The sequence below is a fragment of the Streptomyces sp. NPDC001513 genome (assembly GCF_042894695.1).
Lineage (GTDB): Bacteria > Actinomycetota > Actinomycetes > Streptomycetales > Streptomycetaceae > Streptomyces.
On the sequence record NZ_JBIAVU010000008.1, the window covers coordinates 115,133 to 171,166 of the forward strand.

Here is a 56,034-nt window from a genome sequence, read left to right on the forward strand (position 1 = left end):
GCAGCGCCGGAGCGGGCGATGAGGCCCTCGGCGACGGCGTCGGCGATCACGCGGGTGAGCAGGGTGACGGAACGGATCGCGTCGTCGTTACCCGGGATCTTGTAGTCGACCTCGTCGGGGTCGCAGTTGGTGTCGAGGATCGCGACGACCGGGATGTGCAGCTTGCGCGCCTCACCGACGGCGATGTGCTCCTTCTTGGTGTCGACGATCCAGACGGCGCTGGGGACCTTCGACATCTCGCGGATACCACCGAGGGTCTTCTCCAGCTTGATCTTCTCGCGCGAGAGGACCAGGAGCTCCTTCTTGGTGAGACCCGAGGCCGCGACGTCCTCGAAGTCGATCGCCTCAAGCTCCTTCAGACGCTGAAGGCGCTTGTAGACGGTGGAGAAGTTGGTGAGCATGCCACCCAGCCACCGCTGGTTGACGTACGGCATACCAACGCGCGTCGCCTGCTCGGCGATGGCCTCCTGGGCCTGCTTCTTGGTACCGACGAACATGATGGAGCCACCGTGCGCGACGGTCTCCTTCACGAACTCGTAGGCGCGGTCGATGTACGACAGCGACTGCAGCAGGTCGATGATGTAGATGCCGTTGCGCTCCGTGAAGATGAAGCGCTTCATCTTCGGGTTCCAACGACGGGTCTGGTGACCGAAGTGGACGCCGCTTTCCAGCAGCTCCCGCATCGTGACGACGGCCATGGCCATCTCCTTGGTTTCTCGGTTTGATTCCTGACGCCCCACCGCGCCCTGCCCCCATGAGGGACCGAGAGACGCTGCCACCTGGCCGTTTCGGGCTGGTGTTGGGGCGTGCGAAGTCGACCCGGTGACCCGGATCGCCACAAGAAGTGTACGGGACCCGGCGGTATGCCGGGTGACGCCGTTGTCCACAGGGCCCGGACCGTCCACAGGCCCGCTCCCGGCCGCGTACGTGCGCGGGACGCTACGACCCATGACGACCTTGCTGCTCAGCCTGCTCCTGGCCCTGGCCCAGACGGTCCTTCCGGGACCCGCCCCCGGGCCCGTTCCCGGCGTCCGCCCGCTGCCCGCACCGCTGAGGGTGGCCCGCTGGTGGGACCCGCCGCCGACCCCGTACGCGGCCGGGCACCGCGGCGTGGACCTGTCCGCCCCGGTGGGCGCGGAGCTCCGCGCGGTCGGCCCCGGCCGGGTCCACCACGCCGGGCTGGTCGCGGGCCGCGGGGTGCTCTCGCTGACCCTCCCGAACGGTCTGCGCACGACCTACGAACCGGTCCGTCCACTGGTCACGGAGGGCGAGGAGGTCACGGCGGGCCAGGTGGTGGCGGTCCTGACGGAGGGCTCCCACTGCCCGCAGCCCTGCCTCCACTGGGGCCTCCTGTCAGGCGAGACCTACCTCAACCCACTCACCCTGGTCCCCCACCCAACCCCCCGCCTGCTGCCCACCTCAGCCCCCGCCGGCGTTTGAGGCGCGGAGCCTCGGGGCGGCGGAGCCCCAGGGGCCTCAGCCGCGCACGCCCCGCAGGGCCATGGCCACGGCCGCCTCCGTCACGACGGCGGGATCCTCCGCCGCGCCGAGCTCGATGCGCCGGACCGCGGCGTCCACCACGCCCTGGAGGAGCATCGCCGCGAGCCGGGGCTCCTGCTGCCCGAGGGCGGCCAGCGCCTCGACGATCATCGCGACCAGTCCCCCGTGCGCCGCACGGATCTTCTCCCGCGCCCCGGCGTCCAGCTCGCTCGCCGAAATGGCCACCACCGCCCGGTGCCGCCGGTCCCCGACGAGCCCCAACTGGCTCCGCACGTAGGCCTCGATCTTCGCCTCCGGCGACTCCGCCTGCTCCATGGCCGCCTCGATCTCGGCGGCCCACACGGGGAAGTCCACCGCGCACAGCTCTTCGACGACGGCCGCGCGGGAGCGGAAGTATTCGTACACGGAGGACCGGGCGAGCCCGGTCCGCTCCGCCAGGGCGGGGAAGGTCAGCGCCTCCGTCCCGCCTTCGGACAGCAGGGAACGCGCGGCGTCCAAGAGGGCGCCGCGCTGCATCGACCGGTGCTCGGCCACGGAGGCCGCTCGAATCCTGGGCACGCATCCACTCTACGGAGGTGGCGCAAGCTCACCGTCCTACATCCGCCAACTTCGCGCGCAGCTGCAGGACGGACTTGGTGTGGATCTGACTGACCCGGCTCTCGGTGACGCCCAGCACGTTCCCGATCTCGGCGAGCGTGAGGCCCTCGTAGTAGTAGAGGGTCACCACGGTCTTCTCCCGCTCGGGGAGCGTGTTGATGGCCCGCGCCAGCAGGCGCCGCAGTTCGCGGTCCTCCGCCACCTCCACCGGGTTGTCGGCGGCGGTGTCCTCCAGGGTGTCCATCAGCGAGAGGCGGTCGCCGCCCTCGCCGCCGACGTGCAGCAGCTCCTCCAGCGCGACCACGTTCGCGAGGGACAACTGGCTGAAGACGGTGTGGAGGTCCTCGACCCCGATGCCCATCTCCCCGGCGACCTCGCTCTCCGTCGGGGTGCGCCGCAGCTGGGCCTCCAGCGTGGCGTAGGCCCGTTCCACGGCCCGCGCCTTCTGCCGGACCGAGCGGGGGATCCAGTCCAGTGCCCGCAGTTCGTCGATCATGGCGCCGCGGATCCGGGTGATCGCGTACGTCTCGAACTTGATCGACCTGTCGATGTCGAACTTCTCGATGGCGTCGATCAGCCCGAAGACCCCGGAGGAGACGAAGTCGGCCTGCTCCACATTGGGCGGCAGGCCCACGCTGACGCGGCCGGCGACGTACTTCACCAGGGGCGAGTAGTGCAGGATCAATTGCTCCCGCAGCCGCTCGTCACCCGATTCCTTGTACGAGCGCCACAGCACCTCCAGGGACGAGGGCGCGGTGGACCGCACGCTGCCGCGGGCAGCGGGGGGCACCGCAGCGCGGTCAGACCCTGAGGTGTGCTGGGGCATGCTTCGCCTTTGCCGGAGCCGGATTCCTTGGGAGCGTAGCGTGACGGAAGTGTCGCGGTGCGCGAAGAGTACGGGATGGCGCGGGGGCGCAGGCGCGCCCCGGCTCGCACGGGCCGCCCGGGACCGGCGCCGCGCGCACGGTCCCGGCGGCTGCCATCGGGAAGGCCGCGTCTCTCATCGGTTTCACTCTTTCACCGGAACTCCCCAGGTCAACGACCGCCTCGCCGGGTGGACCGGGTTTGTATGTCCCCTCCAGCCGTTTGTCTGCTCAACTGCCAGCCGTCGCCCTGCCGTTCGACGAACCCCAGAGAGTGAAGTTCGTACAGTCTGCCGATGACTTCATCGGCGCCGGTGCCGGAGGCAAGTGCCAGCTCGGCCGCGTCCGCCGGGCGTCCGGCCGGAAGTGCTTCGAGCACCCGGGCGGTGTCCCGGTCCAGCAGGTCGCGGGCGAGCACCGGGCCGCGCCGCTCGGGCGCCAGTTCGCCCATGGCGCCCACCAGTTCGACGACTTCCGCCGCGTCGGTGACGAGCGCGGCCTCGCCCCGCAGCAGTTCGTGCACCCCGGCCGAGAGCCCGCTGGTGGCGGGCCCCGGAATGCCCATCGTGATCCGCCCGAGCTGCTGGGCCCGCCGGGCGGTGACCAGGGAGCCGCTGCGGTGGGCGGCCTCCACGACGACCGTGCCCCGGGTGAGGGCCGCGATGACCCGGTTGCGCAGGACGAACCGGCTGGGGGTGGGGTGGCTGCCGGGCGGCAGCTCCCCGAGGATCAGCCCCTGGCCGGCGATCCGGTCGAGGAGCCCGGTGTGTCCGCGGGGGTAGGCGACGTCCACCCCGCAGGCCAGCACGGCCGCGGTCGCGCCGCCGGGGGCGAGGGCCCCGCGGTGGGCGGCGCCGTCGATCCCGAACGCGGCCCCGGAGACCACGACCCAGCCCCGCTCGGCGAGCCCGGCGGCCAGGGTCTGGGCCATGTGCGCGCCGTACGGGGTGCAGGCCCGGGCGCCGACCACGGCGACCGAACGCAGCGCCCACGTCCGCAGGTTCGGCCGGCCCCGCAGCCACAGCCCGACGGGGCGGGCGTCGCCGAGGTCGTCGAGCTGGGTCGGCCACTCCGGCGATCCCGGGAACACGAACCGGCCGCCCGTCGCGGCGGCCCGTTCGAGGTCGCGCCGCGGATCGGCGAGCGCCGCCCGTCTGCGGTATCCGGCGAGCCGCTCCGGTCCCACTCCTGCCAGGGCCTCCGCTCCCGCCTCGGGGCCGGTGAGCAGCCCCATCAGCCCGACCGCGCCGTGCTCGCGCAGCCAGCGCCCGCCGTGCTCGTCCCCGGGCTCCAGCACCCGCGTGAGCGCCGCCCGCGCCGGCAGTTCCCCTTCCCCGGCGCCGGTCATGTCCCGCCTCCCGTCACCGGGATCGCCCCGCGGGTGATCCCGGTCCGCAGCTCCAGCGCCACGGCCACGTCCAGCGCGTCGGGCCGGTCCCGTCCCCGCAGGTCGGCCACGGTCCAGGCGACCCGCAGGACCCGGTCCAGCCCGCGCGCGGTGAGCAGCCCCCGTTCCAGATCGCGCTCGGCCTGCGCCAGTGCCCCGGGGCCCGCCTGCCACCGGGTGCGCAGTTCCTGTCCGGGCACCTCGGAGTTGAGCCGCCAGGGGGTGTCGGCGAGCCGGGCCGCGGCGCGCTCCCGGGCCTCCCGCACCCGCTCGGCGACGACAACGGTGGCCTCTCCCCGGCCGCCCTGCCCGAGCAGATCGGAGCGGGTCACGGGCTCGACCTCCACCCTCAGGTCCACCCGGTCGAGCAGCGGCCCGGACAGCCGTGCCTGGTAGCGCCGGATCACCGAGGGCGGGCATTCGCACCCGGCTCCCAGCAGGGAGTGGCGCCCGCACGGGCAGGGGTTCGCGGCGAGCACCATCAGGAACCGGGCCGGCAGCCTCACCACCCCGGCCGCACGGGCGATGACCACGTGTCCCGATTCGAGGGGCTGGCGCAGCGCGTCCAGGGCCCGGCTGTGGAACTCCGCGGCCTCGTCCAGAAAGAGCACGCCGCGGTGGGCCAGGGAGACCGCCCCGGGCCTGGGGACTCCGGTCCCGCCTCCGACCAGTGACTGCATGGTCGCCGAATGGTGCGGTGCGCAGTACGGCGGCCGGGCGACCAGCGGTTCGCCGGGCGGCAGGATGCCCGCGACCGAGTGGACGGCCGTGACCTCGACCGAGTCCTGGCGGGTGAGCGGCGGCAGGATCCAGGGCAGCCGCTCGGCCAGCATCGTCTTGCCCGCGCCCGGGGGTCCGCTGAGGAACAGGTGGTGCCCTCCAGCGGCCGCCACCTCCAGGGCGCGGCGCGCCGTGTGCTGCCCGGCCACGTCGGCGAGGTCGGGGAAGTCCGCGGCGTCCGCCCGGCCGGAGCGGCCGGGGGCGAGCCCCGTGCCCAGCCCCGCCCCGGGGACGAGCAGGCCGGCCAGTATCGGATCGGGGCGCCCCGGCGGTTCGGGCGGATCCTCCTCGGGGACCACCCCGTCGGTCAGGACCGCGATCAGCTGGCGCAGGCTGCGCACGCCGAGCACCGAGACGTCCGGCACGAGGGCGGCCTCGGCGGCGCACTGCTGCGGCACCACCACCTGCCGGTATCCGGCCTCCGCCGCGGCGAGGACCGCGGGCAGGATCCCTCGGACGGGACGCACCCGGCCGTCCAGTCCCAGCTCCCCGATGAGGACGAGGTCGGCGATGGCGCCGGGGTCGACCACCTCGGCGGCCCCGAGCACCGCCACGGCGACGGCCAGGTCGAATCCGGCGCCGGACTTCGGCACGGAGGCCGGACTGAGCCCGACCGTGAGCTTCTTCTGCGGCCAGGCCGCACCGGAGTTGACCACGGCCGCCCGTACCCGGTCCCGGCTCTCGACGAGGGTCTTGTCCGGCAGCCCCACCAGGGTGAAGGCGGCGACCCCGGGCTCCAGATCGGCCTGGACCTCGACCACCACCCCGTCGACGCCGACCAGGGCCACCGAGCAGGCGCGCGCGAACCCCATCAGGCCACCCCCCTGACGTGTTCCACCAGGGGAGCGCCGCGCCGCGGCAGCAGGACTCCGACGAGGTCGATGCGCACGCCGCCCGGGGGTGGTCCGCCGTGGTCGGCGAGCCACCGCCCGGCGAGCCCCCGTAAGCGCTCGGCCTTGGCGGGCCGCACGGCGGCCATGGGATGCTCGAAGTCACCCGCCCGGCGGGTCTTGACCTCGCACACGACGAGGGCGTCCCCGTCCCGCGCGACGATGTCGATCTCCCCGCCGCGGCACCGCCAGTTCCGCGCGATCACGGTCATCCCGGCCTCGGTCAGCCGCCGCGCCGCGAGTTCCTCGCCGTACCGCCCCAATGCCTGCTGTGCCACGCCCTTCGCGTTCATCCGGCACCACCTCCGGCACCGACGGTCCCGCGTCCCCGCCCACCTTGTGGATCTTGGTGGACAAGCCGGCCGTTGTGGACAACCCCCTCACCCTCCCGGGTGAGGAAGCTCAGCTGCCGGGCAGTTCGAGGTCGCTCTTGTTGAGCTCCTCGATGTTCACGTCCTTGAAGGTCAGCACCCGGACCTGCTTCACGAAGCGGGCCGGCCGGTACATGTCCCAGACCCACGCGTCGGCCATCGAGACCTCGAAGAAGACCTCACCCTGGACCGAGTGCACCTGCATCTCGTAGTCGTTGGTGAGGTAGAAACGGCGTTCGGTCTCGATCACATACTTGAACAGCCCGACGACGTCGCGGTACTCCCGATAGAGCTTCAGCTCCATCTCGGTCTCGTACTTTTCGAGGTCCTCGGCACTCATGGCATGTTCCCCTTCAGCCGTGCGTCCCCCTATTGTGCGCCAGGCCCATGCGCCCCTAAACGATTTCCGGGGCCAGGACCACCGGCGCACCCGGAGGACCGTCGTCGAGCAGCGTACGGAGCAGCTCGGCGAGTCTGGTCGGGTACACCGTCTCATGGGCCGAGAGAAGTTCCTCGGAGGTCCACCACCTGGCTCCGGTGACGCTGCGCCGCTCCAGCTCGGTGAGCCCGCCCATCTCGGTCGCCGTCTGGCTGGTACGTGCCAGGAAGTACCACTCGTCCTGCTCCCAGCGGCGCCCGTCGAAGGGGAAGGAGCAGTAGCGGTGCCACAGCACCGGCCCCAGCTCCACCTCCGTGATCCCCGTCTCCTCCGCGAGTTCGCGCAGTGCGGCCTGTTCCCGGCTCTCGGTGCCCTCCAGCCCGCCGCCCGGGGTGAACCACCAGTCGTCCGAGGGGTCCGCCGGCTCGAAGCCGTGCAGCAGCAGGATCCGGTCGTCCGGGTCCAGCAGGATCACCCGCGACACCTTCCGGTGGCTCGTTCCGGCCCGGTCAGCGGACACCGGCCCGCTCCTGCCGCCGGGCGCGCCCCAGGACCCGCGCCAGGGGCCCGTACGCGGCCCCCAGCAGGACCAGGGCGGCGCCGGCCACCACCGCCACCAGCTGGAGCCGCAGCGGCCCGGGCTGCGAGATGCCGCCGGGCAGGGCGGCGTACGTCGCCGGCCGCTCCAGCATCTTCGCGTCGGGCCACGCCAGGGCGTCGACGCGGGCGCTGACGGCCGACCGGGGCACGGTCCCCTGCCCGGCCTCCTGCAGGTGGGCCCGGGAGTCGAGCGACGCGGCCCGCCGGTCGCCCAGCAGGAAGAGGTTGCCCTCGGGGACCGTCACCTCGAAGGGGGTCCCGGGCGGCGGGGCCTGCCCCGGCGGCGTGGCGAGACCCGTGTCCGGCCGGGTGGTGTCGGCGTACGGCTCGTCCAGCGGCGTGCCGTTCACGGTGAGTTCGCCGCCCGCGCCGCAGCACTTCACGGTGTCGCCGCCGATGCCGACGACCCGCTTGACCATGGGCGAATCGCTCCACATGGAATCAGTGAAGATGACCACGTCCCCGCGGCGCACCTCGCCGCCGTCGATGCGCTGCGCGAGCACCCGGTCCCCGGGCCGCACCGTCGGCATCATCGAGTCGGTCGGCACCGTGTAGGGCCGGTAGAGGAACGCCCCCCACACGAAGCCGCCGAGGAAGAGGGCAAAGCCGATGGCCACGGCGAGTCCCGACAGCACATTGCCGAGACCGCCGCGGCCATCCTTGCCACTGCGTATCGCTTGTGTTCCGCCCATTGCAGCGCCCCCACACTCCGGGATCGTCGACCTGGGCGGCACCCTACCGGGCGGTACGACCGCTGGTCAGCTTCTGCCTGCGCCACATGACGAGCGGAACCGCCCCGACGAGCCCCAGCGCGGCCGGGCCCAGCCCGACCGGCGCCAGTCCGGCGGCCCCGAGACCGACCGCGGTGGCGGCGGCCTGGTTGCCGATGCCCGGCTGGTCGAAGGTGTCCGGGATCGGCAGGGTCGACCAGCGGGTGAGCGGCCACGCGATCACGACGGCGCGTCCGACGACCTTGTCGACCGGAACGAAGCCCTGGGTGGAGTCCTGCATGTGGTAGCGGGAGTCCTGGGAGTTCTGCCGGTGGTCGCCCATCACCCAGATCTTGCCCTTGGGCACGGTGATCGGACCGAAGGGAGCGTCGTCACAAGGGGTGTTGCCGGGGAAGATGTACGGCTCGTCAAGCTCCTTGCCGTTGACGATGACCGGTCCCCCCTTCTTGCACTCGACCGTGTCACCGCCGATGGCGATGGTCCGCTTGATCAGGTCCTTCTCCTCGGCGGACGGCATCAGGCCGATCCAGCTGAGGGCCTTCTGCGCGAGGTTCGGCTCCGGGGTCGGCTCCCCCGAGAGCCAGTTCGCCGGGTCGTGGAAGACCACGACCTCGCCGCGCTCCGGCTCGGAACCGAACCACGGGGTCAGCTTGTCCACGAGCACCCGGTCACCGCGCTGCAGCGTGTCCTGCATCGAGTCGGACGGGATCGAGAACGCCTGGACCAGGAAGGTCTTGATCAGCAGGGCCAGCAGCAGGGCGATGCCGATGAGGAGCGGAAGCTCCTTCCAGAACGAGCGGTGCGCACGCGCCTCGGTACCGTCCTCGTCGGCCTCGCGCTCGACTGCATCGTCCGGCCGCTCCTCGCCCTCGTCGCGTCCGGATCGTGCGCCTACCGCCACATCCCCCACATCCACTCCTCACTCGCGATCGCCGCCCGCGCCGAAACAGGCACGGGCCCTCCCCTCCCATAACGAGCGGGAGTTCCCTAAGGCGCGGGAGACCGAAGACACACTATGCGAACGGCACGCCCCGACGGCGCCCACGCCGTCCGCGTCGTTCGCTCCGTGCCTGATCGGGCACCATGCGGAAGGTCGCGGGCTGTTCCAGTCGCTTCCAGTGCCCGAACGGCCAGGCGATCACCACGGCTTCGCCGACGACCCCCTTCTCGTCGATGGTGCCCTCGAACGCCTCGTCGAGATGGAAGCGCGAGTCCGCCGAATTCGCCCGGTGGTCGCCCATGACGAAGAGCCGGCCGGGCGGCACCTCGACCTCGAAGGTGATCTCCGAGGGGGCGTTGCCCGGGTTCACGTACGGCTCGTCGAGCGGGGAGCCGTTGACGGTGACCCGGCCCCGGCTGTCGCAGCACTTGACGGTGTCCCCGCCCACGCCGATGACGCGCTTGATGAGGTCCTGCTCGTCGGCCGAGGGCAGCAGGCCGATGAAGGTCAGGGTCTGCTTGATCTGTTTGACGCCGACCGGGTCCGGGGCGGGCCGGGCCGCCTCGCCCTTGAGCCAGCCGCCGGGGTCCTTGAACACGACGACGTCGCCGCGCTCGACCTTGGAGCCGAACCACGGGGTCAGCTTGTCGACGAGGACCCTGTCGCCGATCCGGATGGTCTGTTCCATCGAGCCCGACGGAATGAAGAAGGCCTGCACCAGGAAGGTCTTGAGGAGCAGGGCTATGCACAGCGCCACCACGACCAGCAGCGGCAGTTCGCCCGCCCGGCGCGTGCGGCGGCGCCTGCGCACCTTGCGGGCCGTCCGGCGCCGTTCGGCCCGGCCGCCCTCGACCACCGGTGCGGGTGTGGGTTCCGGCTCCGGTTCGGGCTCCCACTCCCGGCCGCCGCGCGGCCGTCCCCGGTTACCCATGACCGCCGCCGACCGCGCCCCAGCGCGAGACCGGCCAGCCGATCCAGTCGGCCCGCCCGATCACCATCTCCACCGGCACCATCCCCCCGCCCGGTTCCCCGAGGTGGTCCCGCGAGTCCCGGGACTGGGACCGATGATCACCCATGACCCACAGGCTCCCCAGGGGTACGACGATCCGGAACGGCACCTTCGAGGGCGCGTCACCGGGATACAGGTACGGCTCGTCCAGCGGCACGCCGTTGACCTCGACCCGCCCGGCGGCGTCGCAGCACACCACGTCGTCGCCGCCCACACCCACGACCCGCTTCACGAAGTCGGTGTCGGACGGCTCCGCGAGCCCGAGCGCCGAGGCCGCGCCGTGCAGCAGCACGCCGACCGGATTGCCGGCCGGGCGTTCCCGTACGAAGGAGCCCGTACCGTCGAAGACCACCAGGTCCCCGCGGCTCGGCCGGTCGCCGAAGCGGTACGCCAGCTTGTTGACCAGTACCCGGTCCCCCACCTGGAGCGTCGGCTCCATGGAGCGGCTCGGGATCAGGAAGGGCTGGACCACGAAGTTGCTGAAGAGCAGCAGGAAGACGGTGCAGATCACACCGAGCACTCCGGCCCGCCGCCAGGTGAGCGGCCCCCGGGCCGGCGCCCGCCTGTCTCCGCGCGTGGAGAACGCAAAACGCGGCCGCTCCTCCCCCTCGCCGGGGGAAGAGTGGCCGCGCTGCGTGTGAGGTGCTTCGGTGTCCATCGGGGGCGAGCCTATCCGGCCGACCCCGAACACCGGAGGCGACCTTACCTGTCGCGCTTCTCCTTGATCTTCGCGGCCTTGCCGCGGAGCTCACGGAGGTAGTACAGCTTCGCACGGCGAACGTCACCGCGGGTGACGAGCTCGATCTTCTCGAAGATCGGGGAGTGGACCGGGAAGGTACGCTCCACGCCGACGCTGAAGGAGACCTTGCGGACGGTGAAGGTCTCGGAGACCCCGGCGCCCTGGCGACGGATGACGACGCCCTTGAACTGCTGGATACGGGAGCGGTTGCCCTCGATCACGCGGACGTGCACGTTGATCGTGTCACCCGGGCGGAAGGCCGGGACGTCCGAGCGGAGCGCGGCGGCGTTGACGCCATCGAGCAGGTGAGACATGTTCTTCGTCTGCTTTCTTCGCACGACGCCACAGGCCGCCGGGCGGGTTTCCGTAGAGAATTCGGGAGCTGTCCCACCCGGCGGGCGACGGTCCCCCTGTGGCAGGGGCGCTCGCGGGCGTACAGCAGCCGCCTATTCTTCCACGGTCTGCGGCCTGCGCCAAAATCGGCCGTCCGGGGACGGCGTCCAGCCCAGGACGGAGAGGATCTCCCGGTCCTTCTTGTCGAAGGCGGCGGCCTCGCAGCGCTCGATCAGGTCGGGCCGGTTCCGCGCGGTCCGGCGGAAGGCCTCGTCCCGCCGCCAGCGGGCGATCTTCCCGTGGTGGCCGCTGAGCAGCACCTCGGGGATGTCGCGGCCGCGCCACACCGGGGGCTTGGTGAAGACGGGCCCCTCCAGCAGGTTGGCCATCTCGCCCGGCGCGAAGGAGTCGTCGCGGTGCGATTCGGCGTTGCCGAGGACCCCGGGCAGCAGCCGGGCCACGGCCTCGGTGACGACCAGGACGGCGGCCTCGCCGCCCGCCAGGACGTAGTCGCCGATGGAGACCTCGTACACCGGCATGCGCGTGGCGTACTCGTCCATGACCCGGCGGTCGATGCCCTCGTAGCGGGCCGGGGTGAAGATCAGCCAGGGCCGCTCGGAGAGCTCCACGGCCAGTTCCTGGGTGAAGGGCCGGCCGCTGGGCGTGGGGACGACCATGACGGGCCCGCGCGCGCCCGCCTCGTAGCCGTCGGCCAGCGCCGCGTCCAGGGCCTCGCCCCAGGGCTCGGTCTTCATGACCATGCCGGGACCGCCGCCGTACGGGGTGTCGTCGACCGTGTTGTGCCGGTCGTACGTCCAGTCCCGCAGGTCGTGGACGTGCACGTCGAGCTGCCCGCGGGCACGGGCCTTGCCGACGAGGGAGACGTTCAGCGGCTCCAGGTACTCGGGGAAGATCGTGACGACGTCGAGTCGCATCAGACGTCGTTCCCGGAGTCGGCGGCGTCCGCGGAGTCCGCGTCAGGAGCCGGGTCCTCGTCACGGGTCGAGGCGATGACCGCTTCGCGCTCGTCGATCAGCCCGGGCGGCGGGGTGATGACGCAGCGCTGCTCCTCCAGGTCGATCTCCGCGACGATCTCCTCGACGAAGGGGATCATCACCTCGGAGCCGTCCGGCCGCTCGACGATGAAGAGGTCCTGCGAGGGCAGGTGGGAGATCTCGGTGATCCGGCCGATCTCGGTGCCGTCCTCCAGTACCACGTCCAGGTCCATCAGCTGGTGGTCGTAGTACTCGTCCTCCTCCTCCGGCAGCTCCGCCGGGTCCACCTCGGCGATCAGCAGGATGTTGCGCAGCGCCTCGGCCCCGGTGCGGTCCTTGACGCCGGCGAAGCGGAGCATCAGCCGGCCGCTGTGCACCCGGCCCGTCTCGATGGTCAGCGGTCCCGCCGCGGCGGGCTCCGTCTTGAGCACGGCGCCGGGGCCGAGCCGCAGCTCCGGCTCGTCCGTGCGCACCTCGACGGTGACCTCACCCTTGATGCCGTGGGCGCGGCCGATCCGCGCGACTACCAGCTCCACTGTGTCTCTCTCCTGGTCAGACGACGACGGGCCGGGGTGGGCACGAATGCCCTCCCCGGCCCGTGCCGGTGATTCAACTGCTCAGCGGACCTGGTCCACGTCGACGAGGTCGACACGGATCCCACGGCCGCCGATGGCGCCCACGACGGTACGCAGAGCACGCGCGGTGCGGCCGTTGCGGCCGATCACCTTGCCGAGGTCGTCGGGGTGGACCCGGACCTCGAGCACCTGCCCGCGACGCAGGTTGCGCGAGGCGACCTGCACTTCGTCAGGGTTGTCCACAATGCCCTTTACGAGGTGCTCAAGAGCCTCCTCGAGCATGCTCAGGCCTCGGTCGACTCGGCGGCGGCCTCAGCCTCGTCCGCCTTCTTGTCGGCCTTCTTCGCCTTCTGCGTGATGGCCTCGCCCTTGCCCTCGCCGATGCCCTCGAGGGCCTTGGCGAACTCGTCGAAGGAGCGACGCTTGCTCTCCTTCGTCTCCGGCTGCAGGAGCGGCGCGGGGGCGGGGAGACCCTTGTGGGCCTGCCAGTCACCGGTCAGCTTGAGGATGGCGAGCACAGCCTCGGTGGGCTGGGCGCCGACGGACAGCCAGTACTGCGCACGCTCGGCGTTGACCTCGATGCGCGACGGGTTGTAGGTCGGGTGGTAGATACCGATCTCCTCGATCGCGCGACCATCCCGGCGGGTGCGGGCGTCGGCGACGACGATGCGGTAGTGCGGCTGGCGAATCTTGCCGAGGCGCTTGAGCTTGATCTTGACTGCCACTGGAGTGGTGTCTCCTGAACTTGACGTGGTTGGGCACATGAGATGCCACGTGGGGTTGCGGTACTCGGGTGCCCGATGGACGCGTCAGCCGGAGGAGAGAGGGGTCCTATGCGACTGTCGAGTACAGCTAGCCATTGTGCCATACGCCCGCGGCGCGCTCAGCCGGGCGGGACGGTCCGGCTCCCGCGGGCGGCCCGCTCCCGTCCCCGTGCGGACATGGCGTGCCGCGGGGACGGCGGTGCGGGGCGCGGGGCACGGCCCGCCGGTGGTGCGGGCTGCCCGCGTGCACGCCGTCGGCGGTCGCCCCGGTGGGGGCGAGGGCCCGGCGGCCGGTTCGCCGTGGGGCGGTGGCCCCGGTGGCGGCGGTGACGGCGGTCAGGAGGCCGCCGCGATGGCGACTTCGGGGATGCGGAAGGGCTTCATGCACCCGCCGCACACGATCGGCGCCTGGGCCAGTACGGAGGGGACCACCCGCACGTTGCGCCCGCAGTCGCAGACCGCCTTGACGCGCACACCGCCGCCGGAGGACCCGTGCCGGGCGGCCGGTCCGCGGAAGCTGCGCTTGGTGTCGGCGGCCGTGGCCGCGGTGTGCGCCTTGAGGGCGCGCTGCAGCCGTTCGATGGTGGGGCGGTAGCGCCGCTTCGCCTCCGGATTGAGCGTGACGAGCGAGAAGCCGCTGCTGGCGTGTGGTTCCTCGGAGTGGTCCAGCCCCAGCTCCTCGGCGATCGCGAGGAATCTGCGGTTGTGGTAGCGGCCGGCGCGCGAGGTGTCTCGGACTCCGCGGGCGGCGGCGATGCCGTGGACTGCCTCGTGCAGCAGTCGCTCGAAGGAGAGCTCGGCGCCGCAGGCGGACGAGGACTCTCCGATCAGGGACTCGGGCGCGGCAAGGTCAGGCAGCTCGGGGTGGTGCCGCTGAATATCGGCCCACGCCTGCGCCAGCTCTGCGGCGAGAACAGGTGGTGTCGTGCTCACGTCGTGACAACGAGCCGAGGTGCCCGGGTGTTCCGATTCCGGGCCATTCCAAATTTTTTGCACGTACCAGTCAGTTCAGTCTCATGCGTCCTGACGAGGACGGGTGCGCCGATCCCAGGAGGAGTCGGTACTTAACGAGGACCACCGACGAAGCCGCCCCGGCGCGCGGCACGAGCCGCACGCCGGGGCGCAGGAGCCTTCGGGGCCCGATCAGTACGAGCGCGCGACGATCGCGAGGGTACCGGGAGCGTCGTCCGCCTCGGGAACCGACCCGTCCTCGGCGATCAGGCAGCGCACGGAGACGGCCTGCTCGGCCAGCTTCGCCTCGCCCTCCGGACCGAGGTCCGCCCACGGGATCCGCGCCCAGCCACCGGCGATGGCGGCCTCGGCGGCCTCCTCGATGGTCGCGACGTCGGAGGTGCGGGACTCGCGGCGCTCACGGGACTCGCGCAGCAGCTGCGCCTGGTCCTCGTCGAGCACCTTGGGCAGCAGGTCGGCGAGCGCGTCGATCTGCACCGGGGTCTTCCCGCCCGGGATCCGGCGGGCCAGCATCGCGGTGCCGGCCTCCAGGTCGCGGGGGCCGATCTCGATGCGCACCGGTACGCCCTTGAGCTCCCAGTCCACCGCGCGACGGCCGAAGGGGGTGTCCACGCGGTCGTCGACCTGGACGCGGAGTCCGGCGGCCTTCAACTGGGCGCCGAGCTCGCGGACCTTGGTGACGGCCTCGTCGCCCTTGATCGCCATGACGACGACCTGGACGTGTGCGAGGCGCGGCGGGACACGGAGGCCGTTGTCGTCGCCGTGGGACATGATCAGGCCGCCGACCATGCGGGTCGAGACGCCCCACGAGGTCTGCCAGACGAGCTCCTGCTTGCCTTCCTTCGACAGGTACCGGGTGTTGAAGGCCTTGGCGAAGTTGGTGCCGAGCTCGTGGCTCGTGCCCAGCTGGAGGGCCTTGCCGTCGCCCATCATGCCCTCGAGGGTGAGGGTGTTGATGGCGCCGGCGAAGCGCTCCTTGGCGGTCTTGCGGCCGAGCACGACGTCGATGCCGAGCACGTTCGTCATGAAGTCGCCGTAGACGTCCGTGTGGATCCGGGCGGCGTAGTCGCGGGCGTCCTCGTAGGTGGCGTGGGCGGTGTGGCCCTCCTGCCAGAGGAACTCGCTCGTACGGAGGAACACGCGCGGGCGCATCTCCCAGCGGACCACGTTGGCCCACTGGTTGATCAGCAGGGGCAGGTCACGGTAGCTCTGGACCCACTTGGAGAAGTAGTCGTTGATGATCGTCTCGGACGTGGGCCGGACGACGACCGGCTCTTCCAGCTCCTTGCCGCCGCCGTGCGTGACGACCGCGAGCTCGGGGGCGAAGCCCTCGACGTGCTCGGCTTCCCTCGTCAGGTACGACTGCGGGATGAAGAGCGGGAAGTACGCGTTCTGGGCGCCCGCGTCCTTGATGCGCGCGTCCATCTCCTGCTGCATCCGCTCCCACAGGCCGTAGCCGTACGGTCGGATGACCATGGTGCCGCGGACCGGACCGTTGTCGGCCAGCTCGGCCTTGTTGATCAGATCCTGGTACCAGCGGGGGAAATCCTCCGCCTGCGGGGTGAGAACGGGTGCCTTTGCCATGCCGCGAATCGTACGGCGCCGGGCACACGATGCGTGAATCGGGTGCCGCGCTCCTCTGGACGCGGGGGCGAATGGGGAGTTCTCTGGCAACGGGGGCAAGGGGGCGACACGGAATCAGGAGCGCTCTTTCGATGACACCGACGCCGACGGCGACGCTCGTCGCCCGGGACTGGGCGGAGATCCAGGAACGGATGCTGGTACCGCTGTACGAAGCGGTCTACGACCGACTGGAGGTAGGGCCGGGTGACCGGCTGCTGGGCCTCGACTGCGGGGCCGGTCTGCCCCTGCTGCTCGCGGCCGGGCGGGGAGCCGTGGCCACGGGCGTGGAGGCGGATCCGGCCCGGCGGGCACTGGCCCGTGAGCGGCTGCTGGAGGTGCTGGCGGCCCCGCCTTCGGCGCCTCGCCCGTACGACGCCCTGCTGGCCTTCTCGCCGTCCCCGGCGGCGCTGGCCGCGGCCCTGCCCGCGGTGCGCCGCGGCGGGGCGGTGGTGCTGGCCGACTGGGGCCCGACGGAGCGCTGCACCGTGCCCGCGGTCCTGGGGGGCGGGCCCTCACCCCGCGACCTGGACGCGCTGGTGGAGCGGGCCGGGCTCAGACCGGACGGATCGGGGCGGGTGTTCTGCCCGTTCGGGTACGCCGACGTGGACAGCGCGGTGCGCGGGCTGGTGTCGACCGGGCTCTACGACGGCGCGGCCGACCCCGCGCTCGCGGAGAAGGAGCTGGCCGAGGCGCTTCACCCGTTCGAGCGGTCCGATGGCGCCGTGTGGCTGCCGAACATCTTCCGGTATGTGATCGCCCGGGTGGGCTAGCCTCCGCGCGGCCGGGCGGCCGTCAGTCGGTGTCGTGCGCCTTCGTCAGGCGGGTGATCCCGGCGGCGGCGTAGGCGGCCTTCTCGTCCAGGGTCTCGTTGGCGAGCAGGGCCTCGGCGAGGGCGTCGAGCTGCGGGCGGTGTTCGCGCAGGAGGCGGCAGGCGTCCATGTAGCACTCGTCGACGATCCGCCGCATCTCGTGGTCGACCGCGTCGAGGGTGGCGGGGGCGGCGGACAGGCCGTACGGACCCCCTCCGTCGGAGGGGATGGCGGTGAGCTTGCCGACGCGGTCGCTCATGCCCCAGCGGCCGACCATGCCGCGCACGATGTTGGTGACCTGTTCGAGGTCGTTCTCGGCGCCGGTGGTGATGACGTCGTAGACGACGTGTTCGGCGGCCATGCCGCCGAGCGCCCCGATGATGCGGCCGCGCAGGTACTCCTCGGTGTACGCGTACCGGTCGGCGTCCGGGGTGGAGAGGGTGACGCCGAGGGCGCGTCCGCGGGGCACGATGGTGATCTTGCGGACCGGGTCGGCGCCCGGCTGGAGCATGCCCAGGAGGGCGTGGCCGCTCTCGTGGTACGCGGTGCGGCGGCGCTCCTCCAGCGGCATCACCAGGGACCGCTCCGCGCCGAGCTGGACCTTCTCCAGGGCGTCGGAGAGGTCGGACTGGGTGACCTGGTCCTGCCGGCGCTTCACGGCGAGCAGCGCGGCCTCGTTGGCGAGGTTGGCCAGTTCGGCGCCGGTCATTCCGGGGGTGGTACGGGCCACCTGCGCGAGGTCGACGCCCGGGTCGAGCGGGATGTCGCGGGTGTGGATGCGCAGGATGGCCTCGCGGCCGGCCCGGTCGGGCGGGGCGACGACCACCGTGCGGTCGAAGCGGCCGGGCCGGGTCAGGGCGGGGTCGAGGACGTCGGCCCGGTTGGTGGCGGCGAGGACGACCACTCCCTCCGAGCCGGAGAAGCCGTCCATCTCGGTGAGGATCTGGTTCAGGGTCTGTTCGCGTTCGTCGTGGCCGCCCATGGCCGCGCCGCCGCCGCGCACGCGGCCGATGGTGTCGATCTCGTCGATGAAGATGATCGCGGGGGCCACCTTGCGCGCCTCGGTGAAGAGCTCGCGGACCCGGGAGGCGCCGACGCCGACGATCATCTCGATGAACTCGGAGGCGGAGGCGGAGAAGAACGGCACCCCGGCCTCGCCCGCGACCGCCCGTGCCAGCAGGGTCTTGCCGGTGCCGGGCGGGCCGGACAGCAGGACGCCGCCGGGCATGCGGGCGCCCAGCTTCCGGTAGGCCTGCGGGTTCTTGAGGAAGTCGACGACGTCGTTGAGCTCGCCCTCGACCTCGTCGATGCCGGCCACGTCCTCGAAGGTGGTGCGCTTGTCGCCCGTCTCCAGTTCCACCGGCTTGGGCGGGGCCTTGCGCCCGAGCGCGCCCATGCCTCCCATCCCCGAGCCCATCCGGCGGGCGATGACCACCCAGAGCAGGACCAGCAGGAGCATGGGGGCGAGGGAGAGCAGCAGGTTGGCGAGGAAACTGCGCTGCACGACGACCGGGGAGGCCGTCACGGTCACGTTCTGCTTGGTGAGGTTGGCCCACAGGTCGTCGTCGGCGAAGGCCGGGCGCTGGGTGACGAATTTGGTGTAGTCGCCCTTGTCCCCGTCGGGCAGCGGCTGCTTGGCCTTCAGCTCGCCCTGGATCGCGTCGCCCTTGGAGTAGATCTTCGAGACGTTGCCGTTGGCCACCTGCTTGCTGAACTCGGTGTACGAGACGGTCGGCTCGTCCCCCTCGTTGAAGAAGGACAGCACGAGGTTGGTCACCAGGTAGACGATCAGGGCGGCGAGGATCAGTCCCCTCCAGCCGCCCGGCATCCTCTTCTTCGGCGGAGGCGTGGGCGGGGCGCCTTCCGAGCGCCAGGGCGTGTCGGCCCGGTCTCGGGGAGGTACGGGGGTGGGGCTGGGCACGGGGCGCCTCCTTCTGCCATCCTCCCGGCCGACAATAAGCGACAAATCGACCCGTTGCCCCGCAAAGAACGGAGGGCCCCGGCCGTGGGATCACGACCGGGGCCCTCCGCTGCCTGCCTGCGCAGGTGCTACTTCATGAACTTCTTGAACTCGTCCGGAAGGTCGAAGTCCTGACCGTCCTGGCCGCCCGCCGGAAGGCCGAAGGGGCTGCCGCCGGCCGCGGGCTCGATCGCCTGCGGGCCTGCTTCGCGCCGGGCCGCTGCCGCGGCCTCCTCTTCCTTGCGCTTCATCGGGTTGCCGCTCTTGCGCTTGCCCTTGGCCTGCTTGATCTGCTTCTTCTGCCGGCCGGGGCCGCCGCCCATCCCGGGGATGCCGGGCATGCCCGGCATGCCGCCGCCCTGGGCCATGCGGGACATCATCTTGCGGGCCTCGAAGAAGCGCTCGACGAGCGACTTGACGGCGCTGACCTCGGTGCCGGAACCCTTGGCGATACGGGCACGGCGCGAGCCGTTGATGATCGTCGGGTCCTGGCGCTCGGCCGGGGTCATCGACTTGATGATCGCGGCGGTGCGGTCCACGTCGCGCTCGTCGATGTTGTTGATCTGGTCCTTGATCTGCCCCATGCCGGGCAGCATGCCGAGCAGCTTGGAGATGGAGCCCATCTTGCGGACCTGCTCCATCTGGGCCAGGAAGTCGTCGAGCGTGAACTCCTTGGGGCCCTTGGCGAGCTTGGCCGCCATCTTCTCGGCCTCGGCCTGCGAGAAGGTCTTCTCGGCCTGCTCGATGAGGGTGAGCATGTCACCCATGTCGAGGATCCGGCCCGCCATGCGGTCGGGGTGGAAGGCGTCGAACTCGTCGAGCTTCTCACCGTTCGAGGCGAACATGATCTGCTTGCCGGTGACGTGCGCGATGGAGAGCGCAGCACCACCGCGGGCGTCGCCGTCGAGCTTGGAGAGCACGACGCCGTCGAAGCCGACGCCGTCGCGGAAGGCCTCGGCGGTGTTGACCGCGTCCTGACCGATCATGGCGTCGACGACGAAGAGGATCTCGTCGGGGCTGACGGCGTCGCGGATGTCCGCGGCCTGCTGCATCAGCTCCTGGTCGATGCCGAGGCGGCCGGCGGTGTCGACGATGACGATGTCGTGCTGCTTGGTCCGCGCGTACTCGACGGAGTCCTTGGCGACCTGGACCGGGTCGCCGACGCCGTTGCCCGGCTGGGGGCCGTAGAAGGCCACGCCGGCGCGGTCGGCGACGACGGAGAGCTGGGTCACGGCGTTGGGGCGCTGGAGGTCGCAGGCGACGAGGAGCGGGGTGTGGCCCTGCCCCTTGAGCCAGAGGCCGAGCTTTCCGGCGAGGGTGGTCTTACCGGCACCCTGGAGACCCGCCAGCATGATCACGGTGGGCGCGGTCTTGGCGAAGCGCAGCCGCCGGGTCTCGCCGCCGAGGATCGTGACGAGCTCGTCGTTGACGATCTTCAGGACCTGCTGGCCGGGGTTCAGCGCCTTGCTGACCTCCTCGCCGCGGGCCCTTTCCTTGACGTTCGCGATGAAGGAGCGGACGACCGGGAGGGCGACGTCGGCCTCGAGGAGGGCGATACGGATTTCCCGGGCCGCGGAGTCGATGTCAGCCTCGGACAGCCGGCCTTTGCCGCGCAGGCCCTTGAAGGTATTCGCCAAGCGGTCGGAGAGCGTATCGAACACGGTGGTCGCGATTCCTCGGGTCGGGGGCGTTGTGGTCGTCCCCCAGGGTATCGGGCCGTACCACGTGATGGACCCGTCGGTCCTTTCCCGGCCTCCGCCCGCCTGCCCAGCGCGGCTCAAAGACCGGGGCTCCGCCCCGCGCAGCGGCAATTCCAGCCCCTCCGGCGTTTGAGGAGCGGGGGTCCGGGGGCGGCGCCCCCGGCCCCCCGGCGCCGCGGGTTACGACAGGGCCACCTCCACCGACCCGGCCAGGACGGCCGCCTCCTGCGGATCCAGGGGCTTGCCCTCGGCGGTGGTCACGTACAGCGTGTCGACCGCGTTCGCGCCCAGCGTGGAGACGTGCGCGCTGCGCACCCGGACGCCCCGGGACTCCAGCGCCCGCCCGATCCGGTGCAGCAGGCCCACCGCGTCCGGTGCCCGCACCTCCAGGACCGTGGCCAGCGAGGAGACGTCCGGGACGACCGTGACCCGGGGCGGCGGCGGGACCACCCCGCGTCGGCGCGGGTACGCCGCCTCGCGGTCCGCCAGCTTCGCCGGGACGTCCAGCGAGCCGTCCAGGGCCCGGACCAGGTCGCTGCGCAGCCGCGCGGCCTCGGGCAGCGCGCCGTACTCCGCCGCCACCCGCCACCGCAGGACCAGGACCTCGCCCAGCCGGTCCGGGAGCTCCATGGAGCGCAGGTCCGCCGCCCGTACGGTGAGCCGGTGCAGGGCCAGTACCCCGGCCACCGCCGGGAGGACCCCCGGCTGGTCGGGTACGGCCACGACCAGTTCCCCGCCGACCGCGTCCTCCTCCTGCCGGACGTGGAGCGCGAGCACGGGCTCCCGGGTGCGCAGGGCCTCGACCGCCAGGCGTTCCTGTTCCGTGGTCGGGATCTCCGCCTCCCGCACCTCCGGGGCCGTGCCGCGCAGCAGGGCGGCGACCCGCGCGACGAGGTCCGCCACCAGCGAGCCCCGCCATGCGCTCCACGCCGCGGGCCCGGTGGCCAGGGCGTCCGCCTCCGTCAGGGCGTGCAGTATCTCCAGCGTGCCCACCGACCCGACGGCCTCGGCGACCGAGCGGACGGTGGCCGGGTCGTCCAGGTCGCGCCGGGTCGCGGTGTCGATCAGCAGCAGGTGGTGCCGTACGAGCGCCCCCAGCACGGCGGCGTCCTGCGCGTCGAAGCCCACGCGGGCGGCGACGTCGCGGGCGATCGTCTCGCCGGCCACCGAGTGGTCGCCCGGCCAGCCCTTGCCGATGTCGTGCAGGAGGGCCGCCATCAGCAGCAGGTCGGGGCGGCCGACCCGGCGGGTGAGGGCCGCGGCCCGCACCGCCGTCTCGATGAGGTGGCGATCCACCGTCCAGGTGTGGACGGGGTTGCGCTGCGGGCGGCACCGCACCCGCTCCCAGTCGGGGAGCAGCCGCGTGATCAGGCCTTCCGCCTCCAGCGCCTCCCACACGGCCACCGTGGGCTCCCCCGCTCCGAGCAGGGTCACCAGCTGTTCCCGCGCCTCGGCCGGCCAGGGCACCGGGAGCGGTTTGGCCTGCGCCGCGAGCCTGCGTACGGCGTGCAGCGATACGGGCAGACCCGCCTGCGCGGCGGCGGCGGCGAACCGCAGGGGCAGGACGGGATCGCGGTCGGGGCGCGCCGCCAGGGCCAGTACGGCCTCCCCGTCGGACTCCACCACGCCCTCGGCCAGCGGTGCCCGCGCGGCGGCCGCGGCGGCCCTGGCGCCCAGCAGCCCGCGCAGCCGGGGCCGGGCGGCGCGGGCCCGCAGCACCCGCCCGACCTCCCGCCAGGTCACGTCACCGGCGTACGCGACGACCCGCGCGGCCTCGTACACCTCGCGGAGCAGCGCGTCGGCGTCGAGCAGCCCGAGCTGCGCCGCGACCTGGTCCTGTTCCTGGAGCGAGAGCCGGTCGGTGGCCCGGCCGGTCACCAGGTGGAGGGCGTCCCGCGCGTCGAGGAGCCGCCGCCGGGCCTCGGCGAGGCCGTCGCGCGGGGCGTCGGCCAGCCAGGAGGCCGCGACGGCCCGCAGCGCGGTGACGTCGCGGAGCCCGCCACGGGCCTCCTTGAGGTCGGGTTCGAGCAGGAAGCGGAGCTCTCCGGAGCGTTCGGCCCGCTCGCGGCACAGGTCGTGCAGCTGCGGGAGCCGTTTGGCGGCCTGGTTGCGCCAGTCGGCCAGGACTGAGGTCCGCAGTCCGGCGAGGAGTCCGGCGTCACCGGCGACGGTCCGGGCGTCGAGCAGGCCGAGCTGCACCTTGAGGTCCTCGGCGGCGGTCTTGCGGGCCTCGCCGGGGGTGCGCACCGAGTGGTCGAGGGCCAGGCCGAGGTCCCACACCGGGTACCAGACGCGGTCGGCGAGCGCGCTCAGCGCCCGCGGTTCCGCCTTGCCGTCGTGCAGCAGCACCAGGTCGAGGTCGCTGCGCGGGGAGAGTTCGGCCCGCCCGTAGCCGCCGACGGCGACCAGGGTGGCGCCGCGGACGCCGGTCTCCCGTACGGCGGTCGTGAACAGGGCGTTCAGCCAGTCGTCGGTCAGCCCGGCCAGGGCGGAACGCCGCGAAGGCCCGGACCGCGACTCCTCCTGGAGGAGTCGCAGCCGGGCCGCGGCGTATCCGCTGGGTCCCGAGTCGGCCGTGTTGTCCGTGGTCTCTTCGACGCTCGTCACCCAGGAGCTCCCGTCACCTAGAGCGCGTCAGCGCCGCGCTCGCCGGTGCGGACCCGTACGACGGAGTCCACGGGGACGCTCCACACCTTGCCGTCACCGATCTTGCCGGTGGCCGCCGCGCTCACGATGACGCGGATCAGTTCCTCGGCGTCGGAGTCGTCGACCAGCACCTCGATGCGGATCTTGGGAACGAGGTCGACCTGGTACTCGGCACCGCGGTAGACCTCGGTGTGGCCGCGCTGGCGGCCGTAGCCGCTGGCCTCGGTGACCGTGAGGCCCTGCACTCCGAAGGCCTGGAGGGCTTCCTTGATCTCGTCCAGCTTGTGCGGCTTGACGATCGCGGTGATCAGCTTCATGCGTCAACCTTCTTGCTCGCGGCGGAGGGGGTGGGGGCGGCGGTGCTGCGCGAGGCCGCGCCGCCGCCGGCTCCGCTGAAGTCGTAGGCGGTCTCGGCGTGTTCGACCTGGTCGATGCCGGCGACCTCGACGTCCTCGCTGACCCGCATCCCGATCGTCTTGTCGAGGAGGAAGGCGAGCAGCGCGGACGCCACCAGAGAGTAGGCGAGGACGGAGAAGACCCCGATGGCCTGCTTGCCGAGCTGTTCGAGGCCGCCGCCGTAGAAGAGGCCGGCCACGTCGGACTGGACCCCGCCGGTGGCGAAGAGGCCGACGAGCAGGGAGCCCACGACTCCGCCGACGAGGTGGACGCCGACCACGTCGAGGGAGTCGTCGTAGCCGAACTTGTACTTGAGGCCGACCGCCATGGCGCAGAGCACACCGGCGATGACGCCGATCGCGATGGCCCCGAGCGGGCTGACCGCACCGCCGGAGGGGGTGATGGCGACGAGGCCGGCGACCGCGCCGGAAGCGGCGCCGAGGGTGGTGAAGGAGCCGTGGCGCAGCTTCTCGTAGCCGAGCCAGGCGAGCATGGCGGCGGCGGTGGCGACCTGGGTGTTGACGAACATGACCGCGCCGACGCCGTCGTCGTTGCCGAGCCAGGAGCCCGCGTTGAAGCCGAACCAGCCGAACCACAGCAGACCGGCGCCGAGCATCACGAGCGGCAGGCTGTGCGGGCGCATCGGGTCCTTCTTGAAGCCGACGCGCTTGCCGATGACCAGGATCACGCCGAGGGCTGCGGCGCCGGCGTTGATGTGGACGGCCGTGCCGCCCGCGAAGTCGATGACGCCGAGCTCGAAGAGCCAGCCGCCCGCGCCCCAGACCCAGTGGGCGACGGGGAAGTAGACGACGGTGACCCACAGGACGGTGAACAGGGCCCAGGCGCTGAACTTCACGCGGTCGGCGAGGGCGCCGCTGATCAGGGCCGGGGTGATGACGGCGAACATCAGCTGGAAGACGGCGAAGACGTAGACCGGGATGGTGTAGCCGTCCCACAGCTCGGTGATCCCGATGCCGCTGAGGCCGACGTAGTCGGAGTTCCAGCCGATGAGGGAGCCGGAGTCGGTGCCGAAGGCGAGGCTGAAGCCGTAGAGGACCCAGAGGATCGTGACGATCCCCAGGCTGATGAAGCTCATCATCAGCATGTTGAGGCTGCTCTTGACGCGGACCATGCCTCCGTAGAAGAAGGCGAGTCCCGGGGTCATCAGCATGACCAGGGCGGAGCAGATGAGCATGAACCCGGTGTTCGCGGCAGACAGCGTCGGGGCGTCTGCCGCGAGGGTCGTGATGGCTGATGCCATCGGCGTCTCCTCGTCGTCGGTACGTTCGCGTGCGGGCGATCGTGAAAACCTGAGCGGCGGCATTGGGAACTGGCCGGTTATTGGCCATGAGATTCGCGCAGGCCGGTTTCCGGCGGCGCCGCTGGGTGTTTCGCGCCGATGACGAAGAGGTCGGGCGTGTTACGCGTCCATGAACTGGGCGGGTGGTGCAACCGGCCGCGGCGGTGACCCGGACGTCCTGGCTGGGGGAGCCTGATCGGGCTTCACGGGGTGACTGCCGCGGCCGGAGCCTGAGGGGCGGCCGCTCGGGCCGTCAGACGGCCTCCGCGGCTTCGGGGAGCCGGGAGGCGAGGTGATCGGTGAGCCGGACCACCTCGGCGACGTCGCCGTACTCACGGGCGGCGCTGTCGACGGTCTTGCGCAGGCGCGTGTTCACCCGTTCGGACCGCACCTTTCCCGCCACGTCGAGGGCCCTGCCGACGAGGGCCGCGGCCTGCTCCGGCTCACGCTGGAGCAGGTGGACGGTGGCCATGCCGATGAGGTTGAGCGCGTAGGAGCGCTGGTGCTCCTCGTCCTTCTCGAAGAGCTCGACGGCCCGCTCCATGACGGGCTCCGCGAGGGAGGCGTACATGGGGCTGCGCCCGGCCACGTAGGCCAGGTCCCGGTACGAGTGGGAGTTCTCGCCGTTCAGCTCGGCCTCGGAGAAGAAGCGGATCCAGTCGGGCTCGGGCTCGCCGCCGAAGGCGACGTCGGAGAAGGTGTCCTCGGCCATCCGCACGGCCCGCTTGCAGCGGCTGGGCTGGCCCATGTTGGCGTACGCGCGGGCCTCCATCGCATACAGCATGGCCTGGGTGCGCGGGCCGGCGCAGTCGCGGCTGCCGTACTGCGCGAGGTGGACGAGTTCGAGGGCGTCCTCGGGGCGGCCCAGGTGGATCATCTGGCGGCTCATGCCGGAGAGGATGTACGAGCCGAGCGGCTTGTCGCCGGCCTCCTTCGCGGCGTGCAGGGCGAGGACGAAGTACTTCTGCGCGGTGGGGTGCAGGCCGATGTCGTAGCTCATCCAGCCGGCCAGTTCGGCCAGTTCCGCGGCGACCTTGAAGAGCCGTTTCATGACCGGGGCGGGGTGGTTCTCCTGGAGCAGGTCGGTGACCTCGTGGAGCTGGCCCACGACGGCCTTGCGGCGCAGCCCGCCCCCGCACTGGGCGTCCCACTGGCGGAACATGACGGTGGTGGCGTCGAGGAGGTCGAGTTCCGGTTCGGAGAGCCGGGGCGGGCGGTGACCGCCGAGGGCCCCCGTCGCCCCCGCGGTGCGCGGTCCCGGGTCGGCGGCCGGGACCGGCACGAGCCAGCGCTGCATGGGCTCGATGAGGGCGGGGCCGGCGGAGAGCGCGAGCGAGGTCCCGAGGAAGCCGCGGCGGGCCAGCATCAGGTCGCTGCGGGAGAACTCGCCGAGCAGCTCGACGGTCTGCGGGCCGGCCCAGGGCAGGTCGACCCCGGAGACGGAGGGGGTCTGGTGGGCGGTGCGCAGGCCGAGCTGCTCGATGGCGACGACGGAGCCGAAGCGCTCGGAGAACAGCTCGGACAGGATGCGCGGGACGGGCTCGCGGGGCTGTTCGCCGTCCAGCCAGCGGCGCACCCGGGAGGTGTCCGTGCTGATGTGGTGGGCGCCCATCTGGCGGGCCCGGCGGTTGACCTGCCGGGCGAGTTCGCCCTTGGACCAACCGCTGCGGACGAACCACGAGGTCAGCTGGTCGTTGCGCGCAGCAGCGTCCTCGATCGTTCCGCTTGCGCCGTTGCCGCTCACTGGAACGCCCCCATCCGCTCAGCCTCTTCCACACGAAACCCTGGCCGGGGCGCAGGGCGCCGCCACGGACCTTCACAGGTCCTTCACGCATTGCCTCCGGCATACCCACGGACGGGTCTGCCTTTGGGGTTCGCGTACCGAAAGTAATCCTACGATCACCCCTGCGGCGAGGTCGATTCCAGAAACGCCACCATTCGCCACCCCTTCGAATGAACTCGCCACCGGCCAGGCGCGATTCACTTGACACCGAGGTGAAACGGATCGGTTGGACTGGAGTGCGCTCGGGGCGCGCGCGGCGAGGAGTGCGCCGGGCCACCCGCGGACGGCACCCCGTGGCGGACCCCGGTCCGCGGGTTCCGCCGACGTCGTCGCCTCCGGCGTCGTAACCACCGGCGCGTCCGACCCGTTGGAGGGGGCATGGGCATGGGCTTCACGATCGGCGGCAGCCGCGGCACCAGGGAGTTCCGTTCCGGCACCCGGCGCCGCGGCCGGACCTCGGAGTGCACGGCGGTGGCGGAGTACACCGGGCTGTGGGGCTGGGACGTGGTCCCCGGCGCCCGCGCCGCGGCGCCCGCCCGCGACTGTTCCTGCGGGGACGCGGAGTGCGTCTCCCCCGGGGCGCATCCGCTCCCCTTCGCACCCACGGTCAAGGCCGGGGCCACCCTCGACGAGGTCACCGAGGCCTGGGGCGACTACCCGGGCGCCGCGGTGCTGCTCCCCGTGGGCCGCGCCTTCGACGTCATCGAGGTCTGCGAGGAGGCCGGCCGGCGGGCGCTGGTGCGGCTGGAGCGGATGGGGCTGCCGCTCGGCCCGGTCATCGTGACCGCGGACGGCCGGGCGCAGTTCTTCGTGGCCCCGGGCGCGGCGGCCGAACTGCCCCAGCTGCTGTACCGGATGGGCTGGGACGACGCCGACCTCGACCTGCGGGCGCTCGGCCACGGGGACTACGTGACGGCCCCGCCCTCGGACCGGGCCGGGCTCGGCCAGGTCGGCTGGCTGCGGCCGCCCGCGCTGGACTGCGCCGGGGGCCCGCCGCAGGCCCGGCTGCTGCTGGGCACCCTCGCCTACATCTGCCACCGCTCACGCCGGTAGCCGCTGCCACGCCCACACCCCCCACGCAACGGTGCCCCCGCGTTCCGGTTCGGAACTCGGGGGCACCCGTTGTGCGCGCAGACCGCGCTCAGTCGCCGATGAGGGCGTCGACGAACGCCTCCGGCTCGAAGGGGGCCAGGTCGTCCGGGCCCTCGCCGAGTCCGACGAGCTTGACCGGGACGCCCAGCTCGCGCTGGACGGCGACGACGATGCCGCCCTTGGCCGTGCCGTCGAGCTTGGTCAGCACGATGCCCGTGATGTCCACGACCTCGGCGAAGACACGGGCCTGGGTCAGGCCGTTCTGCCCGGTGGTGGCGTCGAGGACCAGCAGGATCTCGTCCAGCGGGCCGTGCTTCTCGACGACGCGCTTGACCTTGCCGAGCTCGTCCATGAGGCCGGTCTTGGTGTGCAGGCGGCCGGCGGTGTCGATGAGCACCACGTCGGCGCCCTCGGCGATGCCCTCCTTGACCGCGTCGTAGGCGATCGAGGCGGGGTCGCCGCCCTCGGGGCCGCGTACGGTACGGGCGCCGACGCGGTCGCCCCAGGTCTGCAGCTGGTCGGCGGCGGCGGCGCGGAAGGTGTCGGCCGCGCCGAGCACCACGCTGCGGCCGTCGGCGACGAGCACCCGGGCCAGCTTGCCGGTGGTGGTGGTCTTGCCGGTGCCGTTGACGCCGACGACCATGATCACGCCGGGCGTGTCCTCGCCGCTCTCCGTCTTCACGACGCGGTCGAAGTCGGTGCCGACCAGGGTCAGCAGCTCTTCCTTGAGCAGGGCGCGCAGGTCCGCCGGGGTGCGGGTGCCGAGCACCTTGACCCGGTCGCGGAGCCTGTCGACGAGCTCCTGGGTGGGCACGACGCCGACGTCGGCGATGAGGAGGGTCTCCTCGATCTCCTCCCAGGTGTCCTCGTCGAGGTGCTCCCGCGAGAGCAGCGTGAGCAGCCCCTTGCCGAGGGAGTTCTGCGACCGGGCGAGGCGGGCGCGCAGCCGGACCAGGCGGCCGGCGGTGGGCTCGGGCACCTCGATCGCGGGTGCGGCCGGGGCCTCGGGCTCGGCGGCCGGCGCCTCGACCGGGGCTTCGGCCTCCGCCTGCGGGAGCCCGACCTCCTCGATCGTGCGGCGCGGCTCTTCCGCCGTCTCTACGGCGTCCTCCCCCACCTGCGGTTCGGCAGGCGGGGCAGTGATGGTCGGCGAGCTGGGCGGTGCCGGGGGCAGCTGCTTCTTCTTGCGGCTGCTGACCACGAGCCCGCTGATCACGCCGACCGCGACCAGGGCGATGACTACAGCAAGGATGAGGATGTCCATAACCTCACCAGTATCGGCCACGGGCGGCCCGGAGCCCGGACCCCGGGCATTCAACCAGGACGTAAGCCTCTGCTTGTTGTTTTAGCGGCAAATCTACGATGATGGACGACTTCCCCTCGTCCCTCCCCCACGGAGCAGCCGCATGCCTGCCGAGCCCGCCGACGGCGGAACCGAAACCGCGATCGAGACCCGCGGGCTGGAGCCCGTCCCGGACGGCGAGCGCGGCGGCCGGGTCCGCGATCTCGTCCCCACGTGGGTCGCCGCCAACATCAGCGTGCTGCTGCTGACCATGGGCGCGGGCCTGGTGATCTTCAACAGGCTGAACATCTGGCAGGTGCTCGTCGTCGCGGTCGCCGCGCCGGTCGTCTCGTACGGGATGGTCGGCCTGATATCGATCGCCGGCAAGCGCGGCGGCGCTCCCGGCATGGCCCTCTCGCGCGCCGTGTTCGGGCAGCGCGGCAACCTCTTCCCGGGCTCCCTGATCTGGGTGGCCCGGTGGGGCTGGGAGACGATCAACGCGGTGAGCGGCGCCTACGCCGTGCTGACCGTGCTCGACCTGCTCTTCGGGATCAAGAGCAACACCCCGCTCATCGTCGTCACCCTGCTGTTCTTCGTGGGCTGCACCTTCGTGGTCTCGGGCCTCGGCATCAAGGCGCTGCGCGTCTGCTCCACGTGGTCGACGTACCTCTTCGGGGCCTTCAGCGTGCTCGTCCTCGGGTACCTGCTCTTCACGACCGACTGGTCCGCCGTCCTCGGCAAGCCGGCCGGCTCCACCGCCATGATGATCGCGGGCATCGGCACCATCGCGGCCGGCGGCATCAGCTGGGTGCCCTCGGGCCCCGACTTCACCCGCTACCTGCCGCGCACCGCCTCCTCCAAGGGGCTGGTGGGCGCGACGATCGGCGGCGCCGGTGTCGTCGTCCTCCCGATGGTCCTGATGGGCGCGGTCATGGCCGTCGGCACTCCGGACCTCGCCACCGCCCAGGACCCGGTGTCCTTCATCGGCGAGCTGCTCCCGACCTGGATCGCGGTCCCGTACCTGCTGGTCGCGCTGGTCGGGATGCTGCTGATCAACTCGATGTCCATGTACTCGGCCGGCTTCACCGCGCAGACCCTCGGCATCAAGGTGCCGCGGGCGTGGGCGGTCAGCGTCAACGCGGTCATCAGCCTGGTCTTCGGCTTCCTGCTGATGGTGGTCGCGACGAGCTTCTTCGGTTCCTTCATCTCCTTCCTGACGCTGCTGGCCGTGGCCTTCTCGGCGTGGATCGGCGTCTTCGGCGTGGACATGCTGCGCCGCCGGACCTACGACGGGGCCGCGCTGCTGGACACCACGCGGACCAGCGCCTACTGGTACAAGGGCGGTTTCGCCTGGCAGGCCATGACCGCGTGGGCCCTGGCCCTGGTGGTCGGGCTGCTGTTCACCTCGGTGGACTGGTTCAGCGGGCCGCTCGCGACCACCTGGATCGGGCGCAACGGCCTCGGCTGGGTGGCCGGCATCGTGACCTCGGGCGTGCTGTACGCCGTCCTGCCGCGCACGGCTCCCGCGGAGCCGGAGCCCGGCGCGGCCGAGGAGCCCGTACTCGCCGGATCCCTGTCCAACTGACGCTGCGTCAGCTAACGTCCCCCTTCGCCCGCCCACCCACATCCGGCGAAGGGGGACTCCTCCATGCCCATCACCGTGGCCCGGTTCAATCTCGTCGACCCGAACGGCACCCCCGAGTCCCTCTCCGCCCGCTACAAGGCGGCCCTGGAGATGGCCCGGTACGCGGACGACCGCGGGATCGACACCATCCAGACCGAGGAGCACCACGGCACCGACAACAACTGGCTGCCCTCGCCCTTCGCCTTCGCGGGCGCGGTCTTCGGCGCCACCCGCCGGATCGCCGTCACCGTCTCGGCGATCATCGGGCCGCTGTACGACCCGCTGAAGGTGGCCGAGGACATCGCCGTCCTGGACCTGCTGAGCGGCGGCCGCCTCGTGACGGTCGCGGGCATCGGCTACCGCCCCGAGGAGTACGAGCAGCACGGCGTGGAGTGGGGCCGGCGCGGCCGGCTCCAGGACGAGCTGCTGGAGACCCTGCTGAAGGCGTGGACCGGCGAGCCCTTCGAGTTCCGCGGCCGCACGGTACGGGTCACCCCGCGGCCGTTCACCCGGCCGCACCCGCTGCTCCTGGTCGGCGGCAGCTCCGAGGCGGCGGCCCGCCGCGCGGCCCGGCTGGGGCTGCCGTTCTTCCCCAGCGCGCACCTGCCGGAGCTGGAGGCGTACTACCAGGCGAGGCTCGCCGAGTACGGCACCGAGGGCTTCTGCATGATGCCGGCGGCCGAGACCCCGCTGCTGCACATCGCGGAGGACCCGGACCGGGTCTGGGCGGAGCACGGCGAGCGCTTCCTGCACGAGGCCGGGATGTACGCCTCCTGGCAGTCCAAGGACATCCGCAGCGCCGTACGGTCGGCCGCGCGCTCGGTGGCGGAGCTGCGCGCGGAGGGCGTGTACCGGATCCTCACCCCGGACGAGGCCGTCGCGTACGCCCGGGGCGCGGGCGAGGCGGGGAACCTGGTCCTGCACCCGCTGTGCGGCGGGATGCCGCTCGACGAGGGCTGGCGCAGCCTGCACCTGCTGTGCGAACAGGTACTGCCCCGGCTCAAGGAATGAGCCGGGGCAGTATCGAGGAGAGGGGTGGTGGCGGGGATGGTTACCCCATCTCCTCCAGCGCCTTGCCCTTGGTCTCCGGCACCCACTTGAGGATGAACGGGATCGAGAGCAGGGCGAAGAACGTGTAGATCATGTAGGCACCCGAGAGGTTCCAGTCGGACAGCGACGGGAACGAGACGGTGATGACCCAGTTGGCGATCCACTGGGCCGCAGCGGCCACACCGAGGGCGGCGGCGCGGATACGGCCGGGGAACATCTCGCCCAGCAGCACCCAGACCACCACGCCCCAGGAGAGGGCGAAGAAGAGGACGAAGAGGTTGGCCGCGACCAGGGCGGTGATGCCCTGCGCGTGCGGCAGCGAGATGTTGTCGCCGGTTCCGGTCTTGAACGAGAAGGCCCAGGCTGCCGTACCCAGCGACAGCGCCATGCCCACGGAGCCGATGAGGGCGAGCGGCTTGCGGCCGAGCCGGTCCACGAAGATCATCGCGATGACCGTACCGATGATGTTCACGACCGAGGTCTCGAAGGAGTACAGGAACGAGTCGCTCGGGTCGATGCCGACCGACTGCCACAGCGAAGAGCTGTAGTAGAAGATCACATTGATGCCGACCAGCTGCTGGAAGACCGAGAGGCCGATGCCGATCCAGACGATGGGCAGGAAGCCGAAGCGGCCGCCGAGCAGGTCCTTGAAGGTGGACTTCACCTCGGAGCGCATGGAGTGGTCGATCTCGCGGATGCGGGCGTCGGCATCGATGCCCGAACCCTCGACCTCCCGCAGGACCTCCTTGGCCTTGTCCGTGCGGCCGACCGAGACCAGGAAGCGCGGGGACTCCGGGATGACGAAGGACATCAGGCCGTAGAGCACGGACGGGATGACCATCACACCGAGCATCCACTGCCAGGCTTCGAGTCCGGCGATCTCACCGCGCTGGTCTCCGTCGGCGAGGTTGAGGATGCCCCAGTTGACCAGCTGCGAGACGGCGATGCCGATGACGATGGCCGCCTGCTGGAAGGAGGCCAGCCGGCCCCGGTAGGCGGGCGGCGAGACCTCGGCGATGTAGGCGGGGCCGATGACGGAGGCCATGCCGATGCCGAAGCCGCCGATGACGCGCCACATGGCGAGGTCCCAGAGGGCGAACGGAAGGGCCGAGCCGATGGCACTCGCGGTGAACAGGACGGAGGCGATCTGCATGCAGCGGATTCGGCCGATCCGGTCAGCGATGCGGCCGGCGGTGGCGGCGCCGAACGCGCAGCCGATCAGGGCGGCGGCGATCACCTGGGCGAGCGCCGCGGACCCGACGTCGAACCGTTCGCGGACGGCGACGACGGCGCCGTTGATGACGGAGCTGTCGTAGCCGAAGAGGAAACCGCCCATGGCCGCGGCCGCGGCGATGAAGATGACGTGCCCGAGGTGGTCGGGGCGTGCCTCCCGGCCACTGCCGGACGCGGGTGCGTTCGCTGTGCTGGTCAAGGTGTGCTCCTGGGCCCGACGCCGACGGCGGGCGGTGTGGGGGTGTACGTCTTTACGCGTGTTCCTCCAGTGGCGCACAGCAAACTGCTCACCACCACCTGAACGTCGGACACGGCAAGCAGAGCTTATGGCTTCACTTTCTGAAGTCAATAGCCGATGAAAAACCATGAAGCATGAGTGAAGAGAGCCACAGCGTTCACTTCCTGAAGTGAACGAGTCAGCGCAGACGCTGACTGATGACCTTGGAGACCCCGTCTCCCTGCATCGAGACGCCGTACAGGGCGTCCGCGACCTCCATCGTCCGCTTCTGGTGCGTGATCACGATCAGCTGCGAGCTCTCCTGGAGCTCCTCCATGATCCGGATCAGCCGCTGCAGGTTGGTGTCGTCGAGCGCGGCCTCGACCTCGTCCATCACGTAGAACGGGCTGGGGCGCGCCTTGAAGATGGACACCAGCAGGGCCACGGCCGTCAGCGACCGCTCACCGCCGGAGAGCAGCGACAGCCGCTTGACCTTCTTGCCCGGCGGACGGGCCTCTACGTCGACACCGGTGGCCAGCATGTTGTCGGGGTCGGTCAGGATCAGCCGGCCCTCGCCGCCGGGGAACAGCCGCGAGAACACCCCCTCGAACTCCCGGGCCGTGTCCCGGTAGGCCTCGGTGAACACCTGCTCGACACGCTCGTCGACCTCCTTCACCACTTGAAGGAGATCGGCTCGCGTCTTGCGGAGATCCTCCAGCTGCTCGCTGAGGAACTGGTGGCGCTCCTCCAGCGCCGCGAACTCCTCCAGAGCGAGCGGATTGACCTTGCCGAGCTGCTGGTAGGCGCGTTCGGCCGCCTTGAGCCGCTTCTCCTGCCGGGCGCGGACGAAGGGGCCGGGCCGGTTGCGCGGGTCCTCCGGGTCCTCGGGCAGCTCCTCGCCCTCGGCGGGCGGGGACGGCGGCACCGGCTGGTCGGGGCCGTACTCGGCGACGAGCCCGGCGGACTCCATGCCGAACTCCTCCAACGCCCTGGCCTCCACCGCCTCGATGCGCAGCCGCTGCTCGGCGCCGAGCACCTCGCCGCGGTGGACGGAGTCGGTGAGCTTGTCGAGCTCCCCCTTCAGTTCCCGTCCGCGGTTGCGGGCCTCGCCGAGCTCCCGCTCGCGCAGGCCCTTCGCCCGTTCGGCCGCGACGCGCTCCTCGTCGGCCCGCAGCAGCGAGACCTCCACGTGCGCGAGGAGCTGCCGGGAGCCGTCGGCCACCGCCCGGGCCACTTCCGCCTCGTGCCGCAGCCGCGCCCGGCGCCGCTCGGCGCGGGCCCGGGCCTCGCGTTCCGCCCGGGCCGCGCGGTCGAGGGAGTCGGCCCGTCCGGCCAGCCCCTTGACCCGTTCCTCATGGGTCCGCAGCTGCAGCCGGGCCTCCATCTCGGTCTGCCGCGCGTTGGCCCCGTCGGCCGCGAGCCGGTCCCGGCGGGAGCTGTCCGGCTCCTCTTCCACCGGCAGTTCCTCGGCCGTCGCGAGCCGTTCCGCGCACTCCTCCACGTCGGCCAGCGCCTGCTCCAGCGCGTCCTGGGCCTTGGCCGCCGCGGCCGCGCTGCGCTCGGCTTCGCCGGCGGCCCCCTTCGCCTGCCCGGCGAGCCGCCCGAGCTGCTGCGCGACCCCGGCGCGGGCCTGCTCCGCGGCGCGGCGGCGCTCGGCGAGCTCCTCGACCAGGGCGGCCGCGTCCCGGCGCCGGGACTGGGCGGCCGCCTGGGCCTCGGCCAGTTCCGCGCAGCGCTCGTCCAGGACGGTGAGCTCCGCCGCGGCCTCGTCCACGGCGGCCTGCACCTCGATCAGGCTGGGCGCCCCGGCGGAGCCGCCGTGCGCGAGGTGCGCCCCGAGCACGTCTCCGTCGAGGGTCACGGCCACCGCGTCGGGCCGCGCCGCGACGAGGGCCTCGGCCGCGTCGAGCGTGTCGACGACGACGTGGTCGCGCAGCACCCAGGCGGCCGCCCGCCACGCCTCGTCGTCCCCCTCGACCAGCCGCGCCGCGGGAATCCCCTCGGCCGCGCCTTCGCCCCCGGGGCTCCGCCCCAGACCCCGCGCCTCAAACGCCGGCGAGGCTGAAATAGCGGGGCTCCGCCCCGCACCTCGCGTCTCGAACGCCAGCGGGGCTGGAATGTTCAGCCCGTCCGGCGTTTGAGGACCGGGTCCGGGCAGAGCCCGGTCTCGGGAAGGGGCGGGGTGGGGAAAGACTCCCCCGGCCGAAGCCGATGCCCGGCCCGGAGCACCGGACAGACCCGCAGGGTCGGCGGCCTGGCCCGGGACGTGTGACGGACCTGTCGGGACGGGAGGGGTGATCAAGAGGGTGGCGCGGCCCGCGTCCGTGTCGCGGAGGTGGCGGATCGCCTCGGCCGCCGCACCCGGCGAGGACACCGCCAGCGCGTCCGCCGCCGAGCCCAGCGCAGCGGCCACGGCGGCTTCGTAGCCCGGCGTCACCGTCAGCCGCTCCGCCGCCGGCCCGAGCAGCCCGGCCAGCTTCTCCCGCGCCGCGAGCAGCGCCCCCGTACCGTCCTTGCGGCGCAGCCCCATCGCCAGCGCGTCCCGCCGCGCCGACACCGCCGCCCGCGAGCGTTCCGCCCCGGACAGCGCGTCGCGCGCCGCGGACAGGCCCGCCTCGGCCGCCGCCAGCTCGGCCCGCGCGGCCTCGTGGTCCGCGTCCGCCGACGGCTCGTCGAGCCCGCCGACCTCCTCCGCCAGCGCCTCGTACTCCGCCTGCGCGGCGGCGGCCCGGGACTGCGCCCCGTCCCGCGCCGCGACGAGGCGGTCGATCTCCGCCTGCGCCGCCCCCGCGCGGGAGCGGGCCGCGCCGAGCCGCCCCGTCAGCCGGGCCAGCCCCTCGCGCCGGTCGGCGATGGCCCGCGCGGCGTCCCGCAGCCGCCGTTCCTCCTCGGCCAGCGCCCGCTCCAGCTCGGCCCGGTGCTCGGCCGTGTCCTCCAGCGCCCGCGAGGCCGCCTCCAGAGCCGCCGTCAGTTCCGCCTCCTGCTCGCGGATCCGCTCCGCTTCCCGCTCCATGTCCTCCGGGTCGCGGCCGCGCCGTTCGTCCTCCACCGGGGCCGTCGCGCTCTTCACCCGCGCGTCCGCCAGGGACGTGGTGCCCCGGACCCGTTCGGCGAGCTGCGACAGCTCGTACCAGGTCTGCTGGGCCCGCTGCAGCCGCGGGGCGAGCTCCCGTACCGCCTCCTCCAGCTCGGCCTCGCGCCGCAGCGCGAGCGCCAGCTGGGCCTCGGCGGCCTCCTTGCGCTCCTTTAGCGCCGCCTCGTCCGCGATCTCCGCGTCCAGCGCCCGCCGCAGCGTGACCAGGTCGTCGGCGAGCAGCCGCAGCCGCGCGTCACGCAGGTCCGCCTGGATCACGGCGGCCCGCCGGGCGACCGCGGCCTGCCGCCCCAGGGGTTTGAGCTGTCGGCGCAGCTCGTCGTTGAGGTCCTGCACGCGCGCGAGGTTGGCCTGCATCGCGTCGAGCTTCCGCAGCGCCTTCTCCTTGCGCTTGCGGTGCTTCAGTACGCCCGCCGCCTCCTCGATGAAGGCGCGGCGGCCCATGGGATCAGCGTGCAGGACGGAGTCCAGCTGTCCCTGGCCGACGATGACGTGCATCTCGCGGCCGATGCCGGAGTCGGACAGCAGCTCCTGGATGTCCAGCAGCCGGCAGGTGTCACCGTTGATCTGGTACTCGCTGCTGCCGCCGCGGAACATGATCCGGGTGATGGTGACTTCGGCGTAGTCGATGGGCAGCGCGCCGTCGGAGTTGTCGATCGTCAGGGACACCTCGGCGCGCCCGAGCGGCGGCCGGCCGGTGGTCCCGGCGAAGATGACGTCTTCCATCTTCCCGCCGCGCAGGGACTTCGCCCCCTGCTCCCCCATGACCCAGGACAGCGCGTCCACCACATTGGACTTGCCCGAGCCGTTCGGACCCACGACACAGGTGATGCCGGGTTCGAAGCGCAGGGTGGTGGCGGAGGCGAAGGATTTGAAGCCACGCAGGGTCAGGGACTTGAGGTGCACGCCGCCGGACTCTACCTTTCACGTTCGGTTTCACCCATGAAGGTGCAGGGCACGACTGACGCTAAAGGCATCACGCCCCCCACCTGGCCCTCTGGTCAGCGGTGCGGAGGGCGCGGCGGGAGGGACAGAGCGGGCGCGGGAGCGGTCAAAGAAAGAAGGGACGCCGAAGCGTCCCTTGCAGATCTAACGGGGCTGGAGTCGAGCGACGAGTGAGCGCGGATCAGGTGAGCGCAGGCTCCGCCTGGGGTACGTCGATGTCGATGCGGTCCAGCAGCGAGTCTCCGTCGTGCTGAGCGGCGGCCGCGTTCAGCGCGTCATTTTCAGACTGAATCCGAACGAGCTCGGACTCGAGGTCCTGGACGCGCTGCTGAAGCCGTCGCATCTCGGCGAGGAGTCGCGGATCGGAACCGCCGACGTAACCGAGAAGCGCCTTTGCCATGATGGATGGTCCTCCACACTGAGTGACCGACCGAAGCGGTGTGGGTCGTGAGGGAATCGCACCCGCGGATGTCCGGCAGCGACTGACAGTCACTGCGCTTACTACTGCCAACACTGCCAAACAGCTCAGGTGCGCGGGGCTTCCAGCGTCTCACCAAAAAGTTTGACGGTCAACACGATCACACCCCGTATCGATGGGCGTCCCTGCCCCGGCACGGGGCGTGGAGATCATCCTTACCTCCGAGCCTTCCACGGTTCGGGCCCCTCGGCAACGCGTCGGCGACGAATGCGCAGTTCCGACCGTGTGCGGACGATCAGAGGTGTGATGAGTGCATGATCAGCCGATCGGTCACCGCATCCCGAATCCGTCGTAGCCACCGCGCGGTGTGCCCCAGATCTCTGTCACTCCGTCCACCCGGCCGGGCGTGTCGGCGGAGCGCAGCCAGTCGAGCAGCCGGTGGCAATTCTCACGTTGACCTTCGGCGACCACCTGTACTCGCCCGTCGTCGAGGTTGAGCGCGAAGCCGACGACACCGCCGATCTCCAAGGCGTTCTCCCTGGTGAACCAGCGGAAGCCCACTCCCTGCACACGGCCGCGCACCCAGGCGGTCAGACGGACATCTTCGTTCATGCGTGAACGCTAACCGGGCGGTCACTTTCCGGACACATCGCCCCCCTGGCCCCATGCCGTACAGTCGCGCAGCAACGAACTCACCCATTTGGGTGAGTAAGGGTTGATCTTGTTCCGGCAAGGAAGGGCACGACAGCGATGGGACGCCACCGACTCAACGCCGCGCCGCGCAGCGGCGGCAACCGCGGCACCGTCCTGCGCACCAGCCTGCTGGGCGTCTCCGTGGCCGTGGCCCTCGGCACGGCGGCCGTCACCACCGGCATGGTGCCGGTCGGTGCCTCGTTCCCCTATGTGGGCGTCAGCGGTACGGGTGCCGACGGCGCCCCGGAAGCTCAGGCCAAGGCCTCGCCGACCCCGGGCACCGCGTCCGAGCAGCAGGGCGGCCTCGCCAGCCTGTCCGGCCGCGCCGGCACGGGCACCGCCTCCGGCACCCCGCCCAAGAGCCCGTCGACCTCGCCGTCCCCGTCCGCCTCGCCGTCCCCCTCGGCTTCGGCCCCGGCCCCGGCCTCCCCGTCGGCCCCGGCCTCGCCGAGCGCCGCCGAGTCCGCCCCGCCGAGCGCGCCGCCCTCGACCAAGCCAGCTCCCGCCCCCAAGGCCCCGGAGAAGAAGCCGGTTCCGGTGCCTTCGAAGCCGGCTCCGGAGCCCTCGAAGCCGGCCACCCCCGCCAAGCCGGCCGCCCCCGCCACCCCGGCGACCCCGCCGGACCTGGACGGTCACTCCGCCGAGGAGGACGCCGTGGTCGCCCTGGTGAACCAGGAGCGCGCGATGGCCGGGTGCGGTCCGGTCCGTGCCAATCCGCCGCTCGCGGCGCTGGCCGGAGCCTTCAGCAAGGACATGGCCACCCGGGGCTTCTTCAGCCACGACGACCCCGACGGGAACACCCCGTGGGACCGCGCCGCCAAGGCGGGCCTCTCCGGGCTCGGCGGCGAGAACATCGCCCGCGGCCAGGGCGATGCCCAGGCGGTCATGAGCGCCTGGATGAACAGCCCCGACCACAAGGCGAACATCCTCAACTGCGAGTTCCGCACCCTCGGTGTCGGCGTCCACGTCGCCGCCGGCGGCCCCTGGTGGACCCAGGACTTCGGCTTCTAAAAGGCTCAGGCGCCGACGGCGGCCAGGGCCGCGCGGCCCGCGATCACGATGCGGGTCTGCTCGGCGACGCGGCGGCCGAGGTGCTCGGCGGTCGCGATGTCGGCCTTGTGGACGGCGTCCGCGCCCTCGTCGGAGTTGCTCTGGGCGGCGGCGCCGGCGAAGACGCCGAGGCGGTTGAGGTCGTTCTCGGAGGCGGTGCTGCTGTTCCAGCCCGGCTTCAGGCCCAGGTTGACCCAGCTCATGCCGTGCTGGGCGGCGAGGATCTGGAAGAACTGCAGGGTGTGCAGCTTGTCGCCGCTCTTGGACGCGGAGTTCGTGAAGCCGGCGGCGACCTTGTCCTGCCAGACGTCACCGAACCAGCGCTTCGAGGTGGCCTCCGCGAACACGTGGAAGGCGCCGGAAGCGGTGCCCATGTAGGTCGGGGAGCCGAAGACGATCGCGTCGGACGCGTCGAGCAGCTCCCACTGCGCGTCGTCGATCTCGTCGACCTTGATCAGGTGGACGGTCGCACCGGCGTCGGCGGCGCCGCTGCGGACCGCCTCGGCGATCACGGCGGTGTGGCCGTAGCCGGAGTGGTAGGCGATCGAGACGACGGGGGTGTGCGCGATACCGGACAAGGTGCTCTCCCTCGGGAAACTCCCTCCGCCACACAAGGCGCGGTGCGGTGGGAGCAGGACTGTGACGACACCAAGAGAAGCACTAACTTTTGGAAAGCGCAACCCTCGGGTTAGCGCTGTAGAGGAGTACGCTCTTCCTATGGAGACCCCTGTCCGAACCGAAGCCGCCGAGGCCGAGCAACCGTTCGACGTCTTCGCGCGTGCCTGCCCGTCCCGCGAGACCCTGGAACACGTCACCGGCCGCTGGGGCAGCCTCACCGTGGGCGCCCTGCGCGAAGGCCCCTGCCGCTTCAACGAACTGCGCCGCCGGGTGGAGGGAGTCAGCGAGAAGATGCTCTCCCAGACCCTCCACGCGCTGGAGCGCGACGGCATAGTCCACCGCGAGGCCCAGCCGACGAACCCGCCGCGCGTCGACTACGAGCTGACCCCGCTCGGCATCGAGGTCGCGGATCGGCTGCTCTCGCTCATCCACTGCCTGGAGGGCAGCATGCCGGCGGTGCTCACCGCCCGGACCGCCTACGATGCCACGCGCGGCGGCCGCTGACAGCGCGGGCAGAAGTAGCTCGACCTGTTCATCCACGGGCGGCGGCGCATCGGGGTGCCGCAGCGCCGGCACGGCTCGTCCTCGCGCCCGTAGGCGTCGAGCGAGCGGTCGAAGTAGCCCGACTCGCCGTTGACGTTGACGTACAGGCTGTCGAAGCTGGTGCCGCCGACCGCGAGGGCGGCGTTCATGACGTCCCGGACGTGGCCGAGGAGTTCGGCGCTACGGGGGCGCGTGAGGTTGGCGGTGGGGCGCTCGTAGTGCAGCCTGGCGCGCCACAGCGCCTCGTCGGCGTAGATGTTGCCGACCCCGCTGATCAGGGACTGGTCCAGCAGCGCCCGCTTGACGGTGGTCCGCTTGGCGCGCAGCGCGAGGTGGTACGCCCCCTCGTCGAAGAGCGGGTCGAGCGGGTCCCGGGCGATGTGCGCGATGACGTCCGGCAGCCCGTCGACCGTGTTGTCGTGCAGCGAGAGCCCGCCGAAGGTCCGCTGGTCCACGAAGCGCAGCTCCGTACCGGCGGCGCCCGCGGCGGAGCCGCTGTCGGAATCGGTGAACCGCACACGGATCCGCAGGTGCTTCTCGTCGGGGGCGTCCTGCGGCTGCACCAGCAGCTGCCCGCTCATCCCGAGGTGCCCGAGCACGGACAGGTCCCGCCCCTCCAGCGGCAGCCACAGGTACTTGCCGCGCCGCTGCGGCACTCCGACCGTCTCCCCGCGCAGCCGCTCCGCGAAGTCGGCCCCGCCGCCCGGGTGGCGGCGTACGGCCCGCGGATGCAGGACCTCGACGGCCTCGATCGTCCGCCCGGCCACCCAGCGCTCCAGCCCCCGCCGCACGACTTCGACTTCGGGCAGCTCGGGCACGGTGTACCTCCGGGGACGCGGATCGGGACGCTCCCGGCGAGCGTACCGGCCCCCTGTAAACGGAATCGCCCGCCCCTGCGAGGCAGGGGCGGGCGGGTACTTCCGGAAGGAAGGGTCAGGCGTCCGGCGCCGGATCGGCGGGCGTCGCCGCCCCGCCGTCCTCGGTCACGGCCGGAGCCGGGACCTCGGCCGGAGCGGCGGCGGCCACGGCAGCCGCCGCGATCCGCTCGTCCGCCGCGGTGCGGATGCCGCGCCAGGCGGACTCCGCGGCTTGCTGTTCCGCTTCCTTCTTGCTGCGGCCGGTGCCGGTGCCGTACGAGACACCACCGACGCGAGCGGCAGCAGTAAAGGTCTTCTCGTGGTCCGGACCGGTCTCGGTGACCAGATATTCCGGTACGCCAAGACCTTCGGCCGCCGTGAGCTCCTGGAGACTGGTCTTCCAGTCCAGGCCGGCCCCGAGGTTCGAGGACTTCTCGATGAGCGGGTCGAAGAGCCGGTGAACCAGCTCCGAGGCCGCGTCGAGGCCCTGGTCGAGGTAGACCGCGCCGATCACCGCTTCAAGGGTGTCGGCGAGGATGGAGGCCTTGTCCCGGCCACCCGTGCCCTCTTCGCCCCGGCCGAGCCGGATGAAGGAGCCGAGTTCGAGGCCGCGCCCGACCTCCGCCAGTGCGCGCGAGTTGACCACCGCGGCCCGAAGCTTGGCCAGCTGGCCTTCGGGGAGATCGGGGTGGGTCGTGTACAGCGTGTCCGTGACCACCAGGCCCAGCACGGAGTCCCCGAGGAACTCCAGGCGTTCGTTGGTGGGCAGACCGCCGTTCTCGTACGCGTACGAGCGGTGGGTCAGTGCACGCACCAGAAGGGCGGACTCGAGTTGATACCCGAGCCGCCCTTCCAGAAGCGTGTGGGACGAGGCCGCGTTGTTACTGTCTGCCTGCTTCTCAGCGTTGGACAGCTCAGACATTGCGCCTCTCACCAGCCGCTCAGACCTCGAGGACCTGGCGCTTGTTGTAGGTGCCGCAGCTCGGGCACGCAATGTGCTGGAGCTTCGGCTCCTGGCAACGCTCGCACGAAACCAGGGTGGGGACCGCAGCCTTCCACTGCGACCGGCGGTGGCGCGTGTTGCTGCGCGACATCTTCCGCTTCGGAACAGCCACGGCTACTTCTCCTGCTTCTCGGCGGCGCCCTGAACTCCGTCAGAGGCAGTGCCGCTCATGTTGTCCTTCTCGTCGTCCTGATCGGTCACGACGAGTCCTTGCAATGCCGCCCAACGGATGTCGACGGCATCATGGTGGTGGTCCGGGTCGTCGTTCAGGCTGAGCCCGCAATCGGGGCACAGTCCGAGACAGTCCTCCCGGCACACCGGCTGCAGCGGCAGTGCGAGCACCACCACGTCGCGCAGCACGGGTTCGAGGTCGAACAAACCGTCCTCGAGGAAGAGCGTGTCCTCGTCGTCCTCGGCGTCGTCGGCCGGTTCCGCCTTGGAGCGGCTCCGGTCGTCGGCGTCAGGGTACGAGAACATCTCCTGGAAGTCCGCCTTGAGCTCGCGCTCGACGGACTCCAGACACCTTACGCACTCCCCCACGGCCGATGCACGGGCGGTGCCTGTGACAAGCACCCCTTCCATGACCGACTCCAGGCGGAGCTTGAGCTTCAGCGGGCTGCCTTCCGGCACCCAGATGACGCCGGCGAGACCGAGGTCCGCCGGTGCCGCGATCTCACGGGACAGCCGCTGCATGGCACCAGGACGCCGGCCCAGCTCGTGCGTGTCGAACACGAGGGGGTTGCGGTGGTCGAGGCGGGTATTCAGGGCCGTTCCTGCTTTCACAGATCGCTGAAGATCAAAAAATGCTGCATGTATGCCACACGTAAGGGCAGCACGGATCGCGGTGCATACGCGCGACCGAAGAGCCAGGATACCCGTCGAGGCGCCCAGCGCCCAATCCGGTGCTAGCGCCCCTGTTCGTACTGACGCAGCTGGTCCAGGTTGATCATGCTCGTGTCGAAGAGGCTGGTCTCGTCGAGCGAGGGCTGCTGGGGCTGCGCCTGCGCCTGCGGCTGGTAGGCCGCATAGGGGTCCGGCTGCTGGTAGGCCGCATAGGGGTCGGGCTGCTGCTGGTAGCCGCCGTACGGATCCTGGTAGGCGTACGCGTCCTGCTGCTGGGCGGCGGGCTGCTGGTAGGAGTACGAGTCGTACACGGGCTCGGCCTGGGCCGGGATCGGCGCCTGCACGTGCAGCGGCTCCGGCTCCGCCAGGCCCGCCAGGAAGTCGGAGTCGCTCGCCGAGCGCGAGGACTGGCCGCCCGCCGCGTCCTGGGCGGCCATGTGCACGCCCAGGTCGTCCGACGGGACCCGGCCCAGCAGCTTCTGGCGGCCGCGGCCCACGGCCTCCAGGGTCTTGGACAGCACCGCCTCGAAGGTCGCCAGCTTGGTGTCCACGTACGCGTCCGCCTGCTGCCGCTGCGTCTCGGGATCGTGGCTGCGCTCGGGCGCCTCCGCGTCCGGGTAGCCGTGCTCGTCCAGACCCGGGCCGCGCCCCAGCAGCTTCTCCCGGCCCCGGTCCACCGAACCGATGGTCTTGCTCAGCACGACCTCGAAGTTGGCGAGCTTGCTGTCGACGTAGTCGTCGGCCTCGGCCCGGATCTCCTCGGCCTCCCGGCGGGCCTCGTCGAGGATCCGGTCCGCCTCGGCCTGGGAGCGCCGCGCGATCTCGGTGTCGGAGATCAGCGAGCCGCGCTGGTTGTGGGCGGAGTCGATGATCCGCTCCGCCTCCCGGCGGGCCTCCTCGACCATCTGCTCGCGCCCGCCGATGAGCTCCTGAGCCTGCGCGAGCGAGCCGGGGAGCGCCTGGCGCACCTCTTCGAGCTGGGCGAGCAGCTCGGCGCGGTTGATCACGCAGGAGGCCGACATGGGCATGGACCGGGCACCGCCGACGGCCGCGACGATCTCGTCGAGCTTCTTCTGCACGTCCATGGGGGCTCGCACTCTCTCGGCCTCAGGCGGTTCCTGAGACGGACGGGACGACTGTAAGGCCACCGGGCGGGCCCCCGACACTGCCTGACGGCCCGTCAGGCGGTCAGCGGTTGCGCAGCCGCTCCAGGAGGGCCGTGTGCACGTGCGCCGGCAGCAGGTGGGCGACGTCGCCGCCCCAGGTCGCGACCTCCTTGACCAGCGAGGAGGACAGGAAGCTGTAGGTGGGGATGGTCGGGACGAACAGGGTCTCGACGCCCGACAGGCCCATGTTCATCTGGGCCATCTGGAGCTCGTAGTCGAAGTCGCTGACCGCGCGCAGGCCCTTGACGATGGCCGGGATGTCCCGCTGCTTGCAGAAGTCGACGAGCAGGCCGTGGAAGGACTCGACCTCGATGTTGCCGTAGTCGGCCGTCGCCTCGCGGATCAGCTCGATCCGCTCCTCGACGGTGAAGAGGCTCTGCTTCGACTTGTTGATCATCACGGCGACGTGGACGACGTCGTAGAGCCTGGAGGCGCGTCCGATGATGTCGAGGTGCCCGTTGTGAATGGGATCGAAGGACCCCGGACAGACGGCGCGGCGCAACTGAACTCCCTCGTTCATGAGTCTTCGCTGGTGAAGGCGGCGCGGCCGTACCACAGGGTGCCCTCACCGTACTTGCGCGACCGGAGCGGCTCGAAGCCCTCGGGCCACGGGAAGGCGCCGCTCCTGGTGCTGCGCTCCACGGTGACGAGCGCATCGTCCGTGAGCCAGCCATTGGACCGGAGTGTGAGGAGGATCTCCCGGAGATCACCGCTGTCCACGGCGTACGGCGGGTCCAGGAAGACCACGTCGTACGGGTCCCCGGCCGCCCGGGCCGCCACGATCTGCTCGGCCTTGCCCGCGCGGAACTCCGCGCCGGGCAGCCCCAGCGTCCGGATGTTGTCCCGGATCGCCTTGGCGGCCATGGCGTCCGCCTCCACCAGCAGGGTGTGGGCCGCGCCCCGGGAGAGGGCTTCCAGGCCGACGGCACCGGAGCCGCCGTACAGGTCGAGCACCCGGGCCCCTTCGACGCCGTGCAGCGACTCCCAGGTGGAGAAGAGGCCTTCGCGCATCCGGTCCGAGGTCGGGCGGGTGCCGGTGCCGGGGGGCACGGCCAGCCGTCGCCCGCCGGCGCTGCCGGCGATCACGCGGGTCATCTGGGGTCCTTCGGTACGGCGGTAGGGGGCGCCGCGGGGCCGCGGCGGCACTCCAACGATAGGTCGTGCCGCTCAGCCCTTCTCCAGGTACTGCTCGCGCTCGGTGTCGAGCAGGGCGTCCAGCGCGGTCCGCAGGCCCGGCAGCCGCTCCAGCCCGGGGTCCTCGGCGACGACGCGGGTGGCCTCCTCGCGGGCCTGGGCGATGACCTCCTCGTCCTCGATGACGGCGAGCATGCGCAGCGAGGAGCGGACGCCCGACTGGGCCTGGCCCAGCACGTCGCCCTCCCGGCGCTGCTCCAGGTCGATGCGGGAGAGCTCGAAGCCGTCGAGGGTGGCGGCGACGGCGGCCAGCCGGGCCCGGGCGGGGCTGGCCTCGTGCATCTCGCTGACCAGCAGGCACAGGCCGGGCGCGGAGCCGCGGCCGACGCGGCCGCGCAGCTGGTGGAGCTGGGAGACGCCGAACCGGTCCGCGTCCATGATCACCATGGCGGTGGAGTTCGGGACGTTCACCCCGACCTCGATGACGGTGGTGGCGACGAGCACCTTGACCTCGCCCGCGGCGAAGCGCCGCATGACGTCGTCCTTGTCGGCCGGGTCCATCCGGCCGTGCAGCACCTCGACGGACAGCCCGGCGAGCGGGCCGCGGGTCAGCTGCTCGGCGATCTCCAGGACGGCCAGCGGGGGCCGCTTGTCCCCGTCCTCCTCGGCGGCCTTCTTCTTCTTGGGCTCGTCCTCGCCGTCGCCGATGCGCGGGCACACCACGTACGCCTGGTGCCCCTTCTCCACCTCCTCGCGGACCCGTTCCCAGGCCCGGGTGAGGAAGTGCGGCTTGTCCTTGGCGGGCACCACGTGGGTGGCGATCGGCGAGCGCCCGGCGGGCAGCTGGTCGAGGACGGAGGTCTCCAGGTCGCCGAAGACGGTCATGGCGACCGTGCGCGGGATCGGGGTCGCGGTCATCACCAGCAGGTGCGGGGGCTGCTTGCCCTTGGACCTGAGGGCATCGCGCTGCTCGACGCCGAAGCGGTGCTGTTCGTCCACGACCACCAGCCCGAGGTCGTGGAACTGCACCTTGTCCTCGATCAGCGCGTGCGTGCCGATCACGATCCCGGCCTCGCCGGTGACCAGGTCCAGCAGCGCCTGCCGGCGCGCGGGCATCCCCATCGACCCGGTGAGGAGCACCACCTTGGTGCCCTGGTCGGAGCCGCCGAGCATTCCCCCTTCGGCGAGCTCGCCCATCATCTCGACGATGGACCGGTGGTGCTGCTGCGCGAGCACCTCGGTGGGCGCGAGCATCGCCGCCTGCCCCCCGGAATCCACCACGGCGAGCATGGCCCGCAGAGCCACCATCGTCTTTCCGCTTCCGACCTCGCCCTGGAGGAGGCGGTGCATGGGGTGGCTCGTGGTCAGGTCGTCGAAGATCTCCTTCGAGACGGTGCGCTGGCCGTCGGTGAGGGTGAACGGGAGCTTCGCGTCGAAGGAGTCGAGGAGGCCGCCGGGGGTGGGGCGGCGGGGGACGGCCGGGAGCTGGGCGTCGGCGTGGCGGCGGCGGGCGAGGGCGACCTGGAGGACGAAGGCCTCGTCCCACTTCAGGCGTTGGCGTGCGTCCTCGATGTCGGCCTTGGTGGCCGGGCGGTGGATCTTCAGCAGGGCCTCGGTGAGCGGGACCAGCCCGCGGCCCTCGCGCAGGGCGGGCGGCAGCGGGTCCACGGCCTCCTGGGCGCTGGGCAGCACCGCGTCCACGCACTTGGCGATCTTCCAGGACTCCATCTTCGCGCAGGCCGGGTAGATCGGGATGAGCTGGTTGGCGAAGGCGGTCGCGGCGTCCCGGTCCGAGGCGTCCGTGCCGAGGGGCTCATAGGCGGGGTGGGAGAGCTGGAGCTTGCGGTTGAACATGCCGACCTTGCCGGCGAACATGGCGCGGGTCCCCGGCAGCAGGTCCTTGTGCGGCTTGTGGACGCCGGCGCCGAAGAAGACCAGCTGGAGGCGGCCGCTGCCGTCGGTGATGGTCACCTCCAGGCGCTTGCCGCGACCCCCGTTGAAGGTCAGGATCCGGGCGTCGGCGACCTGCGCGACGACGGTCACGTGCTCGTCGATCTGGTCGGCGAGCTCGGCCAGCGAGGTCAGCTCGCCGCGCTCGGCGTACCGCCGCGGGTAGTGGTGGAGCAGGTCCAGGGCCGTGTGCAGGCCGAGCTGCTCGGCCAGCACCTTGGCGGTGGCGGGTCCGAGCGTCTTCTTGAGGTCTTCGTCGAGCGCGGGCACGTGTTCCATTGCACACCATGGCGCTGACAAGCCCGCTATTCCACCCCGATGAGGAGCGGCGCCGAGTACCGGCCGCCCCGGTAGGTCACGGTGTCCACGGCCAGGTGGCCGTGCTGGACGTACGCCTCCAGGCGCTCGGCGAGCGCGTCCGCCACCTCGGGTCCGAGGACCAGGGTGACGAGTTCGCCGCCGGAGCCGAGCATCCGTTCCAGGACCGCCTCGGCGGTCTCGGCCAGGTCCGTGCCGATCACGGCGACGTCCCCGTCGATGAGGCCGAGCACGTCGCCGGCCTGGCAGATGCCGGCGGAGGTGAAGGACTGCCGTTCGGCGACGGCCAGTTCCCCGTACCGGGTGGCGCCGGCCGCCGCCGTCATGGCGACCACGTCCTCGTCGAAACTGCCGTCCGGGTCGTGCACGGCGAGGGCGGCCAGCCCCTGGACCGCGGAGCGGGTGGGGATCACGGCCACCCGCACCCCTTCGGCGCGGGCCTGTTCGGCCGCGGCGGCCGCGGCGGCGCGCAGCTCGGCGCCGCCCGGCAGCAGGACCACCTCGCGGGCGTGGGCGCGGCGGATGGCGTCGAGCAGTTCGGGGGCGGCGGGGACCTCTCCGGAGCGCACGAGCACGGCGGTGGCTCCCGCCTCCCCGCAGAGCCCGGCGAGTCCCTCGCCGGGGACCACGGCGACCACGGCCCGCTGGGCGCGCTCGCCGCGCCCCCGGCGCCGCTCGTCCCCGAAGTGTGTGATCCGTATCCGGTAGGGCCGCCCGGCGACGACTCCGGCCTCCACGGCCGCGCCGGGGTCGTCGACGTGCACGTGGACGTTCCACAGCCCGTCGCCGCCGACGACGACCAGGGAGTCGCCGAGCCCGTCGAGCCGTTCGCGCAGTTCGCCGACCGCCGCCTCGGAGGCCTCCAGCAGGTAGATCACCTCGTACGCGGGCCCCTCGTCCTCCTGCGCGCAGGGGTCCGCGGGCTGCGGTACGGGCACCGCCCGGCCGCGTACGGGTTCGGCGGCGGGTTCCTGCCCAGACAGCGTCTGCCACAGCGCCCCGAGTACGGCGACCAGCCCGCAGCCCCCGGCGTCGACCACCCCGGCCCGGCCGAGTGCGGCGAGCTGCCCGGGGGTCTCGGCGAGGGCGGCGCGGGCCCCGTCGTAGGCGGCGCGGGCCACGTCGGCCGCGGTCCCGGCGGCGGCTCCGGCGGCCTCGCCGGCCCGGGCGGCGGCGCCCGCGACGGTGAGCATGGTGCCCTCCACCGGGTGCGAGACGGCGGCGTACGCCTCCTCGGCGGCCCGCGTCAGCGCCTGAGCCAGCAGCGCACCGGCGCCGCGCTCCCCGGTCCCGGGCGTCCCGGAACCGGTCTCCGCGGTCCCGGGCGCCTCGGGCTCGGCGCCCAGTACGTCGGCCACTCCACGCAGCAGCTGCGCCAGGATCGTCCCGGAGTTCCCCCGGGCCCCGACGAGCGCGCCGTGCGCCCAGGCCCGTACGGCTTCGGCCAGGGAGGCGGGCGCTGTGCCCTCGGTCACCTTCGTGAAGGCGTCGTCCAGCGCGCGGTCGGCGGATTCGGCGGTGAGGTAGAGGTTGGTTCCGGTGTCCGCGTCGGCGACCGGGTAGACGTTGATCGCGTCGATGTCCTCGCGGGCCCGGCCCAGTGCGGCCAGGGCCAGCGAGCTCCAGGTGCGCACCGCTTCGGCGTCGAGCTCGTCAGGGGATTGCGGCTGCGGCTCGTGCGGCACCGGGCGTTCCTCCTTGTGCGGGCCAGGGTTCACCGCAGGGTAGCCAAGGTCTGCCCGGACGTCCGGACCGCGGGGCGGGGGCAGCGGCGGTCATGGTAGTTTTCTTGGACGGACGCAGTCGTTGTATGCTGCTCCGGTTGCCCGACGAGAGTCGGGCCATTCCCCGGCAAACCACTTCAGATCTCTGAATCCGGTGCGCCGGTTTCACTGTAATTGCATCTGAAGTCTTGGAGTGACCTGTGGCTGCCAACTGCGACGTTTGCGCCAAGGGGCCGAGCTTCGGCAACAACATCTCCCACTCGCACCGCCGCACCTCGCGTCGCTGGAACCCGAACATCCAGCGCGTCCGTGCCGTGGTCAATGGGACGCCGAAGCGCCTCAACGCCTGCACCTCGTGCATCAAGGCCGGCAAGGTCTCGCGCTGACGCCTCCCGTCGTAGCGCAGCCCTTTCCGGTTGCCAAAAAGGCCGGTTCACCTCTGGTGAACCGGCCTTTTGCCTTGTCCGGCGGGGCTCAGCGCCACCGCCAGGCGTGATCCACCGGGCCGATGCCCCCGCCGAGCGCGAAGCCGGCGGCGATGGCGCCCGTGACGTACTCCTTGGCGGCCGTGACCGCCTCCGGGACGGCCAGTCCCTTGGCCAGGCCCGCCGCGATCGCGCTGGCGAGGGTGCAGCCCGTGCCGTGGGTGTGCCGGTTGTCGTGGCGGGGGGCGCGCAGCCACCGCTCCTCGGCGCCGTCGGTGAGCAGGTCCACCGCCTCGTCGCCGTGCGCCGCGAGGTGTCCGCCCTTGATCAGCGCCCACCGCGGCCCGAAGCCGAGGATCGCGTCGGCGGCCCGCCGCATGTCGTCCTCGGTCTCCACCCGTACGCCCGTGAGCTGCGCCACCTCGTCCAGGTTGGGCGTGGCCACGGTGGCCCGCGGCAGCAGCTCCTTGCGTACGGCGTCCAGCGCGGAGACGGCGAGCAGCGCGTCCCCGTGCTTGGAGACGCCCACCGGGTCCACGACGGCGGGGGCGGGGGTGTCGGCGAGCAGCGCCGCCACCGTCTCGACCAGCACGGCGGAGGACAGCATCCCGGTCTTCACGGCCTGGACGCCGATGTCGTCCACGACGGCCCGGTACTGGGCCGTGACGGCCTCTGCGGGCAGCTCCCAGGCTCCCCGCACCCCGAGCGAGTTCTGTGCCGTCACGGCCGTCACGACGCTCATGCCGTGCACGCCGAGGGCGAGCATCGTCTTGAGATCGGCCTGGATGCCCGCGCCGCCGCCGGAGTCGGATCCGGCGACGGTCAGGCACAGCGGCGGGGCCGTGCTCACGGCGCGCCGTCCTGGGCGGCCGGGTCGGCCCCGAAGTGGTCCCAGCCGCCGGTGCTGGTCCAGGGCGCGCCGTCCACGGTCACCTGGGGCAGCGCGGAGCGGTTCAGCACCTCGCCGATGACCTTCCAGCGGGCGGGGAGCTTCACGTCGGGCGGGAAGGTCGCCACGATCGCGTGGTCCTCTCCCCCGGTGAGCACCCACTGCAGCGGGTCCACGCCGACGGCCTGCCCGATGTCGTGCATCTGGGTCGGGATGTCGACGGCCCCCGAGTGCAGGTCGATCCGTACCTTGCTGGCCTCGGCGATGTGCCCGAGGTCGGCGATCAGGCCGTCGCTGACGTCGGTCATGGCGGTGGCGCCGAGCCCGGCGGCCGCGGGACCCGCGTGGTACGGCGGTTCGGGGCGCCGGTGCGCCTCCACGAACGCCCGCGGGGAGCGGAAGCCGCGCGAGAGCACGGCGAAGCCGGCGGCGGACCAGCCCAGCCAGCCGGTGACGGCGACGACGTCGCCGGGCTGGGCGCCGGAGCGCAGCACGGGCTCGTGGTTGCGCAGGTCGCCGAGGGCGGTGATGGCGACGGTGATGACGTCGCCGCGGACCACGTCCCCGCCGACCACGGCCGCGCCGGCGACCTGGCACTCGTCGCGGATGCCGTCCATCAGCTCGGTGGGCCAGGTGACCGGGAGTTCGGCGGGGACGACGAGGCCGAGGAGCAGCGCGGTCGGCACCGCGCCCATGGCGGCGATGTCGGCGAGGTTCTGCGCGGCGGCCTTGCGGCCGACGTCGTAGGCCGTGGACCAGTCGCGCCGGAAGTGCCGGCCTTCGAGGAGGATGTCGGTGCTCGCCACGACCCTCCGGTCGGGGGCCGACACCACCGCGGCGTCGTCGCCCGGTCCGAGCCGGACCGCCGGGGTGGTGGTGAGCCGTGAGGTGAGCTCCCTGATCAGCCCGAACTCCCCCAGCTCGCCCACAGTGCCCTTCATCGCTGTGCCCCTTCTTGGCCAGTCCGCTTGCGGTCGCGAGCCGTCACAGCTCTGGGTACCGTCAACAGATACGTCAACTTCTGCTCTCCGTACGCCCCGCTGTGCGTGGCGCCGGGCCCGCAGGTCTCCCCGCGGCGCACGGCGACGCGGTACCGTGGCGTCCCTTCTTCCCCCGGCCCTGTCGAGCGTGTGGGGCCCACCCGAAGGTTAGGGGAAATGATCCTCGTGGCCGCCCTGGAGGTTCCGTGGTACAGGCGTACATCCTTATCCAGACCGAGGTGGGCAAGGCGTCGTTCGTCGCCGAGTCCATCGGCCAGATCCCGGGGGTGATCCAGGCCGAGGACGTGACCGGCCCGTACGACGTGATCGTGCGCGCCCAGGCCGACACCGTGGACGACCTCGGCCGCATGGTCGTGGCCAAGGTCCAGCAGGTGGACGGGATCACCCGCACCTTGACCTGCCCGGTGGTCCATCTGTAGCCCCCGTCTACTCTTGGCCGGTGATGACCATTCACCGCCGGCCCCTCCGTGTCCTGGCCCTGCCCGCCGCGCTGGCCCTGCTGGGCCTCGCGGCGTGCTCACCGGGCGATTCCGAGGCCCGGGTGGATCCGCCGCCCACGCCGCCCGCCGCCATCGGGGAGCTCTGTGCGGCACTGCACAAGGAGCTTCCGGAGACGGTGGCCGGCCTGGAGCGGACCCGGACCGATCCGGAGTCCGCTCTGACGGCCGCGTGGGGCGGCTCGGCGATCGTACTGCGGTGCGGTGTCCCCAAGCCCCCCGAGATGCTGGATGAGAAGCAGGAGGGCGTCCACGTCAACGACGTCGCCTGGCTGCTGGACAAGCAGTCCGACGGGGGGTTCCGTTTCGTCTCCGGGATGCGGAAGGCGTATACGGAGGTCCTGGTCGACAAGGAGCATGCCACGGACGCGGGGATGCTGGTCGGGCTGTCCGCGGCGATCTCCAAGACGGTGCCCTTGGGCTTCTCCTCCTACTGATCCCCGCCGGCCCCGGCCGGCGGACCGCTCGCACTCACAGCGACCGCCCGCCGGGCATCCCGGCGGGCGGTCGTCGTGCTTTCGCGTGCCGTCCTAGCGCAGTCCGGTGGAGCGGCCGAGGGCGGCCTGGATCAGGCGGTCCACCAGCTCCGGGTAGGCGACGCCCGTCTTCTGCCACATCAGCGGGTACATGGAGATCGGCGTGAAGCCCGGCATCGTGTTGATCTCGTTGATGACGAAGGTGCCGTCCTCGGTGAGGAAGAAGTCGGCGCGCACGAGGCCCTCGCAGGACGCGGCCTCGAAGGCCTCGATCGCGAGCCGCTGCACCTCGGCGGTCTGCTCCGGGGTGAGCGGGGCGGGCACGATCCCGGAGGCGGAGTCGATGTACTTCGCCTCGAAGTCGTAGAAGTCGTGGCTGGAGACCGGCGGGATCTCGGCGGGCACGCTGGCGCGCGGACCGTCCTCGAACTCCAGGACCCCGCACTCGATCTCGCGGCCGCGCAGCAGCGCCTCCACGATGATCTTCGGGTCGTGGCGCCGGGCCTCCTTGACGGCGGCGTCCAGGCCGGACGCGTCGTCGACCTTGGTGATGCCGATGGAGGAGCCGGCCCGGGCGGGCTTGATGAACAGGGGCCAGCCGTGTTCGGCGGCGAAGTCCAGGATCTTCGCCTTGGCGGCGTCGCGGTCGGCTTCCCACTCGCGCGGGCGGATGGTCACGTACGGGCCGACGCGCAGCCCGAAGGAGGTGAACACCCGCTTCATGTAGTCCTTGTCCTGGCCGACGGCCGAGGCGAGGACGCCGGAGCCGACGTACGGGATGCCGGACAGCTCCAGGAGGCCCTGGAGGGTGCCGTCCTCGCCGTACGGGCCGTGCAGGACGGGGAAGACGACGTCGACCTCGCCGAGGGCCTTCGGAACGGCGCCCGGCTCCGTGTAGACGACCTGGCGGCTCGCCGGGTCGACCGAGAGCACGACGGCGCCGTCCTCGGAGTCGGCGAGCTCCTCGACGCTCGGGAGCCGGCGGTCGGCGATGGCCATCCGCTCGGGCTCGTCGGCGGTCAGCGCCCATCGGCCGTCCGTGGTGATGCCGATGGGCAGCACCTCGTACTTGGACCGGTCGATGGAGCGCAGCACGGCGCCCGCCGTGACGACCGAGATGGCGTGTTCCGAGCTGCGGCCGCCGAACACGACGGCCACGCGGGGCTTGCGGCCCTGCTGCTCAGGGGTCTGGGGGAGGTTCTCGCTGCTCATATCGCCACGAGAGTACCCGCTCATGCGTCCGGAATGGAGTCAGCGACGTTCCGGTTTGGCGCTGCGGCCCATCAGTTCCTTCAGCGCGACCAGGGTCGGCTTGCCGTGGTGGACGATGTCCACGACGGTGTCGGTGATGGGCATGTCGACCCCGTGGCGGCGGGCCAGATCGGCCACCGACTGGCAGGACTTGACGCCCTCGGCGGTCTGCTTGGTGACCGCGATGGTCTCCTCCAGGGTCATCCCGCGGCCGAGGTTGGTGCCGAAGGTGTGGTTCCGGGAGAGCGGCGAGGAGCAGGTGGCGACCAGGTCGCCGAGGCCCGCGAGGCCGGAGAAGGTGAGCGGGTCGGCGCCCATCGCCACGCCCAGCCGGGTGGCTTCGGCGAGTCCGCGGGTGATGAGGGAGCCCTTGGTGTTGTCGCCCAGGCCCATGCCGTCCGCGATGCCGACGGCGAGGCCGATGACGTTCTTGACGGCGCCGCCGAGTTCGCAGCCGGTGACGTCGGTGCTCGTGTACGGGCGGAAGTACGGGGTGTGGCAGGCGGCCTGGAGGCGCTGCGCCACGGTCTCGTCCACGCAGGCGACGACGGAGGCGGCGGGCTGGCGGGCGGCGATCTCGGCGGCCAGGTTGGGGCCGGTGACGACGGCGATGCGCTCGGCGGGGACCTTGGCCACCTCCTCGATGACCTCGCTCATCCGCTTGGCGGTGCCCAGTTCGATGCCCTTCATGAGGGAGACGAGCACCGTGTCGGGGGCCAGCAGGGGCGCCCAGGCGGCGAGGTTGTCGCGCAGCGTCTGGGAGGGGATGGCGAGGACGGTGAAGTCGGCGCCGGCCGCGGCCTCGGCCGGGTCGGTGGTGGCCCGCAGGTTCGCGGGGAGTTCGACGTCGGGGAAGTAGTCCGGGTTGGTCCGGCCGGTGTTGATGGCGTCGACCACCTCCTGCCGGCGGCCCCAGAGGGTCACCTCGCACCCCGCGTCGGCGAGCACGATGGCGAAGGCCGTGCCCCAGGAGCCTGTTCCGAAGACGGTCGCCTTCACGGGACGTGTCACTTCTTGCCCTCCCCTGCGGCCTTGCGCCGCTGTTCCGCCCTGGCGTTGCGATGGTCGTACGGCTGCTCGGGCGCGGTCTCTCCCCGCACCTCCTCCAGCAGCGCGGTGATGGCGGCCATGATGACCTCGGTGACCTCCTTGAGCACGTCCGGAGTGGGCTCGCGGTCGTAGAAGGCGGAGAGGTCCACCGGCGGTCCGGCGAGCACCCGGAGGGTCTTGCGCGGGAAGAGCCGGACCTTGTTCTCCTTGGCGTACGGCGGCATCGCGAGGTTCGCGCCCCACTGGGCCACCGGGATGACGGGCGCCCGGGTGACCAGCGCGACACGGGCGGCGCCGGTCTTGCCGGCCATCGGCCACATGTCGGGGTCGCGGGTGAGGGTGCCTTCCGGGTAAAAGGCCACGCATTCGCCGCGCTCGATCGCGTCCACCGCGGCCCGGAATGCGTCCAGGGCGTTGGTGCTCTCCCGGTAGACGGGGATCTGGCCGGAGCCGCGCAGGATCGACCCGACAATAGGGACCTTGAAGAGGGCGGCCTTCGCGAGCAATCGGGGCACTCGGCCGGTGTTGTACTGGAAGTGCGCGTACGAGAGCGGGTCCAGATACGAGTTGTGATTGACGGCGGTGATAAAGCCGCCCTCGGCCGGAATGTGCTCCATTCCCCGCCAGTCCCGCTTGAAGAGCACTACCAGCGGCGGTTTTGCGATGACCGCCGCCAGGCGGTACCAGAAGCCGATTCTGCGGCGGGACACTCGGACACCTTTCCTCTGGACCGGTGGGCGGGGGTACCTCCCAGCGGAGGCTGGGGGAGCTTGGGCACCTCGTCGGCCGGACAAGTGTCGCCCCGGGGCCGGTCTCTGTCGAGAACACCGTACGCCCCGCTCACGCCACCGGGCTCCCGGGTCGCCCGGGCGGGGGCGACAATGGGCCGACACATGACCCGGCCATGACCCGACCATGGTCCGGGGATGGACCGGAGCGCACCGCAGGG

General features: G+C 71.9%; 54 protein-coding genes and 1 pseudogene (1 of these 55 running past the window's edge). 10 read left to right on the plus strand and 45 right to left on the minus strand.

What is annotated here, in order from left to right:
* A protein-coding gene (gene rpsB / locus ACFYZ4_RS19060; protein ID WP_351292875.1) for a 30S ribosomal protein S2 crosses the window boundary here: on the minus strand, positions 1-698 show its 5' portion. It extends 202 nt beyond the left edge of the window; only the first 698 of its 900 coding nucleotides appear in the window; its start codon is at positions 696-698; its stop codon lies off the left edge, out of view.
* A 250-nt stretch (positions 699-948) separates the two neighbouring features.
* Here rpsB and ACFYZ4_RS19065 point away from each other — a divergent pair, with 250 nt between their 5' ends.
* Entirely contained in the window at positions 949-1,440 is a 492-nt protein-coding gene (locus ACFYZ4_RS19065; RefSeq protein ID WP_390784411.1) for a M23 family metallopeptidase, read from the plus strand.
* Between the two features lie 36 nt (positions 1,441-1,476).
* On the opposite strand, the gene ACFYZ4_RS19070 is transcribed toward ACFYZ4_RS19065, so the two are convergent.
* From ACFYZ4_RS19070 to proS, 18 genes and pseudogenes are all read right to left on the minus strand, one after another.
* Positions 1,477-2,034 (minus strand): helix-turn-helix domain-containing protein, encoded by a 558-nt coding sequence (locus tag ACFYZ4_RS19070; RefSeq protein ID WP_351292922.1) that lies wholly within the window; start codon positions 2,032-2,034, stop codon positions 1,477-1,479.
* Positions 2,035-2,086: 52 nt separating this feature from the next.
* Positions 2,087-2,923, minus strand: coding sequence for an RNA polymerase sigma factor WhiG (gene whiG, locus ACFYZ4_RS19075; protein ID WP_051836561.1), 837 nt, complete (start codon positions 2,921-2,923; stop codon positions 2,087-2,089).
* Between the two features lie 209 nt (positions 2,924-3,132).
* On the minus strand, positions 3,133-4,308 hold the full coding sequence (gene dprA / locus ACFYZ4_RS19080) for a DNA-processing protein DprA (RefSeq protein WP_351292872.1): 1,176 nt from the start codon (positions 4,306-4,308) through the stop codon (positions 3,133-3,135).
* A complete protein-coding gene (locus ACFYZ4_RS19085; RefSeq protein WP_390784412.1) occupies positions 4,305-5,939 on the minus strand; it encodes a YifB family Mg chelatase-like AAA ATPase in 1,635 nt (544 codons plus the stop codon). The genes dprA and ACFYZ4_RS19085 overlap by 4 nt, the downstream gene beginning before the upstream one ends.
* Entirely contained in the window at positions 5,939-6,310 is a 372-nt protein-coding gene (locus tag ACFYZ4_RS19090) for a YraN family protein (RefSeq protein WP_319730868.1), read from the minus strand. The genes ACFYZ4_RS19085 and ACFYZ4_RS19090 overlap by 1 nt, the downstream gene beginning before the upstream one ends.
* A 109-nt stretch (positions 6,311-6,419) precedes the next feature.
* Entirely contained in the window at positions 6,420-6,728 is a 309-nt protein-coding gene (locus tag ACFYZ4_RS19095) for a DUF2469 domain-containing protein (protein WP_005311352.1), read from the minus strand.
* A 55-nt stretch (positions 6,729-6,783) separates the two neighbouring features.
* Entirely contained in the window at positions 6,784-7,287 is a 504-nt protein-coding gene (locus ACFYZ4_RS19100; protein ID WP_390784413.1) for an NUDIX hydrolase, read from the minus strand.
* On the minus strand, positions 7,277-8,059 hold the full coding sequence (gene lepB / locus ACFYZ4_RS19105; protein ID WP_351292866.1) for a signal peptidase I: 783 nt from the start codon (positions 8,057-8,059) through the stop codon (positions 7,277-7,279). Before lepB (ACFYZ4_RS19105) ends, ACFYZ4_RS19100 begins: the two co-directional genes overlap by 11 nt.
* A 43-nt stretch (positions 8,060-8,102) precedes the next feature.
* Positions 8,103-8,999, minus strand: coding sequence for a signal peptidase I (gene lepB / locus ACFYZ4_RS19110; protein WP_351292864.1), 897 nt, complete (start codon positions 8,997-8,999; stop codon positions 8,103-8,105).
* A pseudogene (gene lepB / locus ACFYZ4_RS19115) lies at positions 8,920-9,969 on the minus strand (signal peptidase I); the annotation flags it as partial. The pseudogene lepB (ACFYZ4_RS19115) and the gene lepB (ACFYZ4_RS19110), both read right to left, overlap by 80 nt.
* Positions 9,962-10,705: a signal peptidase I gene (gene lepB, locus ACFYZ4_RS19120; RefSeq protein ID WP_390784414.1), complete on the minus strand. Its 744-nt coding sequence runs from the start codon at positions 10,703-10,705 to the stop codon at positions 9,962-9,964. The gene lepB (ACFYZ4_RS19120) and the pseudogene lepB (ACFYZ4_RS19115), both read right to left, overlap by 8 nt.
* A 44-nt stretch (positions 10,706-10,749) precedes the next feature.
* Positions 10,750-11,100 carry a 50S ribosomal protein L19 gene (rplS, locus tag ACFYZ4_RS19125; RefSeq protein ID WP_030386403.1) on the minus strand — a complete coding sequence of 117 codons (351 nt, stop codon included), beginning with the start codon at positions 11,098-11,100 and terminating at the stop codon, positions 10,750-10,752.
* 132 nt (positions 11,101-11,232) lie between these two features.
* Entirely contained in the window at positions 11,233-12,054 is an 822-nt protein-coding gene (trmD, locus tag ACFYZ4_RS19130) for a tRNA (guanosine(37)-N1)-methyltransferase TrmD (protein ID WP_351292860.1), read from the minus strand.
* Positions 12,054-12,650: a ribosome maturation factor RimM gene (gene rimM, locus ACFYZ4_RS19135; RefSeq protein ID WP_390784415.1), complete on the minus strand. Its 597-nt coding sequence runs from the start codon at positions 12,648-12,650 to the stop codon at positions 12,054-12,056. The genes trmD and rimM overlap by 1 nt, the downstream gene beginning before the upstream one ends.
* Positions 12,651-12,731: 81 nt before the next feature.
* Positions 12,732-12,971: an RNA-binding protein gene (locus ACFYZ4_RS19140; RefSeq protein WP_030011889.1), complete on the minus strand. Its 240-nt coding sequence runs from the start codon at positions 12,969-12,971 to the stop codon at positions 12,732-12,734.
* A 2-nt stretch (positions 12,972-12,973) separates the two neighbouring features.
* Positions 12,974-13,414, minus strand: coding sequence for a 30S ribosomal protein S16 (rpsP, locus tag ACFYZ4_RS19145; RefSeq protein ID WP_030386406.1), 441 nt, complete (start codon positions 13,412-13,414; stop codon positions 12,974-12,976).
* Between the two features lie 375 nt (positions 13,415-13,789).
* On the minus strand, positions 13,790-14,386 hold the full coding sequence (locus ACFYZ4_RS19150; protein ID WP_030708534.1) for a hypothetical protein: 597 nt from the start codon (positions 14,384-14,386) through the stop codon (positions 13,790-13,792).
* Between the two features lie 210 nt (positions 14,387-14,596).
* The gene (gene proS / locus ACFYZ4_RS19155) at positions 14,597-16,009 is read right to left on the minus strand and encodes a proline--tRNA ligase (protein WP_351593604.1); all 1,413 of its coding nucleotides are present in this window, start codon (positions 16,007-16,009) and stop codon (positions 14,597-14,599) included.
* A gap of 131 nt (positions 16,010-16,140) precedes the next feature.
* Between proS and ACFYZ4_RS19160 the strand changes: the two genes are divergently transcribed.
* Complete coding sequence (locus tag ACFYZ4_RS19160) at positions 16,141-16,818, plus strand: methyltransferase type 11 (protein WP_351292851.1); 678 nt, start codon at positions 16,141-16,143, stop codon at positions 16,816-16,818.
* A gap of 22 nt (positions 16,819-16,840) precedes the next feature.
* Here the strand turns inward: ACFYZ4_RS19160 and ftsH are convergent, their stop codons facing one another.
* The 6 genes from ftsH to ACFYZ4_RS19190 form a co-directional block, all read right to left on the minus strand.
* Positions 16,841-18,778 (minus strand): ATP-dependent zinc metalloprotease FtsH, encoded by a 1,938-nt coding sequence (gene ftsH / locus ACFYZ4_RS19165; RefSeq protein WP_390784416.1) that lies wholly within the window; start codon positions 18,776-18,778, stop codon positions 16,841-16,843.
* A 128-nt stretch (positions 18,779-18,906) separates the two neighbouring features.
* Positions 18,907-20,478, minus strand: coding sequence for a signal recognition particle protein (ffh, locus tag ACFYZ4_RS19170; RefSeq protein ID WP_351292847.1), 1,572 nt, complete (start codon positions 20,476-20,478; stop codon positions 18,907-18,909).
* A 219-nt stretch (positions 20,479-20,697) separates the two neighbouring features.
* Complete coding sequence (locus ACFYZ4_RS19175; RefSeq protein WP_390784417.1) at positions 20,698-23,124, minus strand: [protein-PII] uridylyltransferase; 2,427 nt, start codon at positions 23,122-23,124, stop codon at positions 20,698-20,700.
* Between the two features lie 17 nt (positions 23,125-23,141).
* On the minus strand, positions 23,142-23,480 hold the full coding sequence (locus ACFYZ4_RS19180) for a P-II family nitrogen regulator (RefSeq protein ID WP_030009357.1): 339 nt from the start codon (positions 23,478-23,480) through the stop codon (positions 23,142-23,144).
* Positions 23,477-24,820: an ammonium transporter gene (locus ACFYZ4_RS19185; protein WP_351287760.1), complete on the minus strand. Its 1,344-nt coding sequence runs from the start codon at positions 24,818-24,820 to the stop codon at positions 23,477-23,479. The genes ACFYZ4_RS19180 and ACFYZ4_RS19185 overlap by 4 nt, the downstream gene beginning before the upstream one ends.
* A 292-nt stretch (positions 24,821-25,112) precedes the next feature.
* On the minus strand, positions 25,113-26,603 hold the full coding sequence (locus ACFYZ4_RS19190) for a hypothetical protein (protein WP_390784418.1): 1,491 nt from the start codon (positions 26,601-26,603) through the stop codon (positions 25,113-25,115).
* A 423-nt stretch (positions 26,604-27,026) separates the two neighbouring features.
* On the opposite strand from ACFYZ4_RS19190, the gene ACFYZ4_RS19195 reads away from it, so the two are divergent.
* Positions 27,027-27,695 carry a bifunctional DNA primase/polymerase gene (locus tag ACFYZ4_RS19195; RefSeq protein ID WP_351287757.1) on the plus strand — a complete coding sequence of 223 codons (669 nt, stop codon included), beginning with the start codon at positions 27,027-27,029 and terminating at the stop codon, positions 27,693-27,695.
* A gap of 88 nt (positions 27,696-27,783) precedes the next feature.
* Here the strand turns inward: ACFYZ4_RS19195 and ftsY are convergent, their stop codons facing one another.
* On the minus strand, positions 27,784-28,998 hold the full coding sequence (ftsY, locus tag ACFYZ4_RS19200) for a signal recognition particle-docking protein FtsY (RefSeq protein ID WP_390784419.1): 1,215 nt from the start codon (positions 28,996-28,998) through the stop codon (positions 27,784-27,786).
* Positions 28,999-29,140: 142 nt separating this feature from the next.
* On the opposite strand from ftsY, the gene ACFYZ4_RS19205 reads away from it, so the two are divergent.
* Positions 29,141-30,601 carry a cytosine permease gene (locus ACFYZ4_RS19205; protein ID WP_351287751.1) on the plus strand — a complete coding sequence of 487 codons (1,461 nt, stop codon included), beginning with the start codon at positions 29,141-29,143 and terminating at the stop codon, positions 30,599-30,601.
* 63 nt (positions 30,602-30,664) lie between these two features.
* Positions 30,665-31,651 carry an LLM class flavin-dependent oxidoreductase gene (locus ACFYZ4_RS19210; protein ID WP_351287748.1) on the plus strand — a complete coding sequence of 329 codons (987 nt, stop codon included), beginning with the start codon at positions 30,665-30,667 and terminating at the stop codon, positions 31,649-31,651.
* Positions 31,652-31,691: 40 nt separating this feature from the next.
* Here ACFYZ4_RS19210 and ACFYZ4_RS19215 read toward each other — a convergent pair whose 3' ends face one another.
* From ACFYZ4_RS19215 to ACFYZ4_RS19230, 4 genes are all read right to left on the minus strand, one after another.
* The gene (locus ACFYZ4_RS19215; RefSeq protein ID WP_351287745.1) at positions 31,692-33,122 is read right to left on the minus strand and encodes a sugar porter family MFS transporter; all 1,431 of its coding nucleotides are present in this window, start codon (positions 33,120-33,122) and stop codon (positions 31,692-31,694) included.
* Positions 33,123-33,339: 217 nt separating this feature from the next.
* Complete coding sequence (locus tag ACFYZ4_RS19220) at positions 33,340-37,140, minus strand: AAA family ATPase (RefSeq protein WP_390784420.1); 3,801 nt, start codon at positions 37,138-37,140, stop codon at positions 33,340-33,342.
* Between the two features lie 220 nt (positions 37,141-37,360).
* Positions 37,361-37,579, minus strand: a complete 219-nt coding sequence (locus ACFYZ4_RS19225) for a hypothetical protein (RefSeq protein ID WP_030708500.1) — start codon at positions 37,577-37,579, stop codon at positions 37,361-37,363.
* Between the two features lie 348 nt (positions 37,580-37,927).
* Positions 37,928-38,209, minus strand: coding sequence for an acylphosphatase (locus tag ACFYZ4_RS19230; RefSeq protein WP_030708499.1), 282 nt, complete (start codon positions 38,207-38,209; stop codon positions 37,928-37,930).
* Between the two features lie 138 nt (positions 38,210-38,347).
* Here ACFYZ4_RS19230 and ACFYZ4_RS19235 point away from each other — a divergent pair, with 138 nt between their 5' ends.
* Positions 38,348-39,301 (plus strand): CAP domain-containing protein, encoded by a 954-nt coding sequence (locus ACFYZ4_RS19235; RefSeq protein WP_390784421.1) that lies wholly within the window; start codon positions 38,348-38,350, stop codon positions 39,299-39,301.
* Between the two features lie 5 nt (positions 39,302-39,306).
* On the opposite strand, the gene ACFYZ4_RS19240 is transcribed toward ACFYZ4_RS19235, so the two are convergent.
* Positions 39,307-39,918 (minus strand): flavodoxin family protein, encoded by a 612-nt coding sequence (locus ACFYZ4_RS19240; RefSeq protein WP_351287734.1) that lies wholly within the window; start codon positions 39,916-39,918, stop codon positions 39,307-39,309.
* A 139-nt stretch (positions 39,919-40,057) separates the two neighbouring features.
* Here ACFYZ4_RS19240 and ACFYZ4_RS19245 point away from each other — a divergent pair, with 139 nt between their 5' ends.
* Complete coding sequence (locus ACFYZ4_RS19245; RefSeq protein ID WP_351287731.1) at positions 40,058-40,462, plus strand: helix-turn-helix domain-containing protein; 405 nt, start codon at positions 40,058-40,060, stop codon at positions 40,460-40,462.
* On the opposite strand, the gene mutM is transcribed toward ACFYZ4_RS19245, so the two are convergent.
* The 9 genes from mutM to ACFYZ4_RS19290 form a co-directional block, all read right to left on the minus strand.
* Positions 40,435-41,319 (minus strand): bifunctional DNA-formamidopyrimidine glycosylase/DNA-(apurinic or apyrimidinic site) lyase, encoded by an 885-nt coding sequence (gene mutM, locus ACFYZ4_RS19250; RefSeq protein WP_351287728.1) that lies wholly within the window; start codon positions 41,317-41,319, stop codon positions 40,435-40,437. The genes ACFYZ4_RS19245 and mutM overlap by 28 nt on opposite strands.
* 115 nt (positions 41,320-41,434) lie before the next feature.
* Positions 41,435-42,280 (minus strand): ribonuclease III, encoded by an 846-nt coding sequence (gene rnc / locus ACFYZ4_RS19255; protein WP_351287725.1) that lies wholly within the window; start codon positions 42,278-42,280, stop codon positions 41,435-41,437.
* 19 nt (positions 42,281-42,299) lie between these two features.
* Positions 42,300-42,473 carry a 50S ribosomal protein L32 gene (rpmF, locus tag ACFYZ4_RS19260; protein WP_003965982.1) on the minus strand — a complete coding sequence of 58 codons (174 nt, stop codon included), beginning with the start codon at positions 42,471-42,473 and terminating at the stop codon, positions 42,300-42,302.
* A gap of 2 nt (positions 42,474-42,475) precedes the next feature.
* The gene (locus ACFYZ4_RS19265) at positions 42,476-43,144 is read right to left on the minus strand and encodes a DUF177 domain-containing protein (RefSeq protein WP_351287722.1); all 669 of its coding nucleotides are present in this window, start codon (positions 43,142-43,144) and stop codon (positions 42,476-42,478) included.
* A 122-nt stretch (positions 43,145-43,266) separates the two neighbouring features.
* Positions 43,267-44,289, minus strand: a complete 1,023-nt coding sequence (locus tag ACFYZ4_RS19270; RefSeq protein WP_390784422.1) for a DivIVA domain-containing protein — start codon at positions 44,287-44,289, stop codon at positions 43,267-43,269.
* Positions 44,290-44,392: 103 nt separating this feature from the next.
* On the minus strand, positions 44,393-44,872 hold the full coding sequence (gene coaD, locus ACFYZ4_RS19275; RefSeq protein ID WP_351287771.1) for a pantetheine-phosphate adenylyltransferase: 480 nt from the start codon (positions 44,870-44,872) through the stop codon (positions 44,393-44,395).
* 14 nt (positions 44,873-44,886) lie between these two features.
* Positions 44,887-45,465 carry a 16S rRNA (guanine(966)-N(2))-methyltransferase RsmD gene (gene rsmD / locus ACFYZ4_RS19280; RefSeq protein WP_351287716.1) on the minus strand — a complete coding sequence of 193 codons (579 nt, stop codon included), beginning with the start codon at positions 45,463-45,465 and terminating at the stop codon, positions 44,887-44,889.
* A 72-nt stretch (positions 45,466-45,537) separates the two neighbouring features.
* Positions 45,538-47,733 (minus strand): ATP-dependent DNA helicase RecG, encoded by a 2,196-nt coding sequence (gene recG / locus ACFYZ4_RS19285; RefSeq protein ID WP_390784423.1) that lies wholly within the window; start codon positions 47,731-47,733, stop codon positions 45,538-45,540.
* Positions 47,734-47,759: 26 nt separating this feature from the next.
* Positions 47,760-49,457, minus strand: coding sequence for a DAK2 domain-containing protein (locus ACFYZ4_RS19290; RefSeq protein WP_390784424.1), 1,698 nt, complete (start codon positions 49,455-49,457; stop codon positions 47,760-47,762).
* A 239-nt stretch (positions 49,458-49,696) separates the two neighbouring features.
* Between ACFYZ4_RS19290 and rpmB the strand changes: the two genes are divergently transcribed.
* Positions 49,697-49,882, plus strand: a complete 186-nt coding sequence (gene rpmB, locus ACFYZ4_RS19295) for a 50S ribosomal protein L28 (RefSeq protein ID WP_007266795.1) — start codon at positions 49,697-49,699, stop codon at positions 49,880-49,882.
* An 88-nt stretch (positions 49,883-49,970) separates the two neighbouring features.
* On the opposite strand, the gene thiD is transcribed toward rpmB, so the two are convergent.
* Complete coding sequence (thiD, locus tag ACFYZ4_RS19300; protein ID WP_384342359.1) at positions 49,971-50,771, minus strand: bifunctional hydroxymethylpyrimidine kinase/phosphomethylpyrimidine kinase; 801 nt, start codon at positions 50,769-50,771, stop codon at positions 49,971-49,973.
* The gene (locus tag ACFYZ4_RS19305; RefSeq protein WP_030708470.1) at positions 50,768-51,751 is read right to left on the minus strand and encodes a thiamine-phosphate kinase; all 984 of its coding nucleotides are present in this window, start codon (positions 51,749-51,751) and stop codon (positions 50,768-50,770) included. The genes thiD and ACFYZ4_RS19305 overlap by 4 nt, the downstream gene beginning before the upstream one ends.
* A gap of 245 nt (positions 51,752-51,996) precedes the next feature.
* On the opposite strand from ACFYZ4_RS19305, the gene ACFYZ4_RS19310 reads away from it, so the two are divergent.
* The gene (locus ACFYZ4_RS19310; RefSeq protein WP_351287705.1) at positions 51,997-52,230 is read left to right on the plus strand and encodes an Lrp/AsnC ligand binding domain-containing protein; all 234 of its coding nucleotides are present in this window, start codon (positions 51,997-51,999) and stop codon (positions 52,228-52,230) included.
* Positions 52,231-52,253: 23 nt separating this feature from the next.
* Positions 52,254-52,745 carry a DUF3515 domain-containing protein gene (locus ACFYZ4_RS19315; RefSeq protein WP_351287702.1) on the plus strand — a complete coding sequence of 164 codons (492 nt, stop codon included), beginning with the start codon at positions 52,254-52,256 and terminating at the stop codon, positions 52,743-52,745.
* A gap of 93 nt (positions 52,746-52,838) precedes the next feature.
* Here ACFYZ4_RS19315 and ACFYZ4_RS19320 read toward each other — a convergent pair whose 3' ends face one another.
* The 3 genes from ACFYZ4_RS19320 to ACFYZ4_RS19330 are packed head-to-tail and all read right to left on the minus strand — an operon-like array spanning position 52,839 to position 55,795.
* Complete coding sequence (locus ACFYZ4_RS19320) at positions 52,839-53,996, minus strand: D-alanine--D-alanine ligase family protein (RefSeq protein WP_351287700.1); 1,158 nt, start codon at positions 53,994-53,996, stop codon at positions 52,839-52,841.
* Positions 53,997-54,035: 39 nt separating this feature from the next.
* Entirely contained in the window at positions 54,036-55,046 is a 1,011-nt protein-coding gene (locus ACFYZ4_RS19325) for an NAD(P)H-dependent glycerol-3-phosphate dehydrogenase (protein WP_351287698.1), read from the minus strand.
* Positions 55,043-55,795, minus strand: coding sequence for a lysophospholipid acyltransferase family protein (locus tag ACFYZ4_RS19330; RefSeq protein ID WP_351287695.1), 753 nt, complete (start codon positions 55,793-55,795; stop codon positions 55,043-55,045). Before ACFYZ4_RS19330 ends, ACFYZ4_RS19325 begins: the two co-directional genes overlap by 4 nt.
* Between the last annotated feature and the right edge of the window lie 239 nt (positions 55,796-56,034).

Bases quoted from the DNA above. Each gene is read 5' to 3' on its own strand.
- lepB (WP_390784414.1), bottom strand. From the start codon at position 10,705: ATGGACACCGAAGCACCTCACACGCAGCGCGGCCACTCTTCCCCCGGC.
- ACFYZ4_RS19160 (WP_351292851.1), top strand. From the start codon at position 16,141: ATGACACCGACGCCGACGGCGACGCTCGTCGCCCGGGACTGGGCGGAG.
- recG (WP_390784423.1), bottom strand. From the start codon at position 47,733: ATGGAACACGTGCCCGCGCTCGACGAAGACCTCAAGAAGACGCTCGGA.
- proS (WP_351593604.1), bottom strand. From the start codon at position 16,009: ATGGCAAAGGCACCCGTTCTCACCCCGCAGGCGGAGGATTTCCCCCGC.
- ACFYZ4_RS19320 (WP_351287700.1), bottom strand. From the start codon at position 53,996: ATGAGCAGCGAGAACCTCCCCCAGACCCCTGAGCAGCAGGGCCGCAAG.
- ACFYZ4_RS19195 (WP_351287757.1), top strand. From the start codon at position 27,027: ATGGGCTTCACGATCGGCGGCAGCCGCGGCACCAGGGAGTTCCGTTCC.
- ACFYZ4_RS19205 (WP_351287751.1), top strand. From the start codon at position 29,141: ATGCCTGCCGAGCCCGCCGACGGCGGAACCGAAACCGCGATCGAGACC.
- ACFYZ4_RS19140 (WP_030011889.1), bottom strand. From the start codon at position 12,971: ATGCTCGAGGAGGCTCTTGAGCACCTCGTAAAGGGCATTGTGGACAAC.
- rplS (WP_030386403.1), bottom strand. From the start codon at position 11,100: ATGTCTCACCTGCTCGATGGCGTCAACGCCGCCGCGCTCCGCTCGGAC.
- ACFYZ4_RS19315 (WP_351287702.1), top strand. From the start codon at position 52,254: ATGACCATTCACCGCCGGCCCCTCCGTGTCCTGGCCCTGCCCGCCGCG.
- ACFYZ4_RS19085 (WP_390784412.1), bottom strand. From the start codon at position 5,939: ATGGGGTTCGCGCGCGCCTGCTCGGTGGCCCTGGTCGGCGTCGACGGG.
- dprA (WP_351292872.1), bottom strand. From the start codon at position 4,308: ATGACCGGCGCCGGGGAAGGGGAACTGCCGGCGCGGGCGGCGCTCACG.
- rsmD (WP_351287716.1), bottom strand. From the start codon at position 45,465: ATGACCCGCGTGATCGCCGGCAGCGCCGGCGGGCGACGGCTGGCCGTG.
- ACFYZ4_RS19305 (WP_030708470.1), bottom strand. From the start codon at position 51,751: ATGAAGGGCACTGTGGGCGAGCTGGGGGAGTTCGGGCTGATCAGGGAG.
- ACFYZ4_RS19225 (WP_030708500.1), bottom strand. From the start codon at position 37,579: ATGGCAAAGGCGCTTCTCGGTTACGTCGGCGGTTCCGATCCGCGACTC.
- lepB (WP_351292866.1), bottom strand. From the start codon at position 8,059: ATGGGCGGAACACAAGCGATACGCAGTGGCAAGGATGGCCGCGGCGGT.
- ACFYZ4_RS19090 (WP_319730868.1), bottom strand. From the start codon at position 6,310: ATGAACGCGAAGGGCGTGGCACAGCAGGCATTGGGGCGGTACGGCGAG.
- trmD (WP_351292860.1), bottom strand. From the start codon at position 12,054: ATGCGACTCGACGTCGTCACGATCTTCCCCGAGTACCTGGAGCCGCTG.
- ACFYZ4_RS19270 (WP_390784422.1), bottom strand. From the start codon at position 44,289: ATGGACGTGCAGAAGAAGCTCGACGAGATCGTCGCGGCCGTCGGCGGT.
- rnc (WP_351287725.1), bottom strand. From the start codon at position 42,280: ATGTCTGAGCTGTCCAACGCTGAGAAGCAGGCAGACAGTAACAACGCG.
- ACFYZ4_RS19065 (WP_390784411.1), top strand. From the start codon at position 949: ATGACGACCTTGCTGCTCAGCCTGCTCCTGGCCCTGGCCCAGACGGTC.
- ACFYZ4_RS19210 (WP_351287748.1), top strand. From the start codon at position 30,665: ATGCCCATCACCGTGGCCCGGTTCAATCTCGTCGACCCGAACGGCACC.
- ACFYZ4_RS19185 (WP_351287760.1), bottom strand. From the start codon at position 24,820: ATGGCATCAGCCATCACGACCCTCGCGGCAGACGCCCCGACGCTGTCT.
- ACFYZ4_RS19235 (WP_390784421.1), top strand. From the start codon at position 38,348: ATGGGACGCCACCGACTCAACGCCGCGCCGCGCAGCGGCGGCAACCGC.
- ftsY (WP_390784419.1), bottom strand. From the start codon at position 28,998: ATGGACATCCTCATCCTTGCTGTAGTCATCGCCCTGGTCGCGGTCGGC.
- whiG (WP_051836561.1), bottom strand. From the start codon at position 2,923: ATGCCCCAGCACACCTCAGGGTCTGACCGCGCTGCGGTGCCCCCCGCT.
- ACFYZ4_RS19095 (WP_005311352.1), bottom strand. From the start codon at position 6,728: ATGAGTGCCGAGGACCTCGAAAAGTACGAGACCGAGATGGAGCTGAAG.
- ACFYZ4_RS19230 (WP_030708499.1), bottom strand. From the start codon at position 38,209: ATGAACGAAGATGTCCGTCTGACCGCCTGGGTGCGCGGCCGTGTGCAG.
- ACFYZ4_RS19180 (WP_030009357.1), bottom strand. From the start codon at position 23,480: ATGAAGCTGATCACCGCGATCGTCAAGCCGCACAAGCTGGACGAGATC.
- ACFYZ4_RS19245 (WP_351287731.1), top strand. From the start codon at position 40,058: ATGGAGACCCCTGTCCGAACCGAAGCCGCCGAGGCCGAGCAACCGTTC.